General features: G+C 72.2%; 42 protein-coding genes and 2 rRNA genes (1 of these 44 running past the window's edge). 23 read left to right on the top strand and 21 right to left on the bottom strand.

Annotated elements, in window-relative coordinates; all coding sequences use genetic code 11:
- Positions 1–587 carry the 5' portion of a cell division ATP-binding protein FtsE gene (ftsE, locus tag EV567_RS00220; protein WP_130436517.1) on the bottom strand. It extends 103 nt beyond the left edge of the window, so 587 of the gene's 690 nt are visible here — the first part of the coding sequence; the start codon lies at positions 585–587; its stop codon lies beyond the left edge, outside the window.
- Positions 588–813: 226 nt separating this feature from the next.
- Between ftsE and EV567_RS00215 the strand changes: the two genes are divergently transcribed.
- Complete coding sequence (locus EV567_RS00215) at positions 814–1,005, top strand: hypothetical protein (protein WP_130436516.1); 192 nt, start codon at positions 814–816, stop codon at positions 1,003–1,005.
- Positions 1,006–1,128: 123 nt separating this feature from the next.
- Here EV567_RS00215 and EV567_RS00210 read toward each other — a convergent pair whose 3' ends face one another.
- The 4 genes from EV567_RS00210 to EV567_RS00195 form a co-directional block, all read right to left on the bottom strand.
- The gene (locus tag EV567_RS00210; protein WP_130436515.1) at positions 1,129–2,046 is read right to left on the bottom strand and encodes a hypothetical protein; all 918 of its coding nucleotides are present in this window, start codon (positions 2,044–2,046) and stop codon (positions 1,129–1,131) included.
- 271 nt (positions 2,047–2,317) lie between these two features.
- Entirely contained in the window at positions 2,318–3,424 is a 1,107-nt protein-coding gene (gene prfB, locus EV567_RS00205) for a peptide chain release factor 2 (RefSeq protein ID WP_130436514.1), read from the bottom strand.
- Between the two features lie 100 nt (positions 3,425–3,524).
- Positions 3,525–4,766: a serine/threonine-protein kinase gene (locus tag EV567_RS00200; RefSeq protein WP_130436513.1), complete on the bottom strand. Its 1,242-nt coding sequence runs from the start codon at positions 4,764–4,766 to the stop codon at positions 3,525–3,527.
- 197 nt (positions 4,767–4,963) lie between these two features.
- On the bottom strand, positions 4,964–6,691 hold the full coding sequence (locus EV567_RS00195) for a serine/threonine-protein kinase (protein WP_130436512.1): 1,728 nt from the start codon (positions 6,689–6,691) through the stop codon (positions 4,964–4,966).
- A gap of 436 nt (positions 6,692–7,127) precedes the next feature.
- Between EV567_RS00195 and EV567_RS00190 the strand changes: the two genes are divergently transcribed.
- From EV567_RS00190 to EV567_RS00165, 6 genes are all read left to right on the top strand, one after another.
- Positions 7,128–10,805, top strand: a complete 3,678-nt coding sequence (locus EV567_RS00190) for an FHA domain-containing protein (RefSeq protein ID WP_130436511.1) — start codon at positions 7,128–7,130, stop codon at positions 10,803–10,805.
- Positions 10,806–11,019: 214 nt separating this feature from the next.
- Positions 11,020–12,396 carry an ABC transporter substrate-binding protein gene (locus EV567_RS00185; RefSeq protein WP_130436510.1) on the top strand — a complete coding sequence of 459 codons (1,377 nt, stop codon included), beginning with the start codon at positions 11,020–11,022 and terminating at the stop codon, positions 12,394–12,396.
- A gap of 4 nt (positions 12,397–12,400) precedes the next feature.
- The gene (locus tag EV567_RS00180; RefSeq protein ID WP_207228640.1) at positions 12,401–13,744 is read left to right on the top strand and encodes a carbohydrate ABC transporter permease; all 1,344 of its coding nucleotides are present in this window, start codon (positions 12,401–12,403) and stop codon (positions 13,742–13,744) included.
- Complete coding sequence (locus EV567_RS00175; RefSeq protein ID WP_130436509.1) at positions 13,741–14,637, top strand: carbohydrate ABC transporter permease; 897 nt, start codon at positions 13,741–13,743, stop codon at positions 14,635–14,637. The genes EV567_RS00180 and EV567_RS00175 overlap by 4 nt, the downstream gene beginning before the upstream one ends.
- A gap of 825 nt (positions 14,638–15,462) precedes the next feature.
- On the top strand, positions 15,463–17,667 hold the full coding sequence (locus EV567_RS00170) for a bifunctional glycosyltransferase/CDP-glycerol:glycerophosphate glycerophosphotransferase (protein WP_130436508.1): 2,205 nt from the start codon (positions 15,463–15,465) through the stop codon (positions 17,665–17,667).
- Between the two features lie 8 nt (positions 17,668–17,675).
- Entirely contained in the window at positions 17,676–19,910 is a 2,235-nt protein-coding gene (locus tag EV567_RS00165; protein ID WP_130436507.1) for a CDP-glycerol glycerophosphotransferase family protein, read from the top strand.
- 120 nt (positions 19,911–20,030) lie between these two features.
- Here EV567_RS00165 and EV567_RS00160 read toward each other — a convergent pair whose 3' ends face one another.
- Entirely contained in the window at positions 20,031–20,444 is a 414-nt protein-coding gene (locus EV567_RS00160; RefSeq protein WP_130436506.1) for an organic hydroperoxide resistance protein, read from the bottom strand.
- Between the two features lie 145 nt (positions 20,445–20,589).
- Here EV567_RS00160 and EV567_RS00155 point away from each other — a divergent pair, with 145 nt between their 5' ends.
- Together EV567_RS00155 and galE are read left to right on the top strand one after the other, a co-directional pair.
- The gene (locus EV567_RS00155) at positions 20,590–21,201 is read left to right on the top strand and encodes a MarR family winged helix-turn-helix transcriptional regulator (protein WP_242620631.1); all 612 of its coding nucleotides are present in this window, start codon (positions 20,590–20,592) and stop codon (positions 21,199–21,201) included.
- 97 nt (positions 21,202–21,298) lie between these two features.
- The gene (gene galE, locus EV567_RS00150; protein WP_130436505.1) at positions 21,299–22,279 is read left to right on the top strand and encodes a UDP-glucose 4-epimerase GalE; all 981 of its coding nucleotides are present in this window, start codon (positions 21,299–21,301) and stop codon (positions 22,277–22,279) included.
- A 42-nt stretch (positions 22,280–22,321) separates the two neighbouring features.
- Here the strand turns inward: galE and EV567_RS00145 are convergent, their stop codons facing one another.
- Entirely contained in the window at positions 22,322–22,948 is a 627-nt protein-coding gene (locus EV567_RS00145; RefSeq protein ID WP_130436504.1) for a TetR/AcrR family transcriptional regulator, read from the bottom strand.
- 184 nt (positions 22,949–23,132) lie between these two features.
- Between EV567_RS00145 and EV567_RS00140 the strand changes: the two genes are divergently transcribed.
- Positions 23,133–24,050 (top strand): ABC transporter permease, encoded by a 918-nt coding sequence (locus tag EV567_RS00140; RefSeq protein ID WP_130436503.1) that lies wholly within the window; start codon positions 23,133–23,135, stop codon positions 24,048–24,050.
- Complete coding sequence (locus EV567_RS00135) at positions 24,043–24,894, top strand: ABC transporter ATP-binding protein (protein ID WP_130436502.1); 852 nt, start codon at positions 24,043–24,045, stop codon at positions 24,892–24,894. The genes EV567_RS00140 and EV567_RS00135 overlap by 8 nt, the downstream gene beginning before the upstream one ends.
- Before the next feature lie 85 nt (positions 24,895–24,979).
- Here the strand turns inward: EV567_RS00135 and EV567_RS00130 are convergent, their stop codons facing one another.
- Positions 24,980–29,935, bottom strand: a complete 4,956-nt coding sequence (locus EV567_RS00130) for an NAD-glutamate dehydrogenase (protein WP_130436501.1) — start codon at positions 29,933–29,935, stop codon at positions 24,980–24,982.
- Between the two features lie 583 nt (positions 29,936–30,518).
- On the opposite strand from EV567_RS00130, the gene EV567_RS00125 reads away from it, so the two are divergent.
- Positions 30,519–31,085, top strand: a complete 567-nt coding sequence (locus EV567_RS00125; protein WP_130436500.1) for a DJ-1/PfpI family protein — start codon at positions 30,519–30,521, stop codon at positions 31,083–31,085.
- Positions 31,086–31,092: 7 nt separating this feature from the next.
- Here the strand turns inward: EV567_RS00125 and EV567_RS00120 are convergent, their stop codons facing one another.
- Positions 31,093–31,968, bottom strand: a complete 876-nt coding sequence (locus tag EV567_RS00120) for a helix-turn-helix domain-containing protein (RefSeq protein WP_130436499.1) — start codon at positions 31,966–31,968, stop codon at positions 31,093–31,095.
- 236 nt (positions 31,969–32,204) lie between these two features.
- Between EV567_RS00120 and EV567_RS00115 the strand changes: the two genes are divergently transcribed.
- Genes EV567_RS00115 through EV567_RS00105 form a run of 3 tightly spaced genes read left to right on the top strand, consistent with a single transcriptional unit; the run spans position 32,205 to position 34,669 of the window.
- Entirely contained in the window at positions 32,205–32,876 is a 672-nt protein-coding gene (locus EV567_RS00115) for a DUF4097 family beta strand repeat-containing protein (RefSeq protein ID WP_130436498.1), read from the top strand.
- Between the two features lie 27 nt (positions 32,877–32,903).
- A complete protein-coding gene (locus EV567_RS00110; protein ID WP_130436497.1) occupies positions 32,904–33,860 on the top strand; it encodes an ATP-binding cassette domain-containing protein in 957 nt (318 codons plus the stop codon).
- A complete protein-coding gene (locus tag EV567_RS00105) occupies positions 33,857–34,669 on the top strand; it encodes an ABC transporter permease (protein ID WP_130436496.1) in 813 nt (270 codons plus the stop codon). The genes EV567_RS00110 and EV567_RS00105 overlap by 4 nt, the downstream gene beginning before the upstream one ends.
- A 120-nt stretch (positions 34,670–34,789) precedes the next feature.
- Here EV567_RS00105 and EV567_RS00100 read toward each other — a convergent pair whose 3' ends face one another.
- A complete protein-coding gene (locus tag EV567_RS00100; protein WP_130436495.1) occupies positions 34,790–35,452 on the bottom strand; it encodes an HAD family hydrolase in 663 nt (220 codons plus the stop codon).
- A gap of 72 nt (positions 35,453–35,524) precedes the next feature.
- On the bottom strand, positions 35,525–36,043 hold the full coding sequence (locus EV567_RS00095; RefSeq protein ID WP_130436494.1) for a DUF6912 family protein: 519 nt from the start codon (positions 36,041–36,043) through the stop codon (positions 35,525–35,527).
- 331 nt (positions 36,044–36,374) lie between these two features.
- Between EV567_RS00095 and EV567_RS00090 the strand changes: the two genes are divergently transcribed.
- On the top strand, positions 36,375–37,103 hold the full coding sequence (locus EV567_RS00090) for an Rv3235 family protein (RefSeq protein ID WP_130436493.1): 729 nt from the start codon (positions 36,375–36,377) through the stop codon (positions 37,101–37,103).
- Between the two features lie 88 nt (positions 37,104–37,191).
- Here the strand turns inward: EV567_RS00090 and secA are convergent, their stop codons facing one another.
- Positions 37,192–40,035 carry a preprotein translocase subunit SecA gene (gene secA, locus EV567_RS00085; RefSeq protein WP_130436492.1) on the bottom strand — a complete coding sequence of 948 codons (2,844 nt, stop codon included), beginning with the start codon at positions 40,033–40,035 and terminating at the stop codon, positions 37,192–37,194.
- Positions 40,036–40,442: 407 nt separating this feature from the next.
- On the opposite strand from secA, the gene EV567_RS00080 reads away from it, so the two are divergent.
- Entirely contained in the window at positions 40,443–41,039 is a 597-nt protein-coding gene (locus EV567_RS00080) for a GNAT family N-acetyltransferase (protein ID WP_130436491.1), read from the top strand.
- 79 nt (positions 41,040–41,118) lie between these two features.
- Positions 41,119–42,291: a winged helix-turn-helix domain-containing protein gene (locus tag EV567_RS00075; RefSeq protein WP_130436490.1), complete on the top strand. Its 1,173-nt coding sequence runs from the start codon at positions 41,119–41,121 to the stop codon at positions 42,289–42,291.
- A gap of 15 nt (positions 42,292–42,306) precedes the next feature.
- Here the strand turns inward: EV567_RS00075 and EV567_RS00070 are convergent, their stop codons facing one another.
- The 7 genes from EV567_RS00070 to mtnA all read right to left on the bottom strand — a co-directional run bounded on the left by EV567_RS00070 (position 42,307) and on the right by mtnA (position 51,504).
- Entirely contained in the window at positions 42,307–43,053 is a 747-nt protein-coding gene (locus tag EV567_RS00070; protein ID WP_130436489.1) for a response regulator transcription factor, read from the bottom strand.
- Positions 43,054–43,259: 206 nt separating this feature from the next.
- Positions 43,260–43,952 (bottom strand): ribosome hibernation-promoting factor, HPF/YfiA family, encoded by a 693-nt coding sequence (hpf, locus tag EV567_RS00065; RefSeq protein ID WP_242620630.1) that lies wholly within the window; start codon positions 43,950–43,952, stop codon positions 43,260–43,262.
- A 315-nt stretch (positions 43,953–44,267) separates the two neighbouring features.
- Positions 44,268–45,260, bottom strand: a complete 993-nt coding sequence (locus tag EV567_RS00060; protein WP_130436487.1) for a ComF family protein — start codon at positions 45,258–45,260, stop codon at positions 44,268–44,270.
- A 180-nt stretch (positions 45,261–45,440) separates the two neighbouring features.
- Complete coding sequence (locus EV567_RS00055) at positions 45,441–47,273, bottom strand: LpqB family beta-propeller domain-containing protein (RefSeq protein WP_130436486.1); 1,833 nt, start codon at positions 47,271–47,273, stop codon at positions 45,441–45,443.
- Positions 47,263–49,452, bottom strand: coding sequence for an MtrAB system histidine kinase MtrB (gene mtrB, locus EV567_RS00050; protein WP_242620629.1), 2,190 nt, complete (start codon positions 49,450–49,452; stop codon positions 47,263–47,265). Before mtrB ends, EV567_RS00055 begins: the two co-directional genes overlap by 11 nt.
- A gap of 2 nt (positions 49,453–49,454) precedes the next feature.
- Positions 49,455–50,144 (bottom strand): two-component system response regulator MtrA, encoded by a 690-nt coding sequence (gene mtrA, locus EV567_RS00045; RefSeq protein WP_207228638.1) that lies wholly within the window; start codon positions 50,142–50,144, stop codon positions 49,455–49,457.
- A gap of 217 nt (positions 50,145–50,361) precedes the next feature.
- Positions 50,362–51,504, bottom strand: a complete 1,143-nt coding sequence (mtnA, locus tag EV567_RS00040; RefSeq protein WP_130436484.1) for an S-methyl-5-thioribose-1-phosphate isomerase — start codon at positions 51,502–51,504, stop codon at positions 50,362–50,364.
- A gap of 138 nt (positions 51,505–51,642) precedes the next feature.
- On the opposite strand from mtnA, the gene EV567_RS00035 reads away from it, so the two are divergent.
- Genes EV567_RS00035 through EV567_RS00015 form a run of 5 tightly spaced genes read left to right on the top strand, consistent with a single transcriptional unit; the run spans position 51,643 to position 57,301 of the window.
- Positions 51,643–52,989, top strand: a complete 1,347-nt coding sequence (locus tag EV567_RS00035; RefSeq protein ID WP_130436483.1) for a glycerophosphoryl diester phosphodiesterase membrane domain-containing protein — start codon at positions 51,643–51,645, stop codon at positions 52,987–52,989.
- Positions 52,990–52,993: 4 nt separating this feature from the next.
- A complete protein-coding gene (locus EV567_RS00030) occupies positions 52,994–53,788 on the top strand; it encodes a DUF4129 domain-containing protein (protein WP_130436482.1) in 795 nt (264 codons plus the stop codon).
- On the top strand, positions 53,785–55,002 hold the full coding sequence (locus EV567_RS00025; RefSeq protein WP_130436481.1) for a DUF4350 domain-containing protein: 1,218 nt from the start codon (positions 53,785–53,787) through the stop codon (positions 55,000–55,002). Before EV567_RS00030 ends, EV567_RS00025 begins: the two co-directional genes overlap by 4 nt.
- A complete protein-coding gene (locus tag EV567_RS00020; protein ID WP_130437500.1) occupies positions 55,002–55,991 on the top strand; it encodes a MoxR family ATPase in 990 nt (329 codons plus the stop codon). The genes EV567_RS00025 and EV567_RS00020 overlap by 1 nt, the downstream gene beginning before the upstream one ends.
- Positions 55,991–57,301, top strand: a complete 1,311-nt coding sequence (locus EV567_RS00015; protein WP_130436480.1) for a DUF58 domain-containing protein — start codon at positions 55,991–55,993, stop codon at positions 57,299–57,301. Before EV567_RS00020 ends, EV567_RS00015 begins: the two co-directional genes overlap by 1 nt.
- Before the next feature lie 94 nt (positions 57,302–57,395).
- On the opposite strand, the gene rrf is transcribed toward EV567_RS00015, so the two are convergent.
- Together rrf and EV567_RS00005 are read right to left on the bottom strand one after the other, a co-directional pair.
- Positions 57,396–57,512 (bottom strand): 5S ribosomal RNA (gene rrf / locus EV567_RS00010).
- Positions 57,513–57,598: 86 nt separating this feature from the next.
- Positions 57,599–57,671 (bottom strand): 23S ribosomal RNA (locus EV567_RS00005); the annotation flags it as partial.

Genomic DNA, 57,671 nt, shown 5'->3' with positions numbered 1-57,671 from the left:
TGCGTGGCCATGACGACGGTCGTGCCGGTGCGGTTGATCCGGTCGAGCAGCTTCATGATGCCGACGGAGGTCTGCGGGTCGAGGTTGCCGGTGGGCTCGTCCGCGATCAGCAGTTTGGGCCGGTTCACGAACGCGCGCGCGATGGCGACGCGCTGCTGCTCACCGCCGGACAGCTCGCCCGGCATCCGCTCCTCCTTGCCGCCGAGCCCGACGAGGTCGAGCACCTGCGGAACGGACTTGCGGATCTCGCCGCGGGACTTGCCGATCACCTCCTGCGCGAAGGCGACGTTCTCCGCCACCGTCTTGTTCGGCAGCAGGCGGAAGTCCTGGAACACCGTGCCCAGCTGGCGGCGCATCTGCGGCACCTTCCAGTTGGACAGGCGCGCGAGGTCCTTGCCCAGCACGTGCACCTGGCCGTGGCTGCACCGCTCCTCGCGGAGGACGAGCCGCAGGAAGGTGGACTTGCCGGAGCCCGAGGACCCCACCAGGAACACGAACTCGCCCTTCTCCACTTCGAGGGAGACATCCCTGAGTGCGGGGCGGGTCTGCTTGGGGTAGACCTTGGACACGTTGTCGAATCGGATCACGGGTGCACCACGGGTCGCCGGGGGTAGATGAGCGTGACCTTACGCGAACCGGGTACGCGCGCGCAGGCACCGGTTGCGGTTGCGCGGGGGTTGTGCCCTTTTGTACGGGCGGCGCTCTTCCCGAGCGCCCGCGCGGGGGCCCGGGGAACCTGGCACAGTGGTGGGGGGAACGTTCGCGCCCGCGCGAGCGTTGTGTCTGTGGAACCGGTGCAAGGAGGGCGAGCGCATGACGTACGACCGGCTGGTGTGCGCTAACTGCGCCGCGCCCGTGAGCGAGGGCCGGTGCCCCGTGTGCCGTGCGAACCGCGAGCGGCTGCAGCAGGACAACTTCTTCGCGGGCCTGAACCCGATGGCGCTGATCGCGCTGCTGGCGGTGCTGGTCGCGGCGGTGGCGCTGCTGGCCCACCAGACCGCCTAGGCCGGCGGCCGGGACACCGCGGAAAACCTCAGAACGAGACCTCAGGACGCCCGAGAGGCCCGGAGCTGCGAGCTCCGGGCCTCTCTGTGTGCGCGCTCACGGCGCGTGCGGGTGCGGCTGCCGTCAGGCGGCCGCGCCGCCGCGGCCCTCGACGAGGCGCGGCAGCACACGGAAGCCGATGCCGCCGGCGATCATCGTCGCGGCGCCGAGGATCATGAACGTGGTCTCCCCGGCACCGGTCTCGGCCAGCTCCTTGCCACCGCCCTGGGCGGAGGCGTCGGAGACGGTGTCCGAGGTGTCGGTCAGCGCGGAGGTACCGGCGTCCTGCGGGGAGGTGTTGTTGCCACCGTCGGGGGTGGTACCGGAACCTCCGGTGGTGGAACCGGCGGTGACAGAACCGCCGGTGGTGTCGTCGCCACCGTCGGTCGAACCGTTGGTACCGGTGCCAGTGGTGCCGGTCGTACCCGTGGTACCGGTGGTGCCGGTCGTACCCGTGGTACCGGTGGTGCCGGTCGTACCCGTGGTGCCGGTAGTACCGGTCGTACCCGTGGTACCGGTGGTGCCGGTCGTACCTGTGGTGCCGGTCGTACCCGTAGTACCGGTCGTACCCGTAGTACCGGTCGTACCCGTAGTACCGGTCGTACCCGTGGTGCCCGTCGTACCCGTGGTGCCGGTCGTACCCGTGGTGCCCGTCGTACCCGTGGTGCCGGTCGTACCCGTGGTGCCCGTCGTACCCGTGGTGCCCGTGGTGCCGGTGTCACCGGTCGTACCCGTCGTGCCGGTGGTACCCGTCGTGCCGGTGGCGCCACCGGGGTCGGGGCAGTCCGGGCCGGTGCCGACGTCGCACGGGTCCGGCTCACCCGGGTCGCCCGGGTTGTGCGGGTTCCGGTCGCCCTTGCCCGTGATCGTCTCCACCAGGTTGCTCGTGCCACCCTCGTTGCCGGTGGCGGAGGCGACGCCCGCGACGGTCAGCGAGGCGCCCGCGGCGATCACGGCGCCGGCGGCTATGCGCGCGACCCGGATCCGCGTCTTCTTGGTCATATGGTTGCTACCCCCAGTAGCCGAATCGTGAATGAGGCAGCGCCGGGGCGGTGATCGACGGGGGCGGCTGAATCGTTCGCCAAGTCCCCCGGTTCACATGCGCCCCAGAGATACGCATGCCACGCTTCACCCTTCCGAGTTTTCAAACCGACGTCAAGGCCGTTGCGCACGCAATGTCCATGACGGCCCGCTTTGCCGGAAGTTGAAGACCGGGAGTGTGACCTAAAAGGCAACCGCCCCTGTTCGAGGGGCGGTTGCCTTGTCGACAAACCTACTTCTCCTGCTGCTTGCGCCAGCGAATCCCGGCCTCCAGGAACCCTTCGATCTCACCGTTGAACACGGCCTCGGGGTTGCCGACCTCGAACTCGGTGCGCAGGTCCTTGACCATCTGGTACGGGTGCAGGACGTACGAACGCATCTGGTTGCCCCAGGAGTTGCCACCGTCACCCTTGAGGGCGTTCATCTTCTCCTGCTCCTCCTGGCGGCGCCGCTCGAGCAGCTTGGCCTGGAGGACGTTCATCGCGGTCGCCTTGTTCTGGATCTGCGACCGCTCGTTCTGGCAGGAGACCACGATGCCGGTGGGCAGGTGGGTCAGACGCACCGCGGAGTCGGTGGTGTTGACGCCCTGGCCGCCGGGCCCGGAGGACCGGTAGACGTCGACCCGCAGCTCGGACTCGTCGATCTCGATGTGGTCGGTCTGCTCGACCACGGGAAGCACCTCGACGCCCGCGAAGGACGTCTGGCGGCGGCCCTGGTTGTCGAAGGGCGAGATGCGCACCAGACGGTGGGTGCCCTGCTCGACGGAGAGGGTTCCGTAGGCGTACGGCACCTGCACGGCGAAGGTGGTCGACTTGATGCCGGCCTCTTCCGCGTACGACGTCTCGTAGATCTCGGTCTTGTAGCCGTGCTGCTCGGCCCAGCGCAGGTACATGCGCTGGAGCTTCTCGGCGAAGTCCGCGGCGTCGACGCCGCCGGCCTCGGCGCGGATGTTGACGAGCGCCTCACGGGCGTCGTACTCGCCGCTGAGCAGCGTGCGGACCTCCATCTCGTCCAGCGCCTTCTTGACGGCGGCGAGTTCGCTCTCGGCCTCGGCGCGGGTGTCCGGGTCGTCCTCCTCCTCGGCCATCTCGAACAGCACCGCGAGGTCGTCGATCCGGCCGCGCAGGGCGTCGGCCTTCCTGACCTCGGCCTGGAGGTGGGACAACTTGCTGGTGATCTTCTGCGCTTCGTCCGGGTTGTCCCACAGGGACGGCGCGGCCGCCTGCTCCTCGAGCACGGCGATGTCTGCCCTCAGCTTGTCGAGGTCCAGAACGGCCTCGATCGACTCCATGGTCGAGGAGAGGGACTTGAGCTCTTCGGATACATCGACGACTGCCACGCTCCCAGCGTAACGGCTCCGCCGACCGGGGACGCCGGTGCGGGCGGGTACGCCCCCCCGGGGGCTCGGCCCCCGGGGGGCGGGAAGGGGCGTCCCGCTCTCAGGGAGACGCCGGCGCCGAGTTCTTCGTGTCCTGCGGCGCGGCCCCTTCGTCGGAGGTCGCCGCCCATGTGCCCACGCCGATCGCCGCGACCAGCACCAGCGCCGCCACCCCCACCGTGATGCGCCGCCGCCGCGCCGCCGCGCGGGCACGTGCCGAGCCGGGCCGGGGCGATCCCGGCGCGCGCGGCACCCGCGCCGTCCCGTGCGCGCCGCCGGCGAGCTCGTCGGGCGCGGGCACGCGCATCGAGGTGTGCGTGTCCCGGTTGGAGTCCGGTTTCGCCCCTTGCACCAGCGGCACGGATCCCCGCCGTACCGCCGTGGAGGCCGCGGGCGACGGCTCGGTCTCGTCCGGCTCGCCCCTCGGTTCGTCCTCCGCCGCCTCGGCGTCCGGCTCGTCGACGTCCAGCGGCGGCATGCCGGCCAGCATGGGCAGCTGCTCCCGCAGCCGTGCCGCCAGCTCGGTGGCCCGCAGCCGGGAGGCGGGCGCCTTGGCCAGGCACTGCACGATCAGCTGCCACAGCTCGTCGGGGATGCCGGGCAGCGGCGCGACCGTCTCCGTGACGTGCCGGCGCAGCACCGCGCCCGGGTGCCCGCCGCCGAACGGCGTGAAGCCGGCCAGCAGCTCGTACAGGACCGTGGCCAGCGCGTAGATGTCGACGGAGGCGCGGGGCGGCAGCCCTTCGACGATCTCGGGGGCGAGGTAGTCGGGCGTTCCGATGATCTTCGTGGCGCGGGTGCGCTTGGGGGTGTCGATCAGCTTGGCGACGCCGAAGTCGGTGAGCAGCGCCCGGTGCGAGCCGCCGGGGCCCAGCGGGCCCTGCATGTCCAGCAGGATGTTCTCCGGCTTGACGTCGCGGTGCACGACCCCGGCCGCGTGCGCGACCGCGAGCCCCTCCGCCACGTCCGCGACGATCGCCACCGCGGCCTCGGGCGCGAGCCGGCGCTCCCGGTCCAGCCGGGTGCGCAGATCGGTGCCCCGGACGAGGTCCATGACCAGCGCGAGGTCGTTGCCGTCGACCACCAGGTCCCGTACGGAGACGACGTTGGGGTGTTCCAGGCCGAGCAGGGCGGTGCGCTCCTGCACGAAACGGCCCACCAGCTCCTCGTCGGACGCGAGGTCCTCACGCAGCAGCTTGACGGCGACGGGGCCGTCCGGTCCCTCGCCGAGCCACACCGTGCCGGCGCTGCCCCGTCCCAGGATCTGGTGGGCGGTGTACCGGCTGCCGATCTTCCGTGCCAAGACTGCTCCTACCGACGCGTGTTGCCGACGCTGCGCCCTCCGGGGGCCGTGACATCGACAGCGACAGCGACGACGTCGGCGGCGGGCGCCGCGGGCTCCCCGGAGCCCCGGCCGACAAAACTACGCGTCCGAGGAGCCAACCTTCACCGCGGAGACGGAAATCACCCGCCGGGAGTCGACAAATCCCCAAACCAGCGTCAGTTGCCCGACCCGCCCGCGCCGCCGCCGGAGCCTCCCGAGCCGGAGTCCCCGCCGAGGTCGCCGACCCACTTGGTGGCCTGCTCGAGCCAGTCGCCGAGTTGCGTCCAGTAGCCCTTTCCGGTGCCGATCCAGCTCTGGAGCGGGCTGAGTTCCCAGATCAGCCATCCGGCGACGACCAGGATGACGATCGTGAACAGGCAGCCCTTCAGGCAGCCGAGCCCGGGGATCCTCATCGGGTTGGCGCTGCGCTGCCGGGGCTGGCGCGGCTGCGGCGGTTCCGGCGCGGGGCGGCGCTGGGGCTGCTGCGGCTGGGGCGTCGCGTAGCGCTGGGGCTGTTGCTGCCGCGGGGCGTACTGCTGCTGCGGCTGCGGGTGGCCGTAGCCGCCCTGCTGGCGGCGCTGCTGCTGCGGTTGCTGCTGCTGGCGCGGAGGCTGCTGCTGCGGGCGGGCGACCTGGCGCTGGGGGCGGCGGCGCAGCGGGTCCTCGTCGGGGTCGACGTAGTGGATCTGCGTCTGTTCGTTGCGGTCGCGGGCGGCGCGCAACTGGTTCTGCCAGGGGTGGGGCTGCTCGGGCTGCTGACCCTGCTGCCCGGGGTGGTGCGGTGGGACCGGCGGCAGCACGGCGGTCGGATCGGCTGCGCCCCCGGGACCGCCCGGGCCGCCCGGTCCCGCGGTGTGCGGCAGGACGGCGGTCGGGTCGGCGGCGCCGGGCGGGTTCCCGGGGCCGGAGGTGTGCGGGAGCACGCTGGTCGCGGCGTTCGGGTCGTACGCGCCGGCGGGAGCGCCCGGGGGCGTGCCGGGGACGGTCGCGGGCGCCGGGTCGGGCGCGAGCACATGGCCGACGCCGTCGGCGGCGGCGATCTGCATGGAGTTGGCGTGCACGCCGACGCCCTCGGCGACGATGCGCAGCCCGCGCGCGAGGTTCTGGGCGCTGGGCCGGTCCTCGGGGTTCTTGCGCAGACAGCGCTCGATGACCGTCCACAGCGGGTCGGGGACGGTGGAGGGGCGGCGCGGTTCGGCGCTCAGGTGCTGGTGGAGGACTTCCAGGGCGGAGCCGCCGGAGAACGGCGGGCGGCCGGTCACCAGTTCGTACAGCAGGATGCCGGCGCCGTAGACGTCGACGGCGGAGGTCTGCGGGCGGCCCTCGGCTGACTCCGGCGCGATGTAGGCGGGCGTGCCGACGAACTCGCTGGTGCGGGTCAGGCCCGGGGAGTCGGCGAGGCGGGCGATGCCGAAGTCGGTGAGCATGGGGTGCATCTCGCCGCCGGTCTGGGCGAGGAGCACGTTGGCGGGCTTCAGGTCGCGGTGGACGACGCCGTCGGAGTGGCTGGCGGCGAGCGCGTCGGCGATCTGGGCGGTGAGCAGGGCCGCGGCGACGGGACTGAAGGGGCCGTTCTCGCGCAGGTAGCGGTGCAGGTCGGGGCCATCGACGAGGTCCATGACCAGCGCCAGCAGATCGCCCTCGACGACCAGGTCGCGGACCCGGACGATGTTCGGGTGCGTCAGGCGCAGCAGGACGGAGCGCTCCCGCAGGAAGCGCATCACGACGTCGGGGTCGCTCGCGAGCTCCTCCTTGAGGACCTTGATCGCGACGGTCTCCCCGGGCTGACCGGGCACGGCCGCCTCGGCGCCGGCGGTCTCGCGCTGGCGGGCCCGCCAGACGGTGCCCGTGGCGCCGCGTCCGAGCGGCTCCTCAAGGAGGTACTTGCTCCCTACCGGACGCACGTCATGCGCTCCCTGCTGCTTGCTCGGCTGCCTGCTCGGCCGCTCGTCTGATCTGGTCGTCTGCCGGTCCTGCGAGGTCCGCAGCCCTGGAGGTCCGGATTCCGACCCACTGTAGTGCCGCCGCGCCGCCACGGGGCTGTCCTCCGGCTGTGGGCCTTCGCATAGGTGTTTCGAAGGAACACGGGAGAAAGACGCTCCCTTTGGTTCCTTGGTTGCCGAAGACGGGCGTGACCGATCTCAAGCGGTCTTGGAACGGTCGTCCCCGCGACGTCTGTCAGGCACTTTTGCGGGCAGAGCCGACCAATCAAGATCACTTGCCGCTCGGAGGCGGGCGCGTTGTCGGCGACAGGTGCGAGGATGCCTGGAGTACTGGCCTGTGTGCTCGTGTAGGGGTGGGGGGAAGTCCGCGCCCGCGCAGAAGGGACCGCTGACGGCGATGCAGATCCGGCTGACCGTCGTAGACCCGACATGCCCGCCCTCCGCCACGCCCGACTCCGCTCGCGCTGGGGGATCGACGGCGCGCGGCCGCAGCGCGAGCTGTGACGTGCTGGTGACCGCCCCCGCGGGCACCGCGCTGGCCGCGGTGGCCTCCGCGCTGGCCGCGGCGGTCACCGGGGAGAGCGGCGCCGCGCCCTCCGGGGGAGCGCAGCCCGTGCTGTACGCGGGCGCGGAGCGGCTCGACGCGCAGCGTTGCACGCTGGGCGAGCCGCCGCTGACCGACGGCGCGGTGCTGGCCGTGGGCGCCCCGGCCGACCCCGAGCCGCATCCGGAGGTGGACGACGCACCGGCCCGGCTGGACGTGGTCGCCGGCCCGGACGCGGGCGGGGTCCATCTGCTGCACGGCGGTCAGATCCGCGTGGGCCGCTCGGCCGACGCGGACGTCCCGATCGACGACCCGGACGTCTCCCGGCTGCACTGCGCGGTGACGCTGTCGCCCGACGGCCGGGTCACCGTCGCCGACCTCGGCTCCACCAACGGCACCACCCTGGACGGCGGCCCGGTCCGGGCCCGCCCGGTCCGCCTGCCGCCGGGGGCCCTCCTCAGGGTCGGCGAGTCCGCCCTGCGGCTGGCTCCGCCCGGGGGCCCGGGGGCGCGGGTGCCGACGACGCCGGACGGCGAGGGGCACGTACGCGTGACGCACGGCGACGCCCCGGACGGGGCGCGCGACCGAGCGACTCAGCCGCACGGCGGGACGCGCTTTCGCGCGGCGGAGGGCGAGCCGGACGGGCCGCACGCGCGCGTGACGCAGGGCGCCGGCGAGGCCGCCGACGGTCACGCACGCGAGAGCGAGCGGGGAGCCGACCGCACGAGGGCCGACGGCGTCCCCTCGGGGCCGACCGGGCACGCCTACGGCACGGTCGACTGGAGCGGCTCGCCGGCCGGCCCGGAGGGGCGGCCGGCACCGCGCCCGGGGGGCACGCCCCTGGTTCCCGGTCAGGGCGGGGCGCCGCGCATCGAGAGCCACGCCGGGTCGCTCCCGCCGGGGGAGCCGGGGGGCGGCCCCGCCTCCCCGCCCGCCGAGGACCGCTCCCCCGTCGGTGAGACGCACGCCGGCCGGTCCGGCCTCGGCTCCTTCACCACCGGCGCGCCGGGGCACGAGGGGCACGCAGCCCACACGCCCGCGCCCCCTGGCCACCCCCGCACGCCCGCCGAGGACGACGACGCCCCGTACGCGCCGGCCTCCGCGGCCCACCCCGACGACGAGACCGGCCCCCAGCCCGCCTCCCGCCGCAAGGGCACGCCCCTGCGCGGCACCGAGATACCTCCGGGCGTCCGCCGTCGAGGAGGTCTCTCCGCGTGGGCGCGGAGGCTGACCGGCGGACGCGGCGAGGCCCAGGAGGACGCCGCCGGAGCACAGCCGGACGAGGCCGATCCCGCGGTCGCCGTCCCGCCCGCCCCCGCCGTCCTCGCCCCGTACCCCGTGCCGGACACCTGGCCGGACCCGGCCGCGCTGCTGCTGACGGCGCTCGGCCCCGGCCCCCGCCTCTGGGAACGCGGTCCGGGTCACCCCGAGGCGCTCGCGGTGCGGCTCGGCACGGCGGACCGGGCGGCGCCCGACGGCTCGGGCCTGCTGCCCGCCGTCCCCGTGACGGCGGGACTGCGCGAGGTCGGCGCCCTGGGCCTGGCAGGGCCGCGCCCGCGGCTGGCCGGGCTGGCGCGCGCGGTGCTGGCCCAGCTCGCCGCGCTGCACTCCCCGGACACCCTGGAGATCGTGCTGATCAGCACGGACCGGGCCCGCTCGGACGAGGAACGCGCCGCCGAGTGGTCGTGGCTGGGCTGGCTCCCGCATCTGCGCCCGGGGCACGGCCAGGACTGCCGGCTCCTGCTGGCCTACGACCGCGAGCAGGCCGCAGCCCGCGTCGACGAGCTGATGCGCCGCCTGGAGGACCACCTCGCGGACGCCAGGACCGCCGCCCCCACGCCCGTCCCCGCGCCCCGCGGCGCGGCCCACCGGCCCTCCTGGGCGGCGGCGGACGACGGCCCTCAGGGCTTCCCCGGCCCGTACACGGTCGTGGTCGTGGACGGCGACCCCGGCGGCACGGATCTGCGCGAGGCGACGGCCCGGCTGGCCTCGGCCGGTCCCCGCGCCGGGATACACGTCGTCTGCCTGGCGGAGACGCCCTCCGCCTCCCCCGCCTCCCCGGTGGCGACGACGTACGAGGCGGCCTGCGCGACGGCGCCCACGTTCCGCGCCTGCGGGGCGGTCGCGCTGCTCAGCGGCGACGTGGCCACGGCGCTGCGGCTCCTGCGGGTCGCGCCGTCCGGGACGGCGGGACCGGGGTCCGCGGGGCCGGACGGGGAGCGGCCCGGACCGGTCGGCCACGGCACCGTCGGCACGGTGGACGCCGTCTCTGCCGCCTGGGCCGAACGCTTCGCGCGGGCGCTCGCCCCGCTGCGCCCCGACGGCGCCGGCGGCGAGCGGCACACGCGTGTGTCCGCGCCGCTGCCCCCCTCGGCACGGCTCCTGGACGAGCTGGGCCTCGCCCGGGCGACCCCGGCGTCCCTGATGGCGCGGTGGGCGGACGCGGCCGACGACGCCGGGGCGCTCGGCGGCCGGGCGTGCGCGGTCCTCGGGGCGGGCCCGCGCGGCCCGGTCCCGGCCGACCTCGCCGCCGACGGCCCGCACCTGCTGGTCGAGGGCCCGCCCGGCAGCGGCCGTACGGAACTGCTGCGGGCGGTCGTGGCCTCGCTGGCCGCCGCCGAGCGCCCCGACCGGCTGGGGATCGTCCTGATCGACGGCCGGGACACCGCGGGCAAGAGCGGCGGGGGCCAGGGCGACGGTCTGCGCGTGTGCACCGACGTGCCGCATGTGACGACCCATCTCACCGCCAACGACCCGGTCCGCATGCGGGAGTTCGCGCAGTCGCTGAGCGCTGAGCTGAAGCGGCGGGCGGAGCTGGTGGGCCGCGCGGACTTCGCGGAGTGGCACCGGCACCGCGCGCTGTCGGGCCGTATCGGCCCGCAGCGGGGGCCGAGCGGTCACGGCGGCGGGCAGCCGGGCGGCCAGGAGGGCGGGGCCGCCGACCTGGACGGCCCGCCCAGCTCGACGCTGCGGCTGCGCCCCGGAGCGGCGGCCCGGCAGCGCGCCGAGGCGCCCCCGCCGCTGCCCCGGCTGGTGGTCGTCGTCGACGACCTGGACGCGCTGGTCTCGCCCGCCCTCGGCTCACCCGGACGGCCCGCCGCCGGCTCGGTGATGCGCGCGCTGGAGGCGGTGGCCCGCGAGGGCGAGCGGCTCGGGGTGCACCTGGTGGCGGCCGCCGGCCCCGGGGGCCGTACGGCGGAGTCGGAGCCGGCCCGGCAGGCGACGCTGCGGATCGTCCTCGACCCGCCGGGATCGGGCGCGGACGAGCCGGTGCCGGGCCGCGGCCGGGTGCGGACCGCCGACGGCCGGCTCACCCCGTTCCAGGCCGGCCGTGTCACCGGCCGCATCCCGCGCACGGCGACCCTGCGCCCCACGGTGGTCCCCCTCGAGTGGCAGCGCATGGGCGATCCCCCGGCCCGCCGCCCCGTGCGGGAGCTGGGCAACGGGCCCACCGACCTCGCCCTCCTGGCGAGCGCCCTGGAACGGGCGGCCCGGGAGGTGTCGGCGGCGCAGGTCCCGTCCCTCCTGTGACGAGGGGCCGCGCAGCCTGGGGGCCCGTCACCTGTTCGGCGGTGGCGAGCGCATCCGGCGCTCGACGACGGGGGCGGCGGACGCGCCCCGTCACGACGCGGTCACAATCGGCCGCTTGACAGGGCAGGCGCTCTTGCCGACCCCCGGTGCCCGGCGTAGACCAGTGCCACGGGACAGCGCTCGACGTTCGACGAGGACGAAGAACGGGGCAGTGATGCGCAGGAGCGACACCATCCGGACACCCAGGACCGTGAAGACGGCCGCCGCGATCCTGGCGGGAGCGCTCGCGCTCTCGCTCACCGCGTGCGGCGGAGACGACGACAAGAGCGGCGCGAGCGAGAGCAGCCCGGCGAAGGACCCGGGCAGCACCGTGACCCTCCCCAAGCTGAACGGCACGACGCTCGAGGTCGCCGCCGTGTGGACCGGCGCCGAACAGGCCAACTTCAAGAAGGTGCTGGCGGAGTTCGAGAAGCGGACGGGCGCCAAGGTGACGTTCGTGCCCGCACAGGACCCGATCATCAACTTCCTGGGCTCGAAGGTCGCGGGCGGGCAGCCCCCGGACGTCGCGCTGCTTCCGCAGCCGGGCGCGATCAAGCAGGCCGTGGAGAAGAAGTGGGCGAAGCCGCTGGGCGCGGCCGCCCTGAAGGAGCTCCGGAAGAACTACTCGCAGGGCTGGCAGGACATCGGCAAGATCGACGGCCGGCAGTACGGCGTGTACTACAAGGCCGCCAACAAGTCGCTGTTCTGGTACAACGCGAAGGTCTTCGAGAACGCGGGGGCCGCCGAGCCCAAGACGTGGGACGAGCTGCTCACCACCGCGCAGACGGTCTACGACTCCGGTGTCACGCCGTTCTCGGTGGGCGGCGCCGACGGCTGGACCCTGACCGACTGGTTCGAGAACGTGTACCTCTCCCAGGCGGGCCCCGAGAAGTACGACCAGCTGGCCAAGCACGAGATCAAGTGGACGGACCCGTCCGTGAAGGACGCGCTGACCGCGCTGGCGCAGGTCTGGGGCAAGAAGGACTACGTCGCGGGCGGCGCGGCGGGGGCGCTCCAGACGGACTTCCCGGCCTCGGTGACGCAGACCTTCACCGGCGGCGACCAGCCGAAGGCCGCCATGGTCTACGAGGGCGACTTCGCGCAGGTGAACATCGTCCAGGCGGGCGTCAAGGTCGGCACGGGCGCGAAGGTGTTCCCGTTCCCGAAGGCCGGCGACACCGCGCCCGTGGTGTCCGGCGGTGACGCGGCGGTGATCCTGAAGGACTCCGAGGGCGCGCAGGCGCTGACGACCTTCCTCGCCTCCCCCGACGCGGCGGCCATCCAGGCCAAGCTGGGCGGCTATCTCTCGCCGAACAAGAACCTCGACCCTTCCGTCTACCCGAACGACGTGCAGCGCAAGATCGCCGAGTCGCTGGTCGCGGCCGGCGACGACTTCCGCTTCGACATGTCCGACCAGGCCCCGCAGGCCTTCGGCGGCACGCCCGGCAAGGGCGAGTGGAAGGCGCTGCAGGACTTCCTGAAGAACCCGGCGGACGTCGCGGGCACCCAGCGGAGGCTGGAGGCCGACGCGGCGGCCGCGTACGGCGGCTGAGGCGATGGCGTCCGCCACGGCGGCGAGGGACGCCTCCCCCGCCGCCCCCGGGTCGCGCAAGAGCGTGACCGGCACGCGCTGGACCGTGGCAGCGCTGTTCCTGCTGCCCGCCCTGGTGCTGCTGGGCGCGCTCGTGGTCTACCCGATCGGGTACTCGCTCGTGCGCAGTCTCTACGACCAGTCCGGTGACGGGTTCGCCGGATTCGACAACTACGGAACGCTGTTCACGGACGACGGCATCCGTACCGCTCTCAAGAACAACGTGATCTGGGTGGTGTTCGCGCCGACGGTCGCGACCGCGCTGGGTCTGGTCTTCGCGGTGCTGACCGAACGGGTGCGCTGGGGAACGGCGTTCAAGCTGGTCGTCTTCATGCCGATGGCGATCTCGATGCTCGCCGCCGGCATCATCTTCCGGCTGGTCTACGACCAGGACCCGGACAAGGGCGTGGCGAACGCGGTGTGGGTCGGCGTGCACGACACGTTCGCGCAGTCGTCGGCGTTCCCCAAGGCGCACCCGGGGCGGAACTCGCCGCTGGAGCCGGTGAAGGGCGGCGGGTTCGTCACCGGCGCGCCCGTCCGCATGGGCGACTCGGTGGCGCTGCCCTTGGTGGGCGTCGCGCCCGACCTGATGCCGGACGACGCGAAGCGGGCCGTCCTGCCGGCGGGAAAGCCGGGCGGGGTCACCGGCTCGACATGGCAGGACTTCACCCGCGGCAAGGGCGTCGGCAGGCCGGGGCAGCCGGACGCCTCCGAGCTGGGCTATCCGGGGATGCGGATCGAGGCGGTCAAGGACGGCAGGGTGGTCGCCTCCACGACGGCCGCGGCGGACGGCAGCTTCACCCTGCCCGCGGCGGCCGACGGGGCGCGGCTGCGGCTGCCCGCGAGCAACTTCCAGGAGGCGTACAACGGCGTGGACTGGCTCGGCCCGTCACTGGTCACGCCGGCGATCATCGGCTCGTACATCTGGATGTGGGCGGGTTTCGCGATGGTGCTGATCGCGGCCGGGCTGGCGAGCGTGCCCCGGGAGCTGATGGAGGCGGCGCGGGTCGACGGGGCGAACGAGTGGCAGGTGTTCCGCAGGATCACCGTGCCGCTGCTGGCACCGGTTCTCGCGGTGGTCGCCGTCACCTTGATGATCAACGTGCTGAAGGTGTTCGACCTGGTCTTCATCATCGCCCCCGGCTCCTCGCAGGACGACGCGAACGTGCTCGCCCTGGAGCTGTACCGCAAGGGCTTCTCCGAGGACCAGCCGGGCGTGGCCAGCGCGATCGCGGTGTTCCTGCTGCTGCTGGTGATCCCGGTGATGTGGTTCAACGTGCGTCGGCTGCGGCGGGAGGTGCGGCGGTGATCGTCCACATCGAGACCGGGGGGACGACGGACGCGCGAGCCGGGCGGTCGTTCGCCTCGCGGGTCGTCGAGAGGCTCAACGGCGGCCTGGTCCGCGTCTTCCTCGTCCTCGTGGGCCTGTTCTGGCTGGTGCCGACCATCGGGCTGCTGATCTCCTCGCTGCGCACCCCGGAGGACATGAGCGCGAGCGGCTGGTGGAAGGTGTTCGCGGAGCCGTCCCGGCTGACCTTGGACAGCTACCGGCGGCTGCTGGAGAACGACGACATCACCGGCTCCCTCGTCAACACGGCCCTGATCACGGTCCCGGCGACGATCCTGGTGGTGGTCGTCGGCTCGCTCGCCGGATACGCGTTCGCCTGGATGGAGTTCCCCGGGCGGGACTGGTGGTTCCTGGGCGTGGTCGGCCTGTTGGTGGTGCCCGTGCAGGTGGCGCTGCTCCCGATCGCCGAACTGTTCGGCAGCATCGGCCTGTTCGGTTCCGTACTCGGGGTGATCCTGTTCCATGTGGGCTTCGGTCTGCCGTTCGCGGTGTTCCTGCTGCGGAACTTCTTCGCGGAGATCCCCCGTGAGCTGCTGGAGGCGGCCCGCCTCGACGGCGCGGGCGAACTGCGCCTGTTCGCAAGGGTCGTGATGCCGCTGGGCGGTCCGGCCATCGCGAGCCTGGGCATCTTCCAGTTCCTGTGGGTGTGGAACGACATGCTGGTCGCGCTGGTGTTCACCGACGCGGACAGCCAGCCGATCACGGTCGCCCTGCAGACGCAGGTACGGCAGTTCGGCAACAACATCGACGTGCTGGCGCCCGGCGCGTTCATCTCGATGGTGATCCCGCTGGCCGTGTTCTTCGCGTTCCAGCGGCAGTTCGTGTCCGGCGTGATGGCCGGCGCGGTCAAGTAAGGGGCGGCGCAAGGGGGGTGAGGCAGGGGGCGGACAGGATGGCGGCCCAGGGGGTGGGCCGTCAACAGGCCGCCCCCGCCGTTCACCCGGTGTCCCCCGGATGCAGTAGGCGAACGTAACCAAGTCACTCCATCGGCCGTTCCCGGGCAAGGCCCTGTCTTCTGCCCGCGCCGACCCATGGATGTGTTTTGCCCAGGTTCAGTGTCACCGTCCCCGCGTCGGAGGTTCGGGGGTACCCGCGGCCCGAGCGCCCCGGCTCCGTGCCGCCCCGGGTTCGTGTGCGCCCGCGCCGGCGGCGGGCCCACGGCCTCGGCTCCCCCACCGCCCGGCCTCAGCACGGCATGCCGGGCGCGCCCGTCCCGCCCCGGGCCCGGCGGCGGCACACCGTCACCCGGCTGAGGACGCACCGCGCCCGCCGGGCGCTGCGGGCGGCGGCCCGCACAGCCCGCCACCGACCGCGGCTCCGGATCCGGTTACGGCCGTCCGCTCCCGTCGGCCCTTCGGCGCACCTCCCGTACACACGGACGCCTTCCGGGCACGAGCCGCCCCGCCGGGGCCGCGCCCGGCGCCTCCGACTCGGTGTGGACCGGGCCCCGCAGCGCCCGTCCACCGGCCTCGCGGTCCCTGCCCGCGTCCGGCGTCCCGCCGCGCCACCGGGGGCCCAGCCGCGCCCGCCGCTCGCCGCCGAGCCGCGATCCGCCGGCGCCGCCGCCGTCACCGTGCGCCTCTGACGCCGTTTGCCCTTCCGGGAGCCCTCCGACGCCCACGGCTCGTCGCGGCCCGCGCGGACCGGGTCCCGGCGACCACCGACAGAGAAAGAGCAGAATGCCCCGCTTCAGCATCATCGTCCCGTCCCACGGGGTCGTGGGCCGGCTGTCCCAGGCGCTGGACTCCGTCCTCGCCCAGTCCTTCGGCGACTTCGAGCTGATCCCGGTCTGCGACGCACCGGACGCCCCGGCCGCGGCCGTCGCCGCCGGGTACGCGGAGCGGGACTCCCGGGTGACGGCGGTGCACTCCCCGCCGTCGGCGGGACTCGCCGGGGCGCGCAACACCGGGATGCGGGCGGCGACCGGCGTCTATCTGCTGTTCCTCGACGGCGACGACACCCTCGCCCCGGGCGCGCTGACCGCCCTGGACGCCCGTCTGACACGGACGGGCGACGTCGACGTCCTGTACGCCGAGCACGAGCGCACCCCCTGGTGGGAGGGTGAGCCGGCCAACCCGGCGGCGCCACTGCTGGCGCGGGCCCCCAAGGGCGCCTTCGCCCCCGGCGAAGCCCCCCGGGTGACCGGCGTGGAACTGCCCGTGTGGGGCACCGCCTACCGGCACGACTTCCTCACCGAGCACGAACTCGCCTTCCCCGAAGGTCACTTCACGGACCTCGGCTTCGGGGGGCTGGTCACCGTGCGGGCGGAGCGCGTCGCGGTCCTGCGCTCGGTCGTCGTACGGCACCATGTGCGCCGACAGGGCAGCCGGATCAACCTGCCGGGCGCGCACCACGCCGAACTCCTCGACCAGGTCGACCTGGTGCTGCGGACGGCCACCGAACAGGGGCTCTCGAAGCGGCGGTCGGGGCCGCTGTTCGAGCAGCTCTTCGCGCTCGTGCTGAGGACGGCCGCGCATCCGGCGCGGCTCCCGGGAGCGAGCCGCAGGGCGTTCTTCCGCCGGGCCGGCCGACTGCACCGCCGGCACCGGCCGGACGGCTTCCGCACGCCCGGCGGCAGCGTGGGCGTGCAGCACCGGCTGCTCGCGGCGGGCGCGTACACGGCGTTCCGCGCGCTGCGCGGCGCGAACCAGCGGGCCTCGGCCGCCGCCCAGCGCCTCCCGCGCCCCGCCGGCCTGCGCACCCGGCTGTACTACCGGCGTCAGCTGCGCCGGCCCATCGACCCCGACCTGGCTGTGTACTGCGCCTACTGGGGCCGCGGCTACGCCTGCAGCCCGGCGGCGATCCACGCCAAGGCCGCCGAACTCGCCCCGCACATCCGGCAGGTGTTCCTCGTCGAACCCGACCAGGCGCACGCCATGCCCGCCGGGGTCGAGTACGCCGTCCTCGGCAGCCGCCGCGCCTGGCAGGTCCTGGCCCGCGCCAAGTACCTCGTCAACAACGCCAACTTCGCCGAGGGCGTCGTCAAACGCCCGGGCAGCGTGCACGTGCAGACCCAGCACGGCACCCCGCTGAAGAAGATGGGCGTCGACCAGTCGACGTACCCGGTGGTCGCGGCCGCGACCGGCAGCTTCACCAAACTCCTGGGCCGGGTGGACCGCTGGGACTACAACCTCTCCTCCAACACCCACTCCACCCAGATGTGGGAGCGCGCCTTCCCCGGCTCCTACGAGCAGCTGGAGTACGGCTATCCGCGCAACGACGTCTTCTGCACGGCGACCGCGGACGACGTCACCCGGATCCGGCGCGAGCTGGGCGTCCCGGAGGGCAAGACGGCCGTCCTGTACGCGCCGACCCACCGCGACTACGAGAGCGGCTTCGGCGCCGGCCTGGACCTGGAGGCGTTCTGCGAGGCCGCCGGCGACGACGTCGTCGTCCTGCTGCGCGCCCACTACTTCTACGACCGGGGCACCCGCGCGGGCACCGGCCGGGTCATCGACGTCACCGGGCACCGCTCCACCGAGGAGGTCTGCCTGGCCGCCGACGTCCTGGTCACCGACTACTCGTCGATCATGTTCGACTACGCCAACCTGGACCGCCCGATCGTCGTGTACGCCGACGACTGGGACGTCTACACCGAGACCCGGGGCGTGTACTTCGACCTGATGGCCCAGCCGCCGGGAGCGGTCGCCCGGACGCCCGAGGAGCTGGCGCGCCTCTTCAGGGACGGCTCCTACGCGTCGGCCTCGGCCCAGGCCCTCAGGGACGCGTTCCGGTCCCGTTTCTGCCAGTTCGACGACGGCCGGGCCGCCGAGCGCGTGGTGCGGCGGGTGCTGCTCGGCGAACCTCCGGAGGCGATCCCGCCCGTGCGCCCCCTCGCCGAGCGCACCCCGGCCCCCGCCGCCCGCACCTTCGTAAGGAGCTGACCCCAGCAGTGCCTCGCTTCAGCATCATCGTCCCCTGTTTCAAGGTGCAGGGCTTCCTGCGCGAGTGCCTCGACTCGGTCCTGGAGCAGTCGTACCGCGACATCGAGGTGATCGCCGTCGACGACCGCTCACCCGACGGCTGCGGCGCGATCCTCGACGAGTACGCGGCCCGCGACGACCGCGTGCGGGTCCTGCACCTGCCGGAGAACGTCGGCCTCGGGCGCGCCCGCAACGCCGGTCTGCCGCACGCGAGCGGCGACTACCTGTTCTTCCTCGACAGCGACGACACCCTCACCGAGGGCGCGCTGCACGCGATGGCCGACCGGCTCGACGAGAGCGGCGATCCCGACGTGCTCGTCTTCGACTACGCGCGCACGTACTGGTGGGGCGGCACCCGCCGCAACGCCCTCGCGCACATCCTCGCCGAGTGCGGGGACGGCGTGTTCACCGCGGCGCAGCGCCCCGAGATCCTCGACCTGCTGATGGTCGTGTGGAACAAGGTGTACCGGCGCGGCTTCGTCGAGGAGTACGGCTTCCGCTTCCCGCCCGGCTACTACGAGGACACCCCCTGGACGTTCCCGGTCATGCTCAGCGCCGGGCGCGTCGCCGCCCTGGACCGGATCTGCCTGAACTACCGCCAGCGCCGGCAGGGCAACATCCTGTCCACCACCAGCCGCAAGCACTTCGACATCCACGACCAGTACGAGCGGGTGTTCGCGTTCGTCGACTCCCGCCCGGAGCTGGCGTCCTGGCGGCCCTATCTGCACCGCAAGATGGGCGAGCACTGTCTGGACATCCTCGCCAAGCCGGACCGGCTGCCGCCACAGGACAAGGCCGAGTTCTTCCGCCGCACCGCCGAGCTGTTCGCGCGCCACCAGCCGCCCGGCGAGCCGACGCCCGCCGAACTGCGGGTGCTGCGGCAGCCGTACGCCGTCTACCGGGTGCGGCGGCAGACCGGCCGGGCGGGCCGTGAGCTGGCCCGGCGGGGGGCGTCGGCGCGCAGGGCGGCCGCGGGACGCGCCCGCCGGGGGCTGACGGCCGCCCGGCCGCGCCGGGCTCCGGACCGCGAACTCGTCGTGTACTCGGCGTTCTCGCACCGCGGCGTGCTCGGCGACCCCGCCGCCGTCTACCGCGCGGCCCGCGAGATCGCCCCCGCGCTGCGCGGGGTGTGGGTCGTGCGCGACGAGGAGACCGCGGCGCTGCTCCCCGAGGACGTCGAGCACGTGCTGCTGGACTCCCCCGACTACCGGCGGGTGACCGCGCGGGCCGGCTGGTTCGTCAACAACGTCAACTGGCCCGGCACGCTGGTCAAGCGGCCCGGCAGCGTCCACATCCACACCCACCAGGGCACCCCGCTGAAGTACATGGCGGCCGACCTGCTCACCAAGCCCGGTGCCCGGCACGGGGTGGACGTGCCGCAGATGCTGCGCCGCGCCGACCGCTGGGACTACAGCCTGGTCGCCAACCCGCACTCCGAGCTGGTGTGGGAGCGGGCCTATCCGTGCCACTTCACGTCGGTGCGGACCGGCAGCCCCCGCAACGACGTGCTGGTGAACGCCGGTCCGGCGGACGGGGCGGCGGTGCGCGCACGGCTGGGAATCCCCGCCGGTCACACCGTCGTGCTGTACGCGCCGACCCGCCGCGAGTACCGGCGCGGCGGGCACGTGGACCGGATCGACCTGGCCCGGTTCGCCGCCGACCTCGGCGAGGGCCACACCCTCGTGGTGCGGCTGCACCCGTCCCTGGCGACCGGCCCGGCGCGCGGCCTGGGGCTCAGCGATCTGCACCGGCGCGGAATCCTGGTCGACGCGACGGACGAGCCGCACGTCGAGGACGTCATGCTCGCCGCCGACGTGCTGGTCACCGACTATTCGGCCCTGATGTTCGACTACGCCAACCTGGACCGGCCGATCGTCGTCCACGCCGACGACTGGGACGTCTACAAGGCGAGCCGGGGCGCCTACTTCGACATCACCGCCGACGCGCCCGGCCATGTCTCGCGCAGCTACCGGGATCTGACCTGGCTGTTCTCCTCGGGCGGCTGGCGGGACGAGGAGTCGGCGCGGCTGCGGGCGGGCTTCCGGGAGCGGTTCTGCGTGTGGGAGGACGGCCGGGCGGCCGAGCGGGTCGTACGGACGCTGCTGCTGGGCGAGCCGCTGCCGGAGCAGACCCCGACGGCGGTTCTCCCGCCCACCTCGCCCGCCTCGCCGGCCGACGACGAGGGCGTGCTGGCGCCGATGTGAGCCGGGGCCGGCCGGGGCGGCGGTCCGGGCCGGGGCGGCGGCGGTCGCCAGGCCCGGCCGCGGGCGGCGGTCGGGCCGGCGTCGGCGGTCGGCCGTTGTGAGGCCGGGTCCTCTTCAGGACTACTCGATGACGAGCTCGACCTCGATGTTGCCGCGGGTGGCGTTGGAGTAGGGGCAGACCTGGTGGGCCTGCTCGACCAGCTTGCGGCCGGTGGCCTCGTCGAGGGAGTCCGGCAGCTCGACGCGGAGGGCGACCTTGAGGCCGAAGCCCTCGCCCTGCTTGCCGATGCCGACCTCGGCGGTCACGGCGGCCTCGCTGACGTCGACCTTCGCCTGACGGCCGACCAGGCCGAGGGCGCTGCCGAAACAGGCGGCGTATCCGGCGGCGAAGAGCTGCTCGGGGTTGGTGCCCTGACCGTTGCCGCCCAGCTCCACCGGCATGGCGAGCGCGAGGTCGATCTTGCCGTCGGAGCTGACGGCGCGGCCCTCACGGCCGTGGGTGGCGGTGGCGACAGCGGTGTACAGCGCGTCCATGGATGAACCATCCCTCTCGGAAGTCCTGCGTGGTCAGGGGCGGCCGGCCCATTCACCGGGGCGTCCGGGCGGCCTCACGACAACAAGTAGAGCACACAATTAAGTTGTGCACAACTTAATTGCTCGCCCGAGTTACGCTGGAGGCATGACCCCGATGTCCCCCCGCTCCGCCGCATCCGCCTCCCCCGCTCCGGGTGCCGCCACCGAAGCCCCGGAAGCCGTCGAGGCCGGGGCCGCCGACGCCACGGAAGCCGCGCATACCGCGGTCACCGAGACGAACTGGCTCCGGCTGGACCGCCAGATCTGCTTCTCCCTGCACGCCGCGTCACGCGCCTTCAACGGCGTCTACCGCGTGATCCTCAAGGACCTCGGGCTGACCTACCCGCAGTACCTGGTGATGCTGGTCCTGTGGGAGGAGGGCGCGCTGCCCGTCAAGAAGCTCGGCGCGCATCTGCGCCTCGACTCCGGCACGCTGTCTCCGCTGCTGAAGCGCCTGGAGGCGGCCGGTCTCGTCCACCGCGAGCGCAGTGCGCGCGACGAACGCTCGGTCGAGGTCCGCCTGACGCGGGAGGGCACGGAGCTGCGCGAGCGGGCGCTGCGGGTGCCGCGCCGGATCGTGAGCGCGACGGGGTTCGACCTGGAGGAGATCCGCGAACTGAAGGAGCGCCTGGACGTGCTCACCGCCGCACTGGACTCGGCGGCCGCCCAGGAGGACCCGGACGCCGGCGAGCAGGCCGACACCGTAGGCGCCGACTGACGCACGCGGGGTTATCCACAGGCTCTGCGGAAGCGCGCGCCGCCTGATTCACTGGGTTTCGGGCGCACTGGGCGTCCCATGAGGGGGATGTGACGACATGACCTGGTTGATCACAGGCGGGGCCGGATACATCGGGGCGCATGTGGTGCGGGCGATGACCGGGGCGGGCGAGCGGGCTGTGGTGTACGACGACCTGTCCACCGGGATCGCCGAACGGGTGCCGCGAGGGGTGCCGCTGGTGGCGGGCTCCACGCTGGACGGCCCGCTGCTGGAGCGCACGATCGCCGAGCACGAGGTGACCGGTGTCGTGCATCTGGCGGCGAAGAAGCAGGTCGGGGAGTCGGTGGACCGGCCCCTGCACTACTACCGGGAGAACGTGGAGGGCTTGAGGGTCCTCCTGGACGCGGTCACCACCGCCGGAGTCCCCTCGTTCGTGTTCTCCTCCTCGGCCGCCGTCTACGGCGTGCCGGACGTGGACCTCGTCACGGAGGAGACGCCGTGCGCGCCGATCTCGCCCTACGGCGAGACGAAGCTGGCGGGCGAGTGGCTGGTCCGCGCGACCGGCCGGGCCACCGGGCTGTCCACGGCGTCGCTGCGCTACTTCAACGTGGCCGGCGCGGCGAGCCCGGAGCTGGCGGACGTCGGTGTCTTCAACCTGGTGCCCATGGTGTTCGAACGCCTCACGGAGAACGCCGCGCCGCGCATCTTCGGCGACGACTATCCGACGCCGGACGGCACCTGCGTCCGGGACTACATCCACGTCGTCGACCTGGCGGAGGCCCATGTCGCCGCGGCCCGTGCCCTCCAGGCCTCCCCGGGGCACACCCTGACCCTCAACATCGGCCGCGGCGAGGGCGTCTCCGTCCGGGAGATGATCGACCGGATCAACGCCGTCACCGGCTACGACCGCCCGCCGACGGTCAGCCCGCGCAGACCGGGTGACCCGGCCCGTGTGGTGGCCTCCGCCGACCGCATCGAGACCCTTCTCGGCTGGAAGGCCGCGCACGACGTCGAGGACATGATCGTCTCCGCCTGGGAGGGCTGGGTGCACCTCCACCCGGAGGCGGTCCGTTCGTAGGCGGCAGCGCGGAAGGTGCGCTCCGGGACCGCCGCGCGGGGGTCACAGAGCCTTGATCGCCTCCGCGGTCGCCCGGGTCAGGGCCGCGAGGTAGTCCTTGGGGAGTTTCGGGCTGCGGATGACCACGGAGCGCCAGTAGAGCGGGCCGGAGATCAGGTCCAGGGCCAGCTCCGCGTCGGCCTCCCGGCGAACCTCGCCGCGCTCGGTCGCCGCCGCGACGATCTTCAGGGCGACGCCCTCCTGCCCGTCGCGCAGGGCCTTCTGGAGGGCTTCGGCGATCTCCGGGTTGCGGGCCGCCTCGGCCTGGAGGTCCGGGATGATCTGCGAGGCCACCGGGTGCCGCAGCGCCCGTGACGTGACCTCGTACAGCATTCTCAGGTCGCCCTCCAGGCTGCCGGTGCACGGCGCGGGCAGGCCCTGCACGGCGATGGCCGAGACGATGTCCAGGACCAGGTGCAGCTTGGAGCGCCAGCGCCGGTACACGGCGGTCTTCCCCACCCCGGCGCGTCGGGCGATGCCCTCGATGGACATCCGGGCGTAGCCGACGGTCGCGAGCTCCTCGAACACGGCGGCCCGGATGGCCTCCGTGACGTCCTCGCGCAGCACGGCCGCTCCGGCGGGGGCCCGGCGGCGCGGACGCGTCGAGGGCTCGTCGGCGTTCGTCGTCATGCCGACCAGCATAGGGCGTCACGACGATACGGTTGCGTTCCGACGTCGACTCGCCTTACTCTCGCGTTGCGACGATACGGTGCCGTCCCGACGTAAGGGGACGGCAAGGAACGCGTGAGGAACGCCGTCCGCCCGTGCGCGCCGCCCCGAGGCGTCACCCTCCCCCCGAGTGAAAGCAGCGGATGTGAGTCAGGTCCTCCACACACCGCCCCCGACGCGGCCCGAGCCCCACGAAGACCTGGCGGCGCTCGCCGCCCGCCACGGCCTCTCGGTCAGCGGCGCCCGCCCTTCACTGCCCGCCTATGTGCGCCAGTTGTGGGCGCGCCGCCACTTCATCGGCGCGTTCGCCACCGCCAAGCTCACCGCCCAGTACAGCCAGGCGAAGCTGGGCCAGCTCTGGCAGGTGATGACCCCGCTGCTCAACGCGGCGGTGTACTTCTTCATCTTCGGCGTGCTGCTGGGCACCAAGCAGGGCGTGCCGGACTACGTGCCGTTCCTGGTCACGGGCGTGTTCGTGTGGACGTTCACGCAGAGTTCGATCATGGCGGGCACCCGCGCGGTCTCCGGCAACCTCGGCCTGGTGCGCGCCCTGCACTTCCCGCGGGCCGCGCTGCCCATCTCGTTCTGCCTCCAGCAGCTCCAGCAGCTGCTGTTCTCCATGGGCGCGCTGGTCGTGATCCTGCTCTGCTTCGGCGTGCCGGTCTCCGCGTCCTGGCTGCTGGCCGTCCCGGTGCTGCTGCTGCAGTTCACCTTCAACGCCGGCGTCTCGATGGTCATGGCCCGGCTCGGCGCGAAGACCCCGGACATCGCCCAGCTGATGCCGTTCGTCCTGCGCACCTGGATGTACGTCTCGGGCGTGATGTGGAGCATCGACAAGCTGGCCGGCGCCCACCACGGCCTGCCGTCCTGGGTCGCCCCCGTCCTCCAGGCCAACCCCGCCGCCGTCTACATCGACCTGATGCGCTTCGCCCTGATCGACTCCTTCCACGCCGGTCAGCTGCCGCACCACGTGTGGCTGATCGCGACGGGCTGGGCGCTGCTCGCCGGAGTCGGCGGGTTCATCTACTTCTGGAAGGCTGAGGAGACGTACGGCCGTGGCTGACAACACCATCCCCGACACCGGCCGCGCCGGCGGCGAGCGGATCCCCACCGTCGTCGTCGACGGCGTCGACATCGTCTACCGCGTCAACGGCACCGGCGCCGGCCGGGGCTCCGCGACCGCCGCCCTGCACCGCATCCTGCGCCGCGGGAAGGCCGAGAAGGCGGCCGGCGTGCGCAAGGTGCACGCCGTGAAGAACGTGTCGTTCGTCGCCTACCGGGGCGAGGCGATCGGCCTCATCGGCACCAACGGCTCCGGCAAGTCGACCCTGCTCAAGGCGGTCGCCGGCCTGCTCCCGGTGGAGAACGGCAAGATCCACACCGACGGCCAGCCCTCGCTGCTCGGCGTCAACGCGGCCCTGATGAACGACCTGACCGGCGAACGCAACGTCCACCTCGGCGGGCTCGCCATGGGCATGTCCCGCGAGCAGGTCAAGGAGCGCTACCAGGACATCGTCGACTTCTCCGGGATCAACGACAAGGGCGACTTCATCACCCTGCCGATGCGCACCTACTCCTCCGGCATGGCCGCCCGGCTGCGGTTCTCCATCGCCGCCGCCAAGGACCACGACGTCCTGCTGATCGACGAGGCGCTCGCCACCGGCGACCGCTCCTTCCAGAAGCGCTCCGAGGAACGCATCCGCGAACTGCGCAAGCACGCCGGCACGGTGTTCCTGGTCAGCCACAGCAACAAGTCCATCCGCGACACCTGCGACCGCGTGCTGTGGCTGGAGCGGGGCGAACTGCGCATGGACGGGCCCACCGAGGAGGTCCTCCAGGCGTACGAGGCGTTCACCGGCGGCCCCGACAAGAACAAGGCCAAGCCGACGGCGCCGAAGGCCGCCTGAGCACCTTCACGCCCCCGACGACGACAGGGCGCCCCGAGCCGTCACGGCCCGGGGCGCCCTGTCGTCAGGCGTCCTCGCCCACCCGCTACGAGTGCGTGCGCAGCAGCGTGCGCATCGTCCGCATCGCCACCGACAGGTTCGCCAGGTCGAAGGAGTCCGACCCCTGGATCTCCTCCAGCGTGGTGCGCGCCCGGCCCAGGATCGCCTGGTTGCGCTGCTCCCAGGCCGTGAACCGCTGCTCGGGCGTCGAGGTGCCGTTGCCGACGGCCAGGACGTCCGCGGTCAGCGCCGCGTGGGCCGCGTACAGGTCCTCACGGATGGAGGCGCGGGCCATGGACTGCCAGCGGTCGGCGCGCGGCAGCTCGATGATCCGGTCCATCAGCTGCGTGATCCGCAGCCGGTCGGCGAGGTCGTAGTACACCTCGGCGACGTCCAGCGGGTCCTTGCCCATCCGGTCGGCCACCGACACGATGTCCAGCGCCGGGAACGCCGAGGAGAACCCGGCGACCCGGGTGGCGAGCTCGTCGGGCACACCGGCCCCGGTCAGCTCGTCGTGGATCATCTGCCACCACTCGAGGTCCGCGCCGCGCAGCAGCTTCGTCAGCTGCGCCCACACCTGCTCGACGCGCTCGGCGAAGAACTCGACCGTCTCGGCGAGCTGCAGCGGCTGCGGCCGGTTGTTCAGCAGCCAGCGCGTACCGCGCTCCACCAGCCGGCGCGAGTGCAGCCGGATCCGGGTCTGCACCTCCGCCTCGACCTGGTTGTCGAGCGCCTCGACCGCGTCCCACACCGGCGCCGAACGGAAGATCGCCCGCGCCGCGGTCTGCGCCCGCACGATCTCCTCGAGCGACGCCCCGGTCTCCTCCCGCAGCCGGTGCAGATAGGTCGTGCCGCCGGTGTTGACGGTGTCGTTGACCAGCACCGTCGTGGTGATCTCACGGCGCAGCGGGTGGTGCTCGATCTGCTCGGCGAACTCCTCGCGCAGCGCCGTCGGGAAGTACGCGTACAGCAGGGAGTGCAGGTAGGGGTCGTCGGGCAGCGAGGTGTGCAGCAGCTCGTCCGACACCGTGATCTTGGTGTACGCCATCAGCACGGCCGTCTCCGGGCTGCTGAGGCCCTGCCCCGCGCCGAGCCGCTCGCGGATCTGCCGGTCGGTGGGCAGGAACTCCAGCGCGCGGTCCAGGTGGCCTTCGCGCACCAGGTGGCGCAGGAAGCGCTGCTGGGCGTGGAGCATGTCCTTGGACTGGGCGAGAGCGTTGGCGATCGCCGTGTTCTGCGCGTAGTTGTTGCGCAGGACGAGCGCGCCGACCTCGTCGGTCATCTCGGCGAGCAGCTTGTTGCGCTGCTTGACCGTCATGTCCCCCTCGGCGACCAGCCCGTTCAGCAGGATCTTGATGTTCACCTCGTGGTCGGAGGTGTCCACGCCCGCGCTGTTGTCGATGGCGTCCGTGTTGATCTTGCCGCCGGTGCGGGCGAACTCGATCCGGCCCAGCTGGGTCAGGCCCAGGTTGCCGCCCTCGCCGACGACCTTGACGCGCAGGTCCTGCCCGTCGACGCGGATCGGGTCGTTGGCCTTGTCGCCGACGTCCGCGTTGGACTCCGTGGAGGCCTTCACGTAGGTGCCGATGCCGCCGTTCCACAGCAGGTCCACCGGCGCGCTGAGGATCGCCTTCATCAGGTCGGCCGGGGTCATCTTGGTGACGCCGTCCTCGATGCCGAGGGCCTCGCGGATGTGACCGCCCACGGGGATCGCCTTCGCCGTACGGGGGAAGACGCCGCCGCCGGCGGAGATGAGGGAGGTGTCGTAGTCGGCCCAGCTGGAGCGGGGCAGCTCGAACAGGCGGCGCCGCTCCGCGTAGGAGGTCGCCGCGTCGGGTTTCGGGTCGATGAAGATGTGCCGGTGGTCGAAGGCGGCGACCAGGCGGATGTGCTCGCTCAGCAGCATGCCGTTGCCGAACACGTCGCCGGACATGTCGCCGATGCCGACGACCGTGAAGTCCTCGACCTGCGTGTTCACGCCCAGCTCGCGGAAGTGCCGCTTCACCGACTCCCAGGCGCCGCGCGCGGTGATGCCCATCGCCTTGTGGTCGTAGCCGGCGGAGCCGCCGGAGGCGAAGGCGTCGCCCAGCCAGAAGTCGTAGCTGCCGGCGACGTCGTTGGCGATGTCGGAGAACGTCGCCGTGCCCTTGTCGGCGGCGACCACCAGATAGGTGTCGTCCTCGTCGTGCCGGACGACGTCCGCCGGGGGCACGACCTCGCCGGCGACCATGTTGTCGGTGATGTCCAGCAGCGCCGAGATGAACGTGCGGTAGCTGGCCACGCCCTCCGCCAGCCACGCGTCGCGGTCCGCGGCCGGGTCGGGCAGCTGCTTGGCGACGAAGCCGCCCTTGGCGCCCACCGGCACGATGACCGTGTTCTTCACCATCTGCGCCTTGACCAGGCCGAGGATCTCCGTGCGGAAGTCCTCACGCCGGTCGGACCAGCGCAGACCGCCGCGCGCGACCTTGCCGAACCTCAGGTGCACGCCCTCCACCCGAGGCGAGTACACCCAGATCTCGAACGCGGGGCGCGGCGCGGGCAGGTCGGGGATGGCCTGCGGGTCGAACTTCATCGACACGTAGTCGTGCGGGGCGCCGCTCGCCGACTTCTGGAAGAAGTTGGTGCGCAGCGTCGCCTTGATGACGGTGAGGAAGGACCGCAGGATGCGGTCCTCGTCGAGGGACGCCACCTGGTCCAGGGCCGCGTCCAGCTCCTCGAGGAGGGCGTCGACGATCTCCATCCCGGCGCGCTGCCGGTCCGGCGACATCCGCGCCTCGAACAGCGACACCAGCAGCCTCGTGGTGTGGACGTTCGTGCGGAGGGTGTCCTCCATGTAGTCCTGGCTGAACGTGGAACCGGCCTGCCGCAGGTACTTGGCGTACGCGCGCAGCACCATCGCCTGCCGCCACGTCAGGCCCGCGCCCAGCACCAGCGCGTTGAAGCCGTCGTTCTCCGCCTGGCCGGTCCAGGTCGCCGAGAACGCCTCCTGGAACCGCTCGCGGGCGTCGTCGCCGAGGTGGTCGCCGGCGCCGCCGCGCAGCGAGGTCGGGATGCGCAGGCCGAAGTCGTAGATCCAGGCGACGCTGCGGTCCGTGCGGCGCAGCTCGTAGGGCCGCTCGTCGACGACCTCGACGCCGAGCCGGTTCAGCACCGGCAGCACCGCCGACAGGGAGATCGCGTCGCCCTTGCGGTAGATCTTGAAGCGGCGCTCGTCGGGGGCCGCGCCGACCGGCTCGTACAGGCTGAGCGAGAAGTTGCGCTCCTCGGTGAGCCGTTCGATGTGGACGAGGTCGGACACCGCGGAGCGCGGGGTGTGGTCGGCCTTGTAGCCCTCGGGGAAGGCGTTGTTGTAGCGGCGCAGCAGCTCCGCCGCCCGCTCCTCGCCGAGCTCGGCGGTGAGCGCCTCGGAGAACGCGTCGGCCCACGACCGGGCCGCCTCCACCAGGCGGGCCTCGATGCGCTCCTTGTCGGAGTCGGACAGCTGCGGCAGTTCGGTGCCCGGCGGGACGCGGACGACGAAGTGCAGCCGGGACAGGATCGACTCGGTGTTCCAGGCGGTGAAGTCGACGCTGATGCCGCCCAGTTCCTCCTTGAGGATGTCGATGATCCGCAGCCGCACGCCGGTGGTGTAGCGGTCACGGGGCAGGTAGACCAGGGCCGAGTAGTAGCGCCCGTACTCGTCCTGCCGCAGGTACAGCCGCAGCCGCCGGCGCTCCTGCAGGTACAGCACCGACGTCACGATGGAGCGCAGCTCGTCCACCGGGGTCTGGAACAGCTCGTCGCGCGGGTACGTCTCCAGGATCTGGAGCAGGTCGCGTCCGTCGTGGCTGTCGGGCGAGAAGCCGGCGCCCTCAAGGACGGCGTCCACCTTGCGCCGGATCACCGGGACCCGCAGCACGGACTCGGTGTAGGCGGCGGAGGAGAACAGTCCGAGGAACCGCCGCTCGCCGACCACGTTGCCGTCGGCGTCGAACTTCTTCACGCCGACGTAGTCCAGGTACGACGGCCGGTGCACGGTGGACCGGCTGTTGGCCTTGGTCAGCACCAGCAGCTTGTGCTCGCGCGCCTTGGCGCGGGCGTCGGCCGGGAGCCGTTCGAAGGACGGGCTGACGGGGTGGGCGTCGCCGTCGGCGTGGTGCGGGTCGGCCCGCAGGATGCCCAGGCCGGTGCCGGGCACCGCCGCCAGGGAGTCGTCCCCCCGCAGCTGGTACTCCCGGTAGCCGAGGAAGGTGAAGTGGTCGTCGGCGAGCCAGCGCAGCAGCTCGCGGGCCTCCTCCACCTCGGGCCCGGGCAGGTCGCCGGGGACGGGTTCGTCGTCGAGCCCGCCGGCGATGCGCAGCGCGGCCTCGCGCATCTTCCCCCAGTCCTCGACGGCCTCGCGGGCGTCGGACAGGACGCGCAGCAGGTCGGCGGTGATCTGCTTGAGGTCGGCGCGGTCGGTCTCGCGGTCCGTCTCGACGTGGATCCACGACTCGATGTGCGCGTCGTGCGGCAGGTCGCGGGACGAGGGCGCGACGGCGAGCACCTCGATGAGCTTGCCGGTGACGTCCCGGCGGACCACGACCTGGGGGTGGATGACGAGGTGGATGCCGCGGCCCTGGCGGGTCAGCTCGTTGGTGACCGAGTCGACGAGGAAGGGCATGTCGTCGGTGACGACCTCGACGACGGAGTGGCTGCAGGTCCAGCCGTTCTCCTCGACGGTGGGGGTGTGGACGCGCACGTTCGCCGTGCCCTGCGGCCGGTTCTCCGCGAGCCGGTAGTGGGAGAACGCGGCGCCGAAGACGTCGACCGGGTCGCGGTCGGTGAGGTCCTCGGGGGCGGTGTGCAGGTAGTAGCGCTGGAGGAACGAGAGCACGGATTCGTGGTCAGGGGCGCCCGGGGTTCCCTCAGTGCCCTCGCCCGTCGTCCCGGTCGGTAGGTGCGCCCCGACCGGGCTGTTCTCAGCGACCCGGGCCGCCCTCTCGAGCAGCTCGGCCTTGGCTTCGTCCAGCTTGGTCTGCATTGTCCTCTGGCTCCTGTCGCGCGCCGTTGCGTGACGTAGAAGGAAGTACGGTCTCTTTCCGTGCGGCGTGACGCCACGACGCGGGGTGTCCGGTCTGCTTCGACGCTATGCCGCAGGGTGAGATGAGCGGGGGGATATCGGCCATACTCGGTGCTCCCTGCGGGTGTGACGCTGCTCTCTGCACCGTCGGCTCCGGGGATCTGCACGGCGTCCTGGGGGCCCTCTTGACCCCGTCCCGCCCGCGAAGACCAGCGACCGCCGCCCGGCCCCGGAGTTCATCCGAGGTCACCGGGCGCAGGGCAGGGGCCACGACGCCCCCGCGAACTATCGCGCTGATCACGCCACAAGGCTATCGCCCTCGACCGGGGGGTCGTCATGAGCCGTATGTGTACAAAACCAGGGGTCGAAGTTTGACGTTCTGCACAGGGGCGGGGGTGGGTGGGGTGTGTGAGGGGCGTGCCGCTGCCGAGGTCGCCGCGCGCCCGCCCGGGAGGGACCCTGAGAACACGCCGCCTCTTGGCAAGGCCGCCCGACAGAGGCACGTTGCCCATGAGGAGCGCCCGTCCGAGAGGAGCCGCCCGACATGACCGTCAAGATCCTCATCGTCACCGGCGACGCAGCGGAGAGCCTGGAGGTGCTGTACCCCTACCAGCGTCTGCGCGAGGAGGGCTACGAGGTCCACATCGCGGCCCCCGCCCGCAAACGGCTCCGCTTCGTCGTCCACGACTTCGAACCCGGCTTCGACACCTACACCGAGAAGCCCGGCTACACCTGGCCCGCCGACCTGGCCTTCTCCGAGGTCGATCCCGGCGAGTACGCCGCCGTCGTCGTGCCCGGCGGCCGCGCCCCGGAGTATCTGCGCAACGATCCCGAACTCCGCAAGATCCTCAAGTCGTTCTTCGACGCGGACAAGCCGGTCGCCCAGATCTGCCACGGCCCGCTCCTGACCGCCGCGGTCGACGGCCTCACCGGCCGCCGCGTCACGGCGTACCCGGCGCTGGAGCTGGACATGCAGACCGCGGGCGCGACCTTCCAGGACGCCGAGGCGGTCGTCGACGGCACGCTGGTCTCCTCCCGCGCCTGGCCGGACCACCCCGCGTGGATGCGCGAGTTCCTCGCCGTCCTGCGCGTGAAGGCGCCGGCGACCTGACGTCGGGTCACGCGCGGCCCGGATCCGGCGCGGCGGCGGCGTCGGTGTCGGTGTCGACTTCTGCTTCGACCTCGGCTTCGGGTCCGGCCTCGGCTTCGGCTTCGGGTCCGGCCTCGGCTTCGGGTCCGGCCTCGGCTTCGGGTCCGGCCTCGGCTTCGGTGGTCGAGGGGGCCGCGGTTTTCGTGTGGAGCACCGCCCGGGCCTGCTCCGCCGCGCGGGCGGTGCTCTCGGCGACGAAGTCGAGGAACCGGGCGACGTTCTCCAGCCGGGCGGCGGCCGGGGTGCCGGGACCGAGGACGCCCACGCCCTGCCGCGCCACCTCGACGACATGGGCGATGGCCCGGGCGCTGGCCATCATCGACTGGTACCAGACGTCGTCGTCGACGATGTACCGCTCGCGGCGCCGCTCGTCGCGCTCCCGGCGGACGAGGCTCTGACTCTCCAGGAAGGCGATCGCCTTGGAGACGGACGCCGGGCTGACCTGGAGACGCTTGACCAGTTCGGAGGCGGTAAGGCTGCCCTCGTCGCTGAGGGAGAGGGAGGCCATGACGCGCGCCGGCATCGCGGTCATGCCGGAGGCCATCATGACGGTGGTGAACGTCTCCTCGAACTCGCGCACGGCATCGGCGTCCCGCCCGTAGGGCTGCGGGGACGCCTCCGCCCCCCGGGGCGCGGCCTGCCGGCGCCGGTGCGTACGGCGCTCGGTGGCGCGGTGGGCCAGGTCGGCGCGATAGGCGGTGGGACCGCCGTTGCGCATCACCTCACGTGTGACGGTCGAGGTCGGGCGGTCCAGACGCCTGGCGATCTCCGCGTAGGCGAGGCCGTCGGCCAGCCCCAGTGCGATCTGCTGGCGTTCCTGCTGGCTGAGCCTGCCTCCCGGCATCGCGTTCTCCTCATGTCGCCCGTCGAATGCCGCCAGCTTAGCGTTCACTCTCATTCATTGCAACGAGCGAGCCTCTCGATGTTGCGTTAAGTTCAGATCCATTGCAATGATTTAAAGCGCGTGAGCTGCTGTTATGCCGATTGATTGCAACATAGGTGTTGAGCGATCGATGAACGCAACGTAGCTTTTCCATCGTCAGAAACGAACGCGAACACAACGAGTCGATGGAGAACACCATGCAGACGTTCAACACCCCCGCCGCGATCGCCACCGTCGTCGACGTGCCCGCCGGCCGCATCCGCCTCATCGCCGCCGACCGCGCCGACACCACGGTCGAGGTCCTGCCCGCGGACGCCTCGAAGGGCCGCGACGTGAAGGCGGCGGAGGAGACGACGGTCGAGTACGTCGACGGCGTCCTGCGGATCGAAGCCGCACCGGCGAAGAACCGCGTCCTCGGCCACTCCGGAGCGGTCGAGGTGACCGTCCAGCTGCCTGCCGGCTCCCGGGTCGAGGCGAAGGCGGCCGACGCCGAACTCCGGGGCGTCGGGAGGCTCGGCGACGTCGCCTTCGAGAGCGCGCAGGGAACGGTCAAGCTCGACGAGGCCGCCGGCGCCCGCCTCGCCGTCCTCGCCGGCGACATCGCCGTCGGCCGCCTGGGCGGCTCCGCCGAGATCAGCACCCAGAAGGGCGACCTGCGGATCGCCGAGGCCGTCAGCGGCACGGTCGTGCTGCGCACCGAGTACGGACAGGTGTCGGTCGGCGCCGCCCGCGGGGTCTCCGCCTCCCTGAACGCCGGCACCGGCCACGGCCGGATCGACAACGCGCTGAAGAACACCGACGGCGCCGACGCCGGCCTGACCATCCACGCCACCACCGGCTTCGGCGACATCGTCGCCCGCAGCCTCTGACCCGCGGCCTCCGAGGAGACACCCACCATGACGAACCTGGCCATCGCGGCGACCGGGCTGCGCAAGTCCTACGGCGACAAGACCGTGCTCGACGGTGTCGACCTGGCCGTCCCCGAAGGGACCATCTTCTCCCTGCTCGGCCCGAACGGCGCCGGCAAGACCACCGCCGTGAAGATCCTCTCCACCCTCGTCACCGCCGACGGCGGCCAGGCCCGGATCGCCGGCCACGACCTCGCCGCCGACCCGCAGGCCGTGCGCGCCGAGATCGGCGTCACCGGGCAGTTCTCCGCCGTCGACGGACTGATCACCGGCGAGGAGAACATGCTCCTGATGGCGGACCTGCACCACCTGTCCAGGAGCGAGGGCCGGCGGGTGACCGCCGAACTGCTGGAGCGCTTCGACCTGGTGGAGGCCGCGAGGAAGCCCGCCTCCACCTACTCCGGCGGCATGAAACGCCGCCTCGACATCGCCATGACCCTGGTCGGCGGCCCGCGCGTCATCTTCCTCGACGAACCCACCACCGGCCTCGACCCCCGCTCCAGGCACACCATGTGGCAGATCATCCGCGAGCTCGTCACGGGCGGCGTCACCGTCTTCCTCACCACCCAGTACCTGGAGGAGGCCGACCAGCTCGCCGACCGCATCGCCGTGCTCCACGACGGCACGATCGCCGCCGAGGGCACCGCCGAGGAGCTCAAGCGGATCGTCCCCGGCGGCCATGTCCGGCTCCGCTTCTCCGACCCCGCCGCCTACCGCGGCGCCGCCCTCGCCCTCGACGCCGCCGCCCGGGACGACGAAGCGATGGCACTGCAGATCCCCAGCGACGGCACCCAGCGCGACCTGCGCGCCGTCCTGGACCGCCTGGACTCGGCCGGCATCGAGGCGGACGAGCTGACCGTGCACACCCCCGACCTCGACGACGTGTTCTTCGCCCTCACCGGCCCGGCCGACGTCCCCCACCAGTCCAAGGAGAACGCCCGATGAGCACCCCCCTGGCTCCCGCCCGCCCGACCCGGCTCTCCCTCGCCGTCCGCGACTCGGCCACCATGCTGCGCCGCAACCTCCTGCACGCCCGCCGCTACCCGTCCCTCACCCTGAACCTGCTGCTCACGCCGATCATGCTGCTGCTGCTCTTCGTCTACATCTTCGGCGACACCATGAGCGCGGGCATCGGCGGCGGGGACCGCTCCGCCTACATCGCCTACCTGGTGCCGGGGCTGCTGCTGATGACCATCGGCAGCACCACGATCGGCACCGCCGTCTCCGTCGCCAACGACATGAACGAGGGCATCATCGCCCGCTTCCGCACCATGGCGATCCACCGCGGCTCGGTGCTCGTCGGCCACGTCGTCGGCAGCGTGATCCAGTCGGTGGCCAGCGTGATCCTGGTGGGCGCCGTGGGCGTGGCCATCGGCTTCCGCTCCACCGACGCCACCGCCCTGGAGTGGCTGGCGGCATTCGGACTGCTCGTGCTGTTCTCCCTCGCGCTCACGTGGATCGCCGTGGGAATGGGCCTGGTCAGCCCGAACGCCGAGGCCGCCAGCAACAACGCGATGCCGCTGATCTTCCTGCCCCTCATCTCCAGCGCGTTCGTCCCCGTCGACGCGATGCCGGGCTGGTTCCAGCCGATCGCCGAATACCAGCCCTTCACCCCCGCCATCGAGACCCTGCGCGGTCTTCTCCTCGGCACCGAGATCGGCCACAACGGATGGCTGGCCGTCGCCTGGTGCGTGGGACTCGCTGTGCTCGGCTACTTCTGGTCGGCCGCGAAGTTCAACCGCGACCCCGAGTAACCGCCATGACAGCGCGGGCCGCCTCCCGCAACACGCACCGCCCGAGGGCGGCGTATCCCGACACCACGTCGGAATGCGCCGCCCGGCTCGCGTTCCGGGCCCCGCCCGGCCCTCGTCCCGTTACGCGGCCAGCTCCTGAGCCACCTCGACCGCCTCCGCCAGCGAGTCCACCACCGGCACGCCCACCACCTCGAGGCTGGCCCGGCCGTGCGAGCCGCCCGTGTACAGCACGGCCTTCGCCCCCACGTGCAGCGCGGCCACCGCGTCGTCCGCGGCGTCCCCGATCACCACCGTGCGCTCCGGCTCCACCGCGGCCAGCGCCTGGAGGTGACGCACCATGTGCTCCGCCTTGCTGCCCCCGGACGGCCCGGTCCGCCCGTCCACCCGCACGAAGTGCGGCTCGATCCCGAAGCCCCTGACGAGCGGCACCAGTTCGTCGTGCACGTACATGCTCAGCAGCGACTGGCTGCGCCCCGCCCGCCGCCACTCGGCGAGCAGCTCCGCCGCCCCCTCGGTGAGCCCGCAGCGCACCCGGTGCTCGGCGTAGTAGCGGTGGAAGACCTCGTCCATGAGCTCCCACTCGGCGTCCGTGGGCAGGCGGCCCAACAGCCGCTCATAGAACCTGGGCACCGGCACGCAGTACAGCGCCCGGTACCGCTCCAGTGTGATCGGCTCCAGGCCCAACTCGACGAACGCCGCGTTCGTCGCCCCGATGATCGCGTCGTTGTCGTGGAACAGCGTGCCGTTCCAGTCCCAGACGATGTGCGCCGCTGACTTCCCCATACCGGCAAACGTACCCGCCGCCGCCGACAATCAAGTGAACCCGGCTCGGCGGCCTCGCGGCCTCCCGGGTCCTCAGGCCCCGGCACCGACCAGGTTGGGGATCTCCTGTGTGGCGAACCACAGCAGCTCGTGGTCCTCGACGCCGTCCACCAGCGCCTGCGCGTCATCGTCCCCGCCGTCCGCCGCCGCCAGCGCCTGAGCGCCGGCCGCCACGTCGGTCTCCGCGTCCCCGGCGTCGACGTGCACCGAGGCCGCCTTGGCCAGCGGCACGGCGACCGTGACCCGCACCCGGCCGAGCGCCGCCTCGTCGCCGCCCTCGTCATCGGAGCCGGGGCCCACCGCGCCGTCGGGCACGTCGACGGCGACGACGACCCGCCGGCGCGGGGCGGCCGGCTCCGTCGCGAGCAGCCTCAGCGAGGCCAGCGCGGCCCGGCCGAGGGCCGCGTACTCCAGCTCCTCCAGGTCGTCGGAGACGTACCACTCGCGCAACGCGGGCGTGACGGCGTACGCGAGGAGCGGCCCGGACCCCAGCTCCCCCGCCTTGTGCGCCTCGGCGAGGGAGTGGAGGGTCAGGGGGACGTACACGCGCATGGCAGGCCGCTCTTTCCTGGTCGAGGACTCCGGTCGGCACCCGGCGAGGGGCGGCTGCCACCTCCCGAGGGCCTTCAGGATACGTGCGGCAGTACTCTTTCGAGTCCCCGCCCGCGAGGGTCGAAACGTCCACCTCGCGCCTCGGAATTCACCCGCGGCGCCGCGCCTGCCAGGGGTTTCCCCTTCCCCCGTCACCCGGACAAGTGAATCGCGCCTGCCCGCGCCGCGCCTTCGGGGTTCCTTGCCATGACCGGTCGCAGCCCGTACAAGAACGACCACGGAAAGTTACTGCCCAGTACGCACAGTCGGGCACGTAAGAACGGGGACACCCATGCACAAGGTCATGACCAGGAAGCCGCGCACCCCGGGAGGTCGCCCTCCGGGCCGCCGCGACACCCGCCGCCCCGCGGGCGCACCGCCCCGCACGCCGAGCGGCGGCGCACCCCGCACGACACCCGGCGACGGCCGCCCTCCGGGCTCCCCGGGCGCCTCCCGCCGGGGCGGGACCGGCCCCGCCGACAACCGCCCCGCGACAGCCCCGGGCCCCGGACGCCCCGCCCCGGCCACCGCACGCACCACACCCCGCCCGGGCCTCGACAGCACGACACCGGGGTCGGTCGCGACGACGGTCACCGGCCGGCCCGGCTCCGCCACCGTTCCCGCCCGGGCGGCCCGCGTTCCCGAGCAGACGCCGCGCAGGCCGTTCGTCCCGCCGCAGCCCCGCCCCACCGATCTCTTCGCCGACCGGCTGCTCGCCGTCCTCAGCGGGCGGCGCCCCGTGCACTGCATGCTCCGCCACACCGTCGGCCGCGCCTACGACGACCTGGCCCACCTCGCCGAACACGGCCCCCTGCGCACCCCTCACGGCGTCAGCCCCGTCGTCCGCGACATCGGCTACTACGTCGCCCGCCCCGGCGCCATCGAGGCCTTCGCCCGCATCGGCGCCGGCGACCGGCTGCGCGCGATGGCCTTCCGCCTGGAGCTCGGCGCCGACCACCGCTGGCGCTGCACGGCCGTAGAGATCGACGGCCCCCGCCGACCCCGCCCCTCGGACGACTGACCGCACCGCGCCCCGCCCCACACAGCGAAGGGCCGGGCCACCCTCGATGGGGTGACCCGGCCCTCACACCACGCGAACCGCGCGACGGCTACTTCTTGCGGCGCCGCCCGGCCTTCGCCTGCTTGCGCCGCTCCGCGCGCGTCAGCCCGTCGGCCTCCGACCGCACCGGCTCGCCGTCACTGTCGAAGTCACCCTCGATGGTGCCGCCCTCGCCGTCCACCGTCGGCGCGGAGAAGTGCAGGTTCCGCCGCTGCGGAGCGTCCAGCCCCTTGGCGCGGATCTCCGGACGCCCGTTCGCCTGCGCCGGCACCACGTCCTGCTTCTCCATGTCGACCGGCGCCGCGTCCTCCACCGGAACCTCCTCGACCTGCTGCTCCACCTGGACCTCCAGGTTGAACAGATAGCCGACGGACTCCTCCTTGATGCCGTCCATCATCGCGGTGAACATGTCGAAGCCCTCACGCTGGTACTCCACCAGCGGGTCCTTCTGCGCCATCGCGCGCAGACCGATGCCCTCCTGGAGGTAGTCCATCTCGTACAGGTGCTCACGCCACTTGCGGTCCAGGACCGACAGCACGACCCGGCGCTCCAGCTCACGCATGATCTCGGAACCGAGCTGCGCCTCACGCGCCTGGTACTGCTCGAAGATGTCGTCCTTGATGGACTCGGAGATGAACTCGGCCGTCAGACCCGCCCGGTCACCGGCCGCCTCCTCCAGCTCCTCCACGGTCACCTTCACCGGGTACAGCTGCTTGAACGCGCCCCACAGACGGTCCAGGTCCCAGTCCTCGGCGAAGCCCTCGGCGGTCTCCGCCGTCACATACGCGTCGATCGTGTCGTTCATGAAGTGCTGGATCTGCTCGTGCAGGTCCTCGCCCTCCAGCACCCGACGCCGCTCGCCGTAGATGACCTCACGCTGCCGGTTGAGGACCTCGTCGTACTTCAGGACGTTCTTGCGCGTCTCGAAGTTCTGCTGCTCCACCTGCGACTGCGCCGACGCGATCGCACGCGTCACCATCTTGTTCTCGATCGGCACGTCGTCCGGCACGTTCGCCATCGACATCACGCGCTCGACCATCTGCGCCTTGAACAGCCGCATCAGATCGTCACCGAGGGACAGGTAGAACCGCGACTCGCCCGGGTCGCCCTGACGGCCGGAACGACCGCGCAGCTGGTTGTCGATACGACGCGACTCGTGCCGCTCGGTGCCCAGCACATACAGGCCGCCGAGCTCCTCGACCTCTTCCTTCTCGGCCTTCACCGCCTGCTCGGCCCTCTCCAGAGCCGCGGGCAGGGCGTGCGCCCACTCCTCGATGTGCTCCTCCGGGTCGAGACCGCGCTGCCGCAGCTCCGCCTCCGCGAGGTCCTCCGGGTTGCCGCCCAGCTTGATGTCCGTACCACGACCGGCCATGTTCGTGGCCACCGTCACGGCGCCCTTGCGGCCGGCCTGGGCGACGATCTGCGCCTCACGCTCGTGGTGCTTGGCGTTCAGCACCTCGTGCTGGATGCCCCGCTTGGACAGCTGCTGCGACAGGTACTCCGACTTCTCGACCGACGTCGTGCCGACCAGGATCGGCTGGCCCTTCTCGTGCTTCTCGGCGATGTCGTCGACGACCGCCTCGAACTTCGCGACCTCGGTGCGGTAGATCAGGTCCGACTGGTCCAGGCGGACCATCGGCTTGTTCGTCGGGATCGGCACCACACCGAGCTTGTAGATCTGGTGGAACTCGGCGGCCTCGGTCATCGCCGTACCGGTCATGCCGGACAGACCGGGCTGTTCCTTGCCCTCATGGTCGTGCCGCTTGTACAGACGGAAGAAGTTCTGAAGGGTGATCGTGGCGAGCGTCTGGTTCTCGTCCTTGATGTCCACCCCTTCCTTCGCCTCGATCGCCTGGTGCATGCCCTCGTTGTAGCGGCGGCCGGCGAGGATACGACCGGTGTGCTCGTCGACGATCATGACCTCGCCGTCCATGACGACGTAGTCCTTGTCCTTCTTGAAGAGCTCCTTCGCCTTGATGGCGTTGTTCAGGTAGCCCACCAGAGGGGTGTTCACCGACTCGTAGAGATTGTCGATGCCCAGCCAGTCCTCGACCTTGCTGACACCGGCCTCGTGAATGGCGACCGTGCGCTTCTTCTCGTCGACCTCGTAGTCGCCGGTCTCCTCGATGCCCTTCAGCGGGTTGCCGGGCTCGCCCCGCTTCAGACGCGTCACCAGCTTGGCGAAGTCGCCGTACCACTTGGTGGCCTGGTCCGCCGGACCCGAGATGATCAACGGCGTACGCGCCTCGTCGACGAGGATCGAGTCCACCTCGTCGACGATGGCGAAGTTGTGGCCCCGCTGCACGAGCTCGTCCTGCGACCACGCCATGTTGTCACGCAGATAGTCGAACCCGAACTCGTTGTTCGTGCCGTACGTGATGTCGCACGCGTACTGCTCGCGCCGCTGCGACGGCGTCATGTTGGCCAGGATGCAGCCGACTTCCAGCCCCAGGAACTTGTGGACACGGCCCATCAACTCCGAGTCGCGCTCGGCCAGGTAGTCGTTGACCGTGATCAGGTGGACGCCCTTGCCGGACAACGCGTTCAGATAAGCGGGCAGCGTGCCCACCAGGGTCTTGCCCTCACCGGTCTTCATCTCGGCCACATAGCCCATGTGCAGCGCCGCGCCACCCATCAGCTGCACGTCGTAGTGCCGCTGGCCGAGCACACGCTTGGCGGCCTCACGCACCGTGGCGAACGCCTCCGGCAGCAGGTCGTCGAGGCTCTCGCCGTCGGCGTACCGCTGCTTGTACTCATCGGTGAGGGCCCGCAGCTCGGCGTCGGAGAGGTCGACGAAGTCCTCTTCGATGGAGTTGACCTGGTCCGCGATGCGGTGCAGCTTGCGCAGGATCTTGCCTTCGCCTGCACGCATGATCTTCGAGAGGACGGACACGGGGGTTGGTCTCCTTGCCGGTCGGGCCTGGGACGGTCGGTTTCCTGATGACTGACTGAGCAACGGCCATCGTATGCGAGGACCCCGCCACGCCGGGAGGCCTGCCGTGGCGCGGACCGCACAGCGCGGCGCACATGCCCCACATTGTTCTCCACACCGCACAGCCATTGCTCTTCACACTGGACAACGGCCGGACCTCACGGATGGTGCCGCAACCCGCGAACGAATCACGCGAACCGTGATCACCCGCACACAGGGTGCACCCGGCCGGCAGATCACCGGGCACCCACGCCGTACCCGGCCCGCACACCACCCGGCGCCCACGCCGTACCCGACCCGGCACCCACGCCGTACCCCGCCCGCAAATGACCTGGCGTCCACCCCGCCCGCCCGCGCAGAATCGCCCGATGGAGCCCGTCACCCTCACCACGGACCGCCTCGTCCTGCGCGCCCCCGGCCCCCAGGACACCGACGCCGTCCACACCTGCGCCCAGGACCCCGACATCCAGCGCTGGACCACCATCCCCTCCCCCTACCTCCCCGAACACGCCCGCAGCTTCACCGAACAGCTCTCCCCCGACGGCTGGGCCGACCGCTCCATGTTCACCTTCGGCGTCTTCCTCCCCGACGGCGCCCTCACCGGCATGCTCAGCCTCACCATGCGCTCCCCCGGCACCGCCGAGATCGGCTTCTGGGCCGCCAAGGAACACCGAGGCCGCGGCTACACCACCGAGGCCGCCCGCACCGCCTCCCGCTGGGCCTTCACCCACCTGGGCGTGGACCGCGTCGAGTGGCGCGCCGAAGTCGGCAACACCGCCTCCCGCGCCGTCGCCGAGAAGGCCGGCTTCACCCTCGAAGGCACCCTGCGCTCCGCCACCGACAACAAGGGCGTACGCCGCGACTGCTGGGTGGCCTCCCTCCTCCCCTCCGACCTCGGCCTGCCCTCCACCACCCCCTACCTGCCGGCACCGACCGACCGGCCCGCACCGACCGGAGCTGCCTGAGAGCGCGACCCGCCGCCCCGCGGCCCGCGTCCTCGCAGCTCAGCCCGCACTGTCAGACCCAGCCCCTATCGTGCCCACCATGACGACCCCGCCGCCCACCGCAGAACTCACCGCGGACGAAGCCCGCCGCATCGCCCTGAAAGCCCAGGGCTTCCTCGGCACGCCCGACCGCCGGGCCGGCGTCCGCGGCGTCCTGCGCCACCTCGGCGCCGTCCAGCTCGACACCATCTCCGTCCTCGCCCGCTCCCACGAACTCATCCCCTACGCCCGCCTGGGCGCCGTCGGCCGCACCACCGTCGAGAACGCCTACTGGAAGGACACCCACGCCTTCGAGTACTGGTCCCACGCAGCCTGCATCCTCCCCATCGAGGAATGGCCCCACTTCGCCTTCCGCCGCCGCGCCTACCGCGCCCGCCCCCAGTGGCACCACCACCTCCCCGACGGCGCCTACGACCAGGTCATCAAACAACTGCGCACCGAAGGCCCCCTCACCGCGACCGAGTTGGGCGGCGCGAAGAAGACCAGCGAGTGGTGGGACTGGTCCGGCACCAAGGTCGCCGTGGAACGCGCCCTGATGTACGGCGAGGTCGTCTGCGTCGAACGCCGCGGCTGGAAGCGCGTCTACGACCTCGCCGAACGTGCCGTCCCCGCAGACCTCCTGCACGACGAGCTGGACGACACCGAATGCCTGCGCCGCCTGGTCCGCCTCGCCGGCCAGTCCCTCGGCGTCGGCACACGCGCGGACATCGCCGACTACCACCGCCTCAAGGGCGAGCAGTTCGACCAGGTCATCGCCGACTCGGGCCTGGTGCCCGTCACCGTCGCGGGCTGGTCCAAGCCCGCCTGGGCCGACCCGGCGGCCCTGGAGACCGTCCCGCGCGGCCGCCACCGCACCACGCTGCTGTCGCCCTTCGACTCCCTCATCTGGGAACGGGCCCGCACCGAACGCCTCTTCGGCTTCACCCACCGCCTGGAGGCCTACGTCCCCAAGCCCAAGCGCGTCCACGGCTACTTCGCGATGCCCGTCCTGTCCGGCGGCCGCCTGGTCGGCCGCGTGGACCCCGCCCGCGAAGGACGCACACTCGTCGCACGGCAGGTCAGCCTGGACGGCCCCAAAGCGGTCCACGGCGTCGCACAGGCCCTGATCGAAGCCGCCGGCTGGGTCGGCTGCACGGACGTACGCGTGGAACGCGTCGACGCACCCGGCCTGCGCGAACCCCTCACCAGAGAACTCGCCCGCGCCCTCGCCTGACCACCGCGCGCGTGCCTAACGGATCTCGAGGATCTTCTCCCGCATCGCATACACCACGGCCTCCATCCTGGAGTGCAACTGCAGCTTCTCCAGGATGTTGCGCACATGGTTCTTCACGGTGTTCTCGGAGATGAACAACTCCTTGGCGATGTCCCGGTTGTTCATCCCCGTGGCGACGAGCTTGAGCACTTCCAGCTCACGGTCCGTCAGCCGCGGCGCGGGAACCAGCCGACGCTCATCGGTCCGCTGGATCATCGATTTGAACTCGGTGAGCAGTTTCGACGCCATCGAGGGACTGATCTGCGACTGACCGTCGGCCACCGCGCGAATGGCGGTGGCGACCTCGTCCGTGGAGATCTCCTTCAGGAGATATCCCGTCGCACCCGCCTTGATCGCGTCATAGAGGTCGGCCTCCTCATCGCTGATCGTCAACATGATGATCTTCGCGCTGGGGGCCACCTCCTTGATGGAGGTGCACGCCTCGATCCCACCGCGCTTGGGCATCCGCACATCCATCAGCACGATGTCCGGCAGCAGATCGGCGGCCTTGTCCACGGCCTCCGCGCCGTCGCCCGCCTCACCCACGACCTGGATGTCCTCCTCGGCCGCCAGCACGATCTCCAACCCCCGGCGGAACAAGGCGTGATCGTCCACGACAAGGACTCTGATCGGCTCACCGCGCTCAGGGCCCGCGTCCGGGCCCTCACCGGCGACGCCCGCGCCGGCACCCCCGTCACGCATCGGTCCGAAGCTGTCCGCCATCGTTCCTCCCCCAGAAGGCTGTGGCAGTGGTCCTTTGCCATCGCCAACGCAAGGCACCGGCCCAACGGTTGAGCCGTTGCCCGCCATGATTCCATGCCCGGACGACAACACGGTGACGTAGCGGCGTCCCAGGGGGTCGCACACCGGTGCCCCCGGGGGCGCACACGCGCTCCACGGGGGCACCTTTCAACCGTCACCGCGCAGGGTCAGCCGCCCAGCGCGCCGCCCGCCTCGGGCGAATGGGCCTGCGTGACCATCGTGTCCGTGCTGAGGTGGATGACGCCGTAGTCGTAGGCGTGCCGCCGATAAACGACGCTGGGTTCCTTCGTCTCGGAGTCGACGAAAAGGTAGAAGTCGTGACCGACCAGTTCCATCTCGTAGAGGGCCTGGTCGAGCGTCATCGGAGCAGCCACATGCGTCTTCTCGCGGACCACGAGGGGCCCTTCGCCCTGCACCTCGAGCGAGCCGATCCTCTTCGTGGGCACGCCTTCCGACTCCTCGGTGGAGACGGGCTGCCCGTTGCCGTTCAGGGTCGCGACGCCCGGAACGTGATCGGCGACCTCCGCCGCCGTGATCCGGCGCGCGCCGCGCCGCGTGTAACGCTTGTCGTGCTGCTTGCGGAGCTGGGCGTCCAGCTTCTCCGCCGCCAGATCGAGTGCCGCGTAGGGGTCGCTTGCCGCCGCCTCCGCCCGGATCACCGGACCACGGGAGCGGAGCGTGATCTCCACTCGCTCACACCGGTCGGCCTGTCGCGGGTTGGGCTCCTTGGACACCTCGACGTCGAGGCTGATCACCTTGCCGTCGAGCTTCTGGATCTTCTCCAGCTTCAGCTTCTCGGCCACGTGCTTGCGGAACCGCTCGGGCACCTCGGTCTTGCGGCCCTTGACGACGATGTCCACGCAGAACTCCGTTCCCGGATCGCTCCGCATCAACGGCGGAGCATCTCCCTTTTGCACCAAGCTCCGGTGAGCACCGGAACCTCGGACTCGGTGACTCCCACCTCCTCCTCCCCCATGGGCGAGAACTCCACGCCAGGCGCCACGGCCCCATAGCGAAAACCGCAGCACAGGATTCGGATTCGAGAGGTGTGGCCTGCGGCTTTCCCTCACAACCGAACATATCTCGCCCGGACGGATGGCGTCACCCTCTACTACCGCGTACCTCCGTTCAGGTGAATTCGCTCTCTCATTACCTGCAACGACGCAAGTGGGCACTCAGTTCCGGTTTATTTCCGGAGAGTCAGGAGAAGCCGCGACCACCGCGGCGAACAGCAGCTCACCGCCACCGCGACCCACACCTCCTTCCCGCTCTTTCACCCCCCGTACCCCACTGCCTTCCCGACCAACGTCCCGATACACAGACCCACCCCTGAACGCACCCCGATCGGCCACCTCGCCGGCGGCCCGCCCCGCCGAAACGGCCGAGCGCACGGCGCGCGCCGCCTCCGCCAGGGACGCTCCCGTCGTGACGAGGTCGTCGACGAGCACCACCGAGCCACCGCGCAGCAACCGCGCCCCGCCGGGCGCCACCGCCAGCGCGCCGCCGAGATTGTCCATCCGCTGCCGTGAGTTGAGCCCCGCCTGATCGGCCACCGCCCGCCGCTGCCGCAACACGGCCGCCACCCGCACCGGCATCCCCTCCCGCCGCAACACGACAGCGGCGGCGAGCGCGATACGACGGGCAGGATCATGCCCACGAGCCCGCACGGCACGGGGCGCGGAGGGGACGGGGACGAGGAGTACTCGTCCTGGGCGCCCTTCGTGCGTCGGGCGCCCCTCGTGTTGGAGGTGCCCCTCGTGTCGGAGGTGCCCCTCGTGTCTGAGGTGCCCTACCTGCCGTACCTGACCTACGTGTCCTACGTGTCCTACGTGTCCTTGGGGTGGGGCCCCCTCCCCCATCCCCACCTCCCCCAACCCCACCCGTACCGCCCCCGCCAACGCCTCACCCAGCGGGCGCGCCAGCGCCAGCGCGCCGCGTTCCTTGTGGGCGAGCAGCACCGCTCGCACCTCGTCCGCGTACCGGGCCGCCGCGTGCACGGCGGGCAGCCCTGGCGGTGCCGGTTCGGGCCGCACCCGGCGCGGCTCAGCGCCGGCGAGTGCCGTACGGCACGCGGGGCAGAGCATCACGCGGGCCCGCCCGCATCCCGCGCAGTCGGCGGGAAGGATCAGAGCGGCGAGTTCCTGCCACCACCGACGAACGCTGTCCACGGGTTCACTGTGCCGTGGGCGGGGCGAAGCGGCCACCCCTGTGGAAAACCGGCCGAAAGCCGCCCCGGTCGCCTGTGGAAAACTCGCCGGAAGTCACTCCGACCTGGTCCCCCGCGCATAGCACCACACACGCACCACCGCACCACACCGCAGCGCGAGGCATCGCGGCCGGCCCCCGCCTCACCCCGGATAGAGCGCGACCGAGGCCGTCTCCTTCAACGTGCGCCAGCCGCTTCCGCCGGGCAGCCACAGCAGGCCGTCCTTGGAGGTGGCGAAGAGCGGGGCGTCGCCGTCCTCGGAGGCGGCGATGCTCTTGACCTCGGTGAGGCCGGGCAGTGTCCCCGTTTCGGGCACGGAGCCGTCGCACTGCACGTACTGCGCCTGCTCGACTCCGCCCGACTCGCGTCCGACGACGACGAGGCGGCTGTCCCCCGCCCAGGTCACGGCGGTGACCTGCTCCAGGTCGGGGGTGGTGGAGCGCAGTTCCTGGACGGAGACGGTGGGCTTGTCGCCGCTCTTGTCCCGTTCGATGCGCCCGATGAGCAGCGACTGCTTGCCGCCCTTCTCCACGACCAGCGCGATCCGCGCGCCGTCAGCGGCGAGCCGTACGGTCTTGATCCGTCCGTCGAGGCCGGGGGTGAGGACCTCCAGGGGTTCGCCGCCGCCCTGCTCGAACAGGAGGAGCCGGGGGTCGGCGGGGTCGCGGTCGGCGATCCACAGGTCGCCCTGGCCGTCCCAGCTGGGGGTCGTCAGCCGGTCGTTCTCGGTCTTGCCCTTGCTGGTCAGCACCGGGTCGCCGAGGGAGCCGTCGGCGACCATGGAGGTGACGTAGAGGCTCCTGCCGTCGAGGGCGACCCCGGCGGCGGTGTGCTCCTCGCGGGCGACGGCCATGGAGCGGAACGCGGTGCTGCCGTCGCCGAACGGTCCGGGCACGGCGTCGGCTTTGGCGCTGTTGCCGCCGGTGCTGCTCATCCGGACGAGGCGGTGGCGGCCGTCGACGAAGTACAGGTAGGCGGCGTGGGTCTCCGCGCCGCGTTCGGCGACGGCGGTGGCGCGGTCGTCGGTGAGCGAGCAGAGCTGCCGGCTGCCGGCGCGCAGTTCGATCTCGTCGACGGTGGGGGCGAGGCTCTGCAGGCTGAACAGCAGTTGTGCGGCCATCTCGTCGCACTTGCCGTGGCCGATGCGGGCGGCCTTGTCGTTGAGCGGGACGGTGAGCTTGTTCTGGTCGTCGGGGGCGAGCGCGGTGACGCCCCGGGCGAGGGCGGTGCCGGTGGGGAAGCTGCTTCTGACGACGGGCCGCAGCCAGCTGGTGGGCCCGTCGAGCACGGAGCGCACGATCTGGGTCATGGGGTCGACCCGTTCGCGTACGAAGACGGGGTCGGCGACGGCCATGGGCTGTCCGGAGCCTGCGGACGCGGTGTGGGAGGCGAAGTAGTACTTGTTGACGGACATGTAGTTGCGCTGGAAGTCCGACTTGCCCATGACGATGCCCTCGGGCAGGGCGTCGATGCGCCACTGCCGGGTCTTCTTGTCGCGGGTGAGGTGCACGGTCCGGGAGTAGTCGCCGGCCGCGGGCGTGTACGACTGCTGTGCGTCGATGTCGGCGACCTTGGTGCCGGTCAGGGTGAAGGTGAAGTCGTCGCCTTCTTCCCGGCCGCCGGACTGGCCGGCTAGGGTGCCGGGCCCGTCGGCGAGGACGGTGGTGGACCGTTCGGGTTCCCATGTCCGGGCGGCCGCGGGGGTGAGGTACTGGCGGGCCGTCGAGTAGCGGGGGTCGTCGCTGGTGAGTGCTTCCAGGAAGCCCTGGACGATCTCGGCGGGCTGTGCGTCGTCGCGGGGCGGCATGGCGAAGACCCGCACCTGGGTCTCCTGGCGGGGCGTGGACTCCACGTCGCTCAGGTCGCCGTGGTCGGGCATGGAGGCGCATCCGGCCAGCAGTACGACACCGCAGGCGGCGTACGCCGTCGCGCGCAGCGGTGTGCGCCGGCGGCCCCCGTCGTGGTCAGCGCCCACGGAATGTCTCTCCTCGCTGCTTCGGGCCCTTGCCTGACGCACCGGCGGCCTCGTCGGCGGTTCGGCCGGTCCCGGTGGTGTCGCTTGCGTGGTCGGCGTCTTCAGGTCCCTCGCGGCCCGCGTCGCCGGCCCTGTCGCGCTTGTCGGCGGCCTCGTCGGCGTTGCCGTGAGCGCGGTTGTGCTCGGGCGCCTTCCCGGCTCCGGTGCCGTTGCCGGGGGATGCCGTGCCGGTGGCGGGCCGGGGCACGACGCGTGCGCCGTTTCCGGGCAGTGCCGTGGGGTCGGCTGTGGGGGTGGCGGTGGTGCGGGGTGCGAGCGGGGTGTGTGCCGCCGACCGCTGCCCTGCTGCGGGCTGTACGGGGACGGTGGCGCTCTTCTCGCCTCCGCCGCGGGGCAGGCCTGCGTCGTCGAGTCCGCGGTTGCGGCGGGAGTCCTTGGGTTCCAGGGGTATGGGTGAGCCTCGCAGCGGCTCGTCGGCGGTCCTCGGCAGGGTCAGGCGGAACTGTGAGCCGCCGCCGGGTTCGCCCCAGGCCTGGAGCCAGCCGCCGTGCAGCCGGGCGTCCTCCAGGGCGATGGACAGTCCGAGTCCGGTGCCGCCGGTGGTCCGCGCGCGTGCCGGGTCGGCGCGCCAGAAGCGGCTGAACACGCGGGTGGCCTCGCCGGGCTTGAGTCCGACGCCGTAGTCGCGGACGGCGACGGCGACGGCGCCGCCCGCCGAGGCGAGTTTGACGACGACGTCCCTGCCTTCGCCGTGCTCGACGGCGTTGACGACGAGGTTGCGCAGGACGCGTTCGACGCGGCGTGCGTCGGCTTCGGCGACGACGGGCTGCTGGTCGCCGAGGACGCGTATGTTCGTGCCCTTGCGGTCGGCGAGCGGGGCGGCGCCGCTGACGACGCGGCGCACGACGTCTCTGAGGTCGATCGGTTCGGCTTCGAGGGCGGCGGCGCCGGCGTCGAAGCGGCTGATCTCGAGCAGGTCGGCGAGCAGTGACTCGAAGCGGTCGAGCTGGTCGGCGAGGAGTTCGGCGGAGCGTGCGGTGATCGGGTCGAAGTCCTCGCGTGCCTCGTGGATGACGTCGGCGGCCATGCGCACGGTGGTGAGCGGTGTGCGCAGTTCGTGCGAGACGTCGGACACGAAGCGGCGCTGCATCCGGGAGAGGTCCTCGAGCTGGTTGATCTTGAGCTGGAGGTTCTGCGCCATCTTGTTGAAGGCTTCGCCGAGGCGTGCGATGTCGTCCTCGCCGGTGACTTTCATACGTTCCTGGAGGCGTCCGGCGGAGAGCCGTTCGGCGATCCCGGCGGCCATGCGCACGGGGGTGACGACCTGGCGTACGACGAGCCAGGCGATCGCTCCGAGGAGGACGACGACGAAGAGTCCGGCGGTGGCGAGGGTGCCCTTGACGAGGCTGAGGGACTTCTCCTCCTGGGTGAGCGGGAAGAGGTAGTACAGCTCGTAGGGGTCGCCGTTGGGGTCGTTGACCCGTTTGCCGATGACGAGGGCGGGCTGCGATTCCTTGTCGTTGAGATAGATGATGCGCGAGTAGCTCTGCACGGCGCCGGTGCCGCTGTTGACGCGTTCGCGGAGGTTCTCGGGGACGCTCTTGTTGGGGTCGACGTAGCCGGAGGCGCGGGGTCCGCGGCCGCCGCCGCTGTCGTCGCCGGGGGGCAGGGTGACGACGTCGAAGGCGCCCTGTCCGCCGCTGGACAGCGCCAGCACCAGCTCGCTCATCCATTCGATGACGTTCTGGGGGGCGGCGGCGTCCACGACGGCGCCGTCGTCGGCCGCGGCGCCGGCCGCCTCGTCGGCCTTCTGCTTGGCGACGGCGAAGCCGCCGGTGGCCTGGCTCTGGGAGGCCTTGACCTTGGCGTCGAGGAGGCCGTTGCGGACCTGCCCGATGACGACGAAGCCGAGCAGCAGGACGACGCCGAGCGACATCAGCAGTGTGGTGACGACGACCTTGAGCTGGATGTTGCGTCGCCACAGCCGTATGACGGGCAGCAGGGGGCGGCGCACCCAGCGCAGCAGCAGCCGCAGGACGGGGCTGCCCTGGACTCCGCCCTGGAGCAGTCCGCCGTCGAGGAGGCGTGTGAAGTGTGAACCCGTCTTCTTCCGGCCGACAGGCCGCTGCGGACGGGCCCCGGACCGGCCGGGGGCCGAAGCGGCACTGTCCTTGGACATGATCAGCTCGGTCCGGCCTTGTAACCGACGCCGCGGACGGTCACGACGATCTCCGGCCGCTCGGGGTCCTTCTCGACCTTGGAGCGCAGCCGCTGCACGTGCACGTTGACGAGGCGGGTGTCGGCGGCGTGCCGATAACCCCACACCTGTTCGAGCAGCACTTCGCGGGTGAACACCTGCCACGGCTTGCGGGCGAGGGCGACCAGCAGGTCGAACTCCAGCGGCGTCAGCGCGATGGACTGCCCGTCCCGCTTCACGGAGTGGCCGGCCACGTCGATGACGAGGTCGCCGATGGCGAGCTGCTCCGGCGCGGGCTCCTCCGACCTGCGCAGCCGCGCCCGGATGCGGGCCACGAGCTCCTTCGGCTTGAACGGCTTCACGATGTAGTCGTCGGCGCCGGACTCCAGTCCCACGACGACGTCCACGGTGTCGCTCTTGGCGGTGAGCATCACGATCGGCACCCCGGACTCGCCCCTGATCAGGCGGCACACCTCGATGCCGTCCCGTCCGGGCAGCATCAGGTCCAGCAGCACCAGATCGGGCTTCGCCTCACGGAAAGCAGCCAGCGCCTTGTCGCCGTCCGCTACGAAAGACGGCTCAAAACCTTCACCGCGCAACACGATGCCGAGCATCTCGGCCAGTGCGCTGTCGTCGTCGACGACAAGGACTCGTCCCTTCATAAACGACATCATCCCATTCTCATAACGGTGAAGGCGGCGCAGGTGAGCAGGGTCACCGGCCAGCGACGATAGTCGTACGGGACCGTCACTGTCTGCCCCCGTCCGCTGCCGTTGCTGTCAGCACCGATGTCTGCCCCTGCCGTCGGCAGGGCGGCGGGTTGGCTGCGCGGGGTCGTCGGCGGCGTGGGCCCACATGGCGTGGGCCCACGTGGTGACGCCGGGGAATGAGTCAGGCGGTGTCCTCCCGGCGGGCTCGCGCGCACAGTTCCTCCAGCGCCCCGGCGGTCACGGGTGAGACCACGCCCTGCTCCGTGACGATCGCCGTCACCAGTTCGGGCGGCGTCACGTCGAACGCCGGGTTGTACGCCTGCGTTCCCAGAGGGGCGATCGGGATGCCACCGCCCGCGCCCGTGACCTGCACCTGGGGGGCCGTGATCTCGGTGACCTCGTAGCCGGGGCGCTGCTCGACCTCGACCGACGTCCCGTCCGGGGTGTGCGGGTCGACCGTCGTCACCGGCGCCACCACGATGAAAGGCACATGGTGGTAGCGGGCGAGCACGGCGAGCGGATAGCTGCCCACCTTGTTCGTCACCGAGCCGTCGGCCGTGATGCGGTCCGCGCCGACCAGCACCGCGTCGACCTCACCGGCCGCGAACAACGACCCGGCCGCGTTGTCCGTGAGCAGCGTGTACGCCATGCCGTTGCGGGCCGCCTCGTACGCCGTCAGCCGGGCGCCCTGCAGCAGCGGACGCGTCTCGTCCACCCACAACCGCCGCAGCCGCCCCTGCCGGTGCGCGGCGAGCGCCACGGCGAACGCGGTGCCCTCCCCGCCGGACACCAGCGAACCGGTGTTGCAGTGCGTGAGAACGCGGTGGCCGCCGCCGGGCAGCAGCTCGTCGAGGAACGCCAGCCCGTGTTCGGCCATCCGGGCGCTGGCCTCGGCGTCCTCCCGGTGCAGCTGCCGGGCGGCGGCCAGCGCGGCCCGCGCGCCCTGGTCGGGGTCGCCGCCCCGGGCGAGCTCCGCCCGGTAGGCGGTACGAGCCCGCTCCACGCCGACGGACAGGTTCACCGCGGTGGGCCGGGCCCCCGCCAGCGCGGCCGCCGCCTCGTCCACGTCGAACCCGCGGATGGCGGCGAGCGCGACGCCGTACGCCCCGGCGATCCCGAGCAGCGGCGCCCCGCGCACGGCGAGCGAACGGATCGCCTCCACCAGCGCGGACGCGTCCGTACAGACCAGTTCGACCTCCTCGGCCGGCAGCCTCGTCTGGTCCAGGAGCACCAGCACGGGCCCTTCGGGTGGTTCCTCCCAGCGGATGGCGGGCATGTCGGTGGGCCGCTTGTCCTCGCCGGATTGCGCGTACTGATCAGCCATGTCGTCAGTCTGCCCGTTATGGGGCGGACAATTGAAGGCATGCAGCCCTGACCTCGGCCGGTCACGCGAGAACCACCCCATGGCACGATGGCTGCCAACCTGCGACCGCCCGCGGACGGGCACCGAGAAGGAGCGACGATGAACGACTCTCCGGGCTGGGCCTCGCCCGGATCCGCCCCGTCCGACGGACAGGAGCCCGGGGCGTCCTCGCCCGCCGCGCCCACTTCGCCCGCCGCACCCGCCGACCGGCCCGACGGCACCCCTGCCGCTGACGAGCCGGGCGCACCCGCGCAGGGCCCGGGCTCGAAGTGGTCGGAGGAACAGCCGCCGCCCGCGCAGTGGTCCGCGCCCGCAGGCCCCCAGAACCCGGCGCACAACCCGGCTCGACAGGGTGGCCCGGCCGGCTGGGGCGCAGGCCCCGCGAGCCCCGGACAAGGCGGCCCCGGATACGCAGGCCACGGGCCCCAGGGCCCCCGCGCCGGCTGGGGCACCGGATGGGGCGGCCCCCCGCCCGCGGCCAAGCCCGGCGTGATCCCGCTGCGCCCCCTCGGCGTGGGCGAGATCCTCGACGGCGCGGTCACCACCATGCGCACCTACTGGCGCACGGTCCTCGGCATCTCCCTCACCGTCGCCGTCGTCGTGGAAGTCGTCCTCGTCCTCCTGCAGGGCCTGGTCCTCGACGACACCGCCGACAGCACCGCTCTCCTCACCGACCCGACCGCCACCGTCGACGAGAAGACCGGCGCCATGGGCGACGTCATGGTCAACTCCGGTGTCCTCGCCCTCGTCTCCCTGATCGGCACGATCACGGCGACCGCCCTGCTGACCGCGGTCACCAGCCGCGCCGTCCTCGGCAAGCCCGTCACCACCGGCGAGGCCTGGCGGGAGGCCCGCCCCCGACTGCCGAAGCTGTTCGCCCTGATCTTCCTCCTGCTGCTCGTCGTCGCCGTCATCGGCGCCGTGGGCGTCCTGCCCGGCGCCCTGCTGGGCGGCCCCGGCGGCGGCGCCCTCGCGGCGCTGGGCATGCTCGCCTCCCTCGCCGTCACCGTGTGGCTGATGGTCCGCTTCTCCCTCGCCTCGCCCGCGCTGATGCTGGAGAAGCAGAGCGTCACCAAGGCGCTCAGCCGCTCCGCCAAGCTCGTCCGCGGCTCCTGGTGGCGGGTCTTCGGCATCCAGGCGCTGTCCATGCTCATCGCGAACATCGTCGCCATGATCGTCGCCGTCCCCTTCGCCCTCGCGGGCGGCATCCTCAGCGACGGCGGCCTCGAAGCGTTCGCGCAGGGCGGCTCCCACCTCAGCTGGACCTACCTCGTCGTCGCCGGGATCGGCTCGGTGATCGGCTCGCTGGTCACCTTCCCGCTCACGGCCGGCGTCGTCGTCCTGCTCTACGTCGACCAGCGCATCCGCCGCGAGGCCCTCGACCTCGACCTGGCCCGGGCCGCCGGCGTCCCGGGCCACACCGGCACCGCCACCCCGGGGAGCTGATGCGGTGAGCTGGGCGGGGGAAGTCCTCACGGCGGTCCCGGCCCCACCACAGCCGACCCCGGCCCTCGGCCGTCCCCTGCACGCCCTGCTGCGCGCCGGGGACGGCCCCGCCCTGTCATGGGCATCCACGGGCGGCGAACCGCCGGTGACCATCCCCCGCGACCCCGCGCGCGAGGAAGCCCGACGTGAGCTGTCCAAGCAGCTGTACCACCAGAACGACCCCAACCTCTTCCAACGCGCCCTCGACGCCCTCTGGAACTGGATCGGCAGCCTGTTCGGCGCCGCCGCCACCGCCACCCCGGGCGGCGCACTCGGCCTGCTCGTCATCACCGCGGCCGTCGTCGCCGTCGTGAGCGCCCTCTGGTGGCGCCTGGGCACACCCCGCCGCCGACCCGCCGCCGCACCCACCCTGTTCGACGACCGGCCCCGCAGCGCCGCCGAGCACCGCGCCGCCGCCGAGGCGCACGCCGCGCAAGGCCACTTCAGCCAGGCCGTCCAGGAACGCATGCGGGCCGTCGTCCGCTCCCTGGAGGAACGCGCCCTCCTCGACGCCCGCCCCGGCCGCACCGCCGACGAGGCCGCCGCCGAAGCCGGCCGCACCCTGCCCGCCCACACCGACCGGCTGCGCGCCGCAGCCCGCGACTTCGACGACGTCACATACGGCGGCCGCACGGCGACCCGCGAGGCGTATGACCGGATCACCGGCCTCGACCGCGACCTGGCCGCCACCAAGCCGCACCTCACCCACACCAGCACCCCCCGCACGGCCCACCCCACCCACGGGGGAACCGCCGGATGACCACCACGGCCACCCCCGAACCCATCGCGACCACCCCCGCGCCGACCTCGGTTTCGCCCACCGCCCGCCACCTGTGGACCCGCGGCCGAGGCATCGCCCTCGCCTGCGTGCTCCTCCTCGCCGGCGCCGCCGTCCTCGCCGTGCTCCGCTCCGACGCCCGCCACGGCGCCCTCGACCCCCGCTCCGCCGGCCCCTACGGCAGTCGCGCCGTCTCCGAACTCCTCGCCGACCACGGCGTCACCACGCGCGTCGTCACCACCCTCACCGAGGCCCGCGCGGCCACCGGCCCCGACACCACTCTCCTCGTCACCGCACCCGACCTCCTGACCGACCGTCAACAAGCGCTGCTGCACACCACCATCGACGCCTCCGCCGGCCGCACCCTCCTCGTCGCCCCCGGCAGCCACTCCGTGCACACCCTCGCTCCCGGCGTCACAGCAGGCCTCGCCACCAGCCGCACCTCCACCCTCTCCCCCCGGTGCGCCCTGCCCGCCGCCCGCAGCGCCGGCACCGCCGACACCGGCGGCATCCGCTACACCACCACCCTCGGCGACGCCGACGAGTGCTACCCCAGCAACCGCCTGGCCACCCTGCTGCGCATCCCCGCCGCCTCCGGCGCCGGCGACACAGTCATCCTCGGCGCACCCGACATCCTGCACAACAACCGCCTCGACCGGCACGGCAACGCCTCCCTCGCCCTCCAACTCCTCGGCACCCGCCCCCACCTGGTCTGGTATCTCCCCTCCCCCGCCGACGCCTCCGCCCCGGGACACGACACCAAGAGCTTCTTCGACCTGATCCCCTCCGGATGGATCTGGGGCACACTCCAACTCTTCGTCGCCGCAGCCCTCGCCGCCCTCTGGCGGGCACGCCGACTCGGCCCCCTCGTCCCCGAACGACTCCCCGTAGCGATCCGCGCCTCCGAAACCGTCGAAGGCCGCGCCCGCCTCTACCGCAAGGCCGACGCCCGCGACCGCGCCGCCACCGCTCTTCGCTCCGCCACCCGCACCCGCCTCGCCCCTCTCCTCGGCATCCCCGCCGCCCAGGCCCACACGCCCGAAGCGCTCCTGCCCGCCCTCGCCACCCACCTCCACGGCGACCGGCACGCGGCCCTGCACACCCTCCTCTTCGGCCCGCCACCCGCCGACGACACGGCCCTGACAGCACTCGCCGAACGACTCGACGCCCTCGAAAGAGAGGTACGCCGTCCATGATGGACCCGACCACTGACAACGCCGGGAACACCGGGCACCGGGGCGACGCCCGAGCCTCGCTGGAAGCCCTGCGCGCCGAGATCGCCAAGGCCGTGGTCGGCCAGGACCCCGCCGTCACCGGCCTCGTCGTCGCCCTCCTGTGCCGAGGACACGTCCTGCTCGAAGGCGTCCCCGGAGTCGCCAAGACCCTCCTCGTCCGCGCACTCGCCGCCGCCCTCGAACTCGACACCAAACGCGTCCAGTTCACCCCCGACCTCATGCCGAGCGACGTCACCGGCTCCCTCGTCTACGACGCGCGCACCGCCGAGTTCTCCTTCCGGCCCGGCCCCGTCTTCACCAATCTCCTCCTCGCCGACGAGATCAACCGCACCCCGCCCAAGACCCAGTCCTCCCTCCTGGAAGCGATGGAGGAACGCCAGGTCACCGTCGACGGCACCCCCCGCCCCCTCCCCGAGCCGTTCCTCGTCGCCGCCACCCAGAACCCCGTCGAATACGAAGGCACCTACCCCCTCCCCGAAGCCCAACTGGACCGCTTCCTCCTCAAACTGACCGTCCCCCTCCCCACCCGCCAGGACGAGATCGCCGTCCTCACCCGCCACGCCGACGGCTTCAACCCCCGCGACCTGCACGCCGCCGGCGTACGCCCCGTGGCCGGCCCCGCCGAACTGGACGCCGCCCGCACCGCCGTCGCCAAGACGACCGTCTCCCCCGAGATCACCGCCTACGTCGTCGACATCTGCCGCGCCACCCGAGAATCCCCCTCCCTCACCCTCGGCGTGTCCCCCCGGGGCGCCACGGCCCTGCTGTCCACCGCTCGCGCCTGGGCCTGGCTGACCGGCCGCGACTACGTCATCCCCGACGACGTCAAAGCCCTCGCACTGCCCACCCTCCGCCACCGCGTCCAACTCCGGCCGGAGGCCGAGATGGAAGGCGTCACCGCCGACTCGGTCATCACCGCGATCCTCACCCACGTCCCCGTCCCCCGCTGATGGCCCCCACCGGACGCGCCGCACTCCTCGCGGCCCTGGCCTCCCTCCCCGTCGGCATCCTCGAACCCGGCTGGACGGGCATCTTCGCCGTCAACACCCCCCTCGCGCTCGCCTGCGCCTGCGACTACGCCCTCGCCGCCCCCGTGCGCCGCCTGCTCCTGACCCGCTCCGGCGACACCTCCGTACGCCTCGGCGACACCGCCGACGTCGCCCTCACCCTCACCAACCCCTCCCGCCGCCCCCTGCGCGCCCACCTGCGCGACGCCTGGCCCCCCAGCAGCTGGCAGCCCGGCGCGGAGACCACCGCCTCCCGGCACCGCCTCACCGTCCCCGCAGGCGAACGCCGCCGCATCACCACCCGGCTGCGCCCCACGCGCCGGGGCGACCGTCACGCCGACCGGGTCACCATCCGCTCCTACGGCCCCCTCGGGCTGTTCACCCGCCAGGGCACCCACAGGGTTCCCTGGACAGTGCGGGTGCTGCCACCCTTCACCAGCCGCAAGCACCTGCCCGCGAAACTCGCGCGGCTCCGCGAACTCGACGGCCGCACCAGCGTCCTGACCCGAGGTGAGGGCACGGAGTTCGACAGCCTGCGCGGCTACGTCCCCGGCGACGACACCCGCTCCATCGACTGGCGCGCCACCGCCCGCCAGACGAGCGTCACCGTCCGCACCTGGCGTCCCGAACGCGACCGGCACATCCTGCTGGTCCTCGACACCGGCCGCACCTCGGCGGCCCGCGTCGGCGACGCCCCCCGCCTCGACGCCTCCATGGACGCGGCCCTCCTCCTGGCCGCCCTGGCGTCCCGCGCCGGCGACCGCGTCGACCTCCTCGCATACGACCGCCGTGTCCGCGCCCTCGTCCAGGGCCGCACCTCGCGTGACCTCCTCCCCTCCCTGGTCACGGCGATGGCCGACCTGGAACCGGAGCTCACCGAGACCGACGCCCGCGGCCTCACCGCGACCGCCCTGCGCACAGCACCCCGCCGCTCCCTGATCGTCCTGCTCACGACGCTGGACGCCGCCCCCGTCGAGGAAGGCCTGCTCCCGGTGCTCCCTCGACTCACGCAGCGGCACACGGTCCTGGTCGCCTCGGTCGCCGACCCGCACATCGCCCGCATGGCGACGGCTCGCGGCACCACGGAGAGGGTGTACGAGGCCGCAGCCGCCGCCCAACACCAGGCGGAACGTCATCGCACCGCGGAGAAGCTCCGTCGCCACGGGGTCACGGTCGTCGACGCCACCCCGGACGAGCTGGCGCCGGCGCTGGCGGACGCCTATCTCGCGCTGAAATCCGCAGGACGCCTCTGAGTGGTGTGCCCGAGCCCCAGGGCGAACTGCCCTTTTCCGGGGCCTAAAACAAAGAAAGCCCCGTGCCGATGGCACGGGGCTTTCTTGAATGATTGTTCGGCGGCGTCCTACTCTCCCACAGGGTCCCCCCTGCAGTACCATCGGCGCTGTGAGGCTTAGCTTCCGGGTTCGGAATGTAACCGGGCGTTTCCCTCACGCTATAACCACCGAAACACTATGAAACTGTTCAGCCGCACCACGCGTGGCAGCGTGGGGCCGTTCGTGGTTTCAGAACCAACACAGTGGACGCGAGCAACTGAGGACAAGCCCTCGGCCTATTAGTACCGGTCACCTCCACACGTTACCGTGCTTCCAGATCCGGCCTATCAAC

The organism is Streptomyces sp. BK239 (assembly GCF_004217285.1).
Lineage (GTDB): Bacteria > Actinomycetota > Actinomycetes > Streptomycetales > Streptomycetaceae > Streptomyces.
The sequence above is the reverse complement of the archived record's forward strand: the minus strand, read 5'-3'. Positions and strand labels throughout refer to the sequence as shown.

What these genes read in the sequence shown, in the direction of transcription:
- EV567_RS00215 (WP_130436516.1), top strand. Translation starts at nt 814, where the DNA reads ATGACGTACGACCGGCTGGTGTGCGCTAACTGCGCCGCGCCCGTGAGC.
- EV567_RS00210 (WP_130436515.1), bottom strand. Translation starts at nt 2,046, where the DNA reads ATGACCAAGAAGACGCGGATCCGGGTCGCGCGCATAGCCGCCGGCGCC.
- EV567_RS00190 (WP_130436511.1), top strand. Translation starts at nt 7,128, where the DNA reads ATGCAGATCCGGCTGACCGTCGTAGACCCGACATGCCCGCCCTCCGCC.
- EV567_RS00185 (WP_130436510.1), top strand. Translation starts at nt 11,020, where the DNA reads ATGCGCAGGAGCGACACCATCCGGACACCCAGGACCGTGAAGACGGCC.
- EV567_RS00180 (WP_207228640.1), top strand. Translation starts at nt 12,401, where the DNA reads ATGGCGTCCGCCACGGCGGCGAGGGACGCCTCCCCCGCCGCCCCCGGG.
- EV567_RS00170 (WP_130436508.1), top strand. Translation starts at nt 15,463, where the DNA reads ATGCCCCGCTTCAGCATCATCGTCCCGTCCCACGGGGTCGTGGGCCGG.
- EV567_RS00160 (WP_130436506.1), bottom strand. Translation starts at nt 20,444, where the DNA reads ATGGACGCGCTGTACACCGCTGTCGCCACCGCCACCCACGGCCGTGAG.
- EV567_RS00155 (WP_242620631.1), top strand. Translation starts at nt 20,590, where the DNA reads ATGACCCCGATGTCCCCCCGCTCCGCCGCATCCGCCTCCCCCGCTCCG.
- galE (WP_130436505.1), top strand. Translation starts at nt 21,299, where the DNA reads ATGACCTGGTTGATCACAGGCGGGGCCGGATACATCGGGGCGCATGTG.
- EV567_RS00145 (WP_130436504.1), bottom strand. Translation starts at nt 22,948, where the DNA reads ATGACGACGAACGCCGACGAGCCCTCGACGCGTCCGCGCCGCCGGGCC.
- EV567_RS00130 (WP_130436501.1), bottom strand. Translation starts at nt 29,935, where the DNA reads ATGCAGACCAAGCTGGACGAAGCCAAGGCCGAGCTGCTCGAGAGGGCG.
- EV567_RS00125 (WP_130436500.1), top strand. Translation starts at nt 30,519, where the DNA reads ATGACCGTCAAGATCCTCATCGTCACCGGCGACGCAGCGGAGAGCCTG.
- EV567_RS00120 (WP_130436499.1), bottom strand. Translation starts at nt 31,968, where the DNA reads ATGCCGGGAGGCAGGCTCAGCCAGCAGGAACGCCAGCAGATCGCACTG.
- EV567_RS00115 (WP_130436498.1), top strand. Translation starts at nt 32,205, where the DNA reads ATGCAGACGTTCAACACCCCCGCCGCGATCGCCACCGTCGTCGACGTG.
- EV567_RS00110 (WP_130436497.1), top strand. Translation starts at nt 32,904, where the DNA reads ATGACGAACCTGGCCATCGCGGCGACCGGGCTGCGCAAGTCCTACGGC.
- EV567_RS00105 (WP_130436496.1), top strand. Translation starts at nt 33,857, where the DNA reads ATGAGCACCCCCCTGGCTCCCGCCCGCCCGACCCGGCTCTCCCTCGCC.
- EV567_RS00100 (WP_130436495.1), bottom strand. Translation starts at nt 35,452, where the DNA reads ATGGGGAAGTCAGCGGCGCACATCGTCTGGGACTGGAACGGCACGCTG.
- EV567_RS00095 (WP_130436494.1), bottom strand. Translation starts at nt 36,043, where the DNA reads ATGCGCGTGTACGTCCCCCTGACCCTCCACTCCCTCGCCGAGGCGCAC.
- EV567_RS00090 (WP_130436493.1), top strand. Translation starts at nt 36,375, where the DNA reads ATGCACAAGGTCATGACCAGGAAGCCGCGCACCCCGGGAGGTCGCCCT.
- EV567_RS00080 (WP_130436491.1), top strand. Translation starts at nt 40,443, where the DNA reads ATGGAGCCCGTCACCCTCACCACGGACCGCCTCGTCCTGCGCGCCCCC.
- EV567_RS00075 (WP_130436490.1), top strand. Translation starts at nt 41,119, where the DNA reads ATGACGACCCCGCCGCCCACCGCAGAACTCACCGCGGACGAAGCCCGC.
- EV567_RS00070 (WP_130436489.1), bottom strand. Translation starts at nt 43,053, where the DNA reads ATGGCGGACAGCTTCGGACCGATGCGTGACGGGGGTGCCGGCGCGGGC.
- mtrB (WP_242620629.1), bottom strand. Translation starts at nt 49,452, where the DNA reads ATGTCCAAGGACAGTGCCGCTTCGGCCCCCGGCCGGTCCGGGGCCCGT.
- mtrA (WP_207228638.1), bottom strand. Translation starts at nt 50,144, where the DNA reads ATGATGTCGTTTATGAAGGGACGAGTCCTTGTCGTCGACGACGACAGC.
- mtnA (WP_130436484.1), bottom strand. Translation starts at nt 51,504, where the DNA reads ATGGCTGATCAGTACGCGCAATCCGGCGAGGACAAGCGGCCCACCGAC.
- EV567_RS00035 (WP_130436483.1), top strand. Translation starts at nt 51,643, where the DNA reads ATGAACGACTCTCCGGGCTGGGCCTCGCCCGGATCCGCCCCGTCCGAC.
- EV567_RS00025 (WP_130436481.1), top strand. Translation starts at nt 53,785, where the DNA reads ATGACCACCACGGCCACCCCCGAACCCATCGCGACCACCCCCGCGCCG.
- EV567_RS00020 (WP_130437500.1), top strand. Translation starts at nt 55,002, where the DNA reads ATGGACCCGACCACTGACAACGCCGGGAACACCGGGCACCGGGGCGAC.
- EV567_RS00015 (WP_130436480.1), top strand. Translation starts at nt 55,991, where the DNA reads ATGGCCCCCACCGGACGCGCCGCACTCCTCGCGGCCCTGGCCTCCCTC.